The organism is Rhizobium sp. FG96 (assembly GCF_057808655.1).
The window spans coordinates 56,582-111,491 of the sequence record NZ_JBMDIL010000008.1; the positions used below are offsets into that span (position 1 = coordinate 56,582).

The window sequence follows — 54,910 nt, forward strand, 5'->3', positions numbered from 1 at the left end:
GACCTCGACGCCATCGACGTCATCCGGACGGCAGTTCGGGAAGTTGAGGTTCAGGAACGTGCCTTCGGGCAGATCGACCTTCATCAGCTTTTCGAGAAGTGCCGGCGCATGCGCCTCGCAGACTTCCCAGGGCACGATCCGTGCGCCATCGGCATAGACATAGGCCTGGCTCAGCGCGAAGGAGCGCACGCCCTGCATCGTGCCTTCGATGGCGCCGGCGATCGTGCCCGAATAGGTCACATCGTCGGCGACATTCGAGCCCGAATTGACGCCTGACAGGATCAGGTCCGGCTTGATGTCCATGACCTGCTTGACGCCCATAATGACGCAATCGGTCGGGGTGCCGCGCAGGGCGAAATGTTTGTCGGAGACCTTGCGCAGCCTGAGCGGCTCGGAGAGGCTCAGCGAATGCGCCAGGCCGCTCTGGTCCGTTTCGGGTGCGACGATCCAGACGTCGTCGGACAGAGTGCGCGCAATCCGCTCAAGTGCTGCGAGGCCTTCGGCATGAATGCCATCGTCATTGGTGAGCAGAATGCGCATCTCTTCAAGCCGCCCGTTCGATCTTCTTCAAACCGCCCATATAGGGCAGCAGCACGTCCGGAATAGTCACCGAGCCGTCTTCGTTCAGGTAGTTCTCCAGAACGGCGATCAGGCAGCGGCCGACGGCGGTGCCCGAGCCGTTCAGCGTGTGAACGAACTTCGTGCCCTTTTCGCCCTTGGCGCGGTAGCGTGCATCCATGCGACGCCCCTGGAAATCGCCGCAGACCGAGCAGGACGAGATTTCGCGGAAGGTATTCTGACCGGGAAGCCAGACTTCCAGATCGTAGGTCTTGCGCGCGCCGAAGCCCATGTCGCCGGTGCAGAGCGTCATGGTGCGGAAATGCAGGCCGAGGCGCTTCAGAACCTCTTCCGCACAGGCCGTCATCCGCTCATGCTCGGCGACCGCGCTTTCGGCGTCGGTGATCGAAACGAGTTCGCACTTCCAGAACTGGTGCTGGCGCAGCATGCCGCGGGTATCGCGACCGGCAGAACCGGCTTCCGAGCGGAAGGACGGCGTCAGCGCGGTGAAGCGCAGCGGCAGCTTTTCCTGCTCGAGGATTTCGGCGGAAACGAGGTTGGTCAGCGTCACTTCGGCGGTCGGGATCAGCCAGCGGCCATCCGTGGTCTTGAAGAGGTCGTCGGCGAATTTCGGCAGCTGGCCGGTGCCGAACATCGCTTCGTCGCGCACCATCAGCGGCGACGAGACTTCGGTGTAGCCATGCTCGCTAGTGTGCAGGTCGATCATGAACTGGCCGAGCGCACGTTCGAGACGGGCGAGCGGACCGGTCAGCACGGTAAAGCGCGAACCCGACAGCTTGGTGGCGCGATCGAAATCCATGTAACCAAGGGATTCGCCGATTTCGAAATGCTCTTTCGGCGCATGGTTCCAGCGCGGCTTTTCGCCGATCGTGCGGGTGACGACATTGCCGCTCTCGTCGGCGCCGACAGGAACGTCGTCGAACGGCACGTTCGGCACGCGCAACAGCACATCGTTGAGTTCGGCGCTAAGCTGGCGCTCCTCCTCCTCGGCGGCAGGCAGCGTCACCTTGATGTCGGCGACTTCGGCCTTCAGCTTCTCAGCGAGCTCGCTGTTCTTCTGCGCAATTGCCGCGCCGATTTCCTTGGAGGCAGCGTTCCGGCGCGACAGCAAGTCCTGCGCCTTCTGCACGGCGGAGCGGCGCTTTTCATCGAGGGCGACGAGGGACTGGGCCAAAGCCTCCGCACCACGCTTTGCAAGCGCGGCGTCGAGCGCCTCGGGGTTCTCACGGATCCATTTGATATCAAGCATTGTCGTTCCGGGTCGTTGCAAAACAGGAACCGGCCGAAGCCTGACCTGGCTGCGGCCGGAAGATACGGAAGCGTATGGGAAGAGATTGCGAAGCCGCTCAGACGCTGTCCGTGTTGGCAACGTCCGCGGATCGTTCCGCCTCTTCGACCGCCTGCCGCGCACGCTGGCGCTCGACGAGTCGAGCCGCGTGGATGGCAATCTCGTAGAGAAGGATCGTCGGCAGTGCAAGACCGATCTGGGACATCGGATCGGGCGGCGTCAGCACCGCGGCGACGATGAAGGCCATGACGATGGCGAACTTGCGCTTCTCGGCAAGCCATGCGGACGTCAGTAGGCCGACACGGGCGAGCAGCGTGGTGATGACGGGAAGCTGGAAGACCAGGCCAAAGGACAGCACCAGCGTCATGATCAGGCTCAGATATTCCGAGACCTTCGGCAGCAGCGAGATGGCGACATCGCCATGACCCGGCGTCTGCTGCATGGCCAGGAAGAACCACATGACCATCGGCGTGAAGAAGAAATAGACGAGAGCCGCGCCGAGCAGGAACAGGATCGGCGATGCGATCAGGAACGGCAGGAAGGCAGCGCGCTCATTCTTGTAGAGGCCGGGGGCCACGAACTTGTAGATCTGTGCCGCGATGATCGGGAAAGCGATCACGACGCCGCCGAACATCGCCACCTTCACCTGCGTGAAGAAGAATTCCTGCGGGGCGGTATAGATCAGCTGCGCCTTGTCGACATCCATGCCGGCCCAGGTGACCGCGAGCTTGTAGGGGTAGACGAGGTAGTTGAAGAGATGCTTGGCAAAGAAGAAGCAGACGATGAAGGCGATGAAGAACGCGCCGATCGACCACATCAGCCGCCTGCGCAGCTCCATCAGGTGCTCGATCAACGGCTGCGGCTTGTCTTCGATATCACCGCTCATGCCTCATCCTTTTTCTTTGCTGCTGCCTTCTTCGGGGCAGCTGCGACCTTCTTTGCGGGTGCAGCCGTCTTGGCTGCTGCCGTCTTAGCCGGTGCCTTGGCCGGAGCAGCCTTGGCTGCAGGCGCAGCGGCTACGGCCTTTGCTGCGGGCGCACGCTTTGCCTTGGCCGCGGGAGCGGCAGCCACAGGCTCGGCCTTTGCCTCAGCGGCGGCGCGCGGCTTGCGCACGGCCTTCGGCTTTTCAGCAACGACAGGCGCAGCAACCGGTTCGGCTGCGGGTGCCGGCGTTACGACCGGAGGCGTCTCCGGCAGGCTCATCGAGGGAGCCGGCACACTGACCGGCACCTCGGTCTTGTTGTCGACCTTCGTTGCGTTCTGAAGGTCGGCCTTGATGTCGTTGCCCATCTGGCGCAGCGGGTTCATCGCGTCGCGCAGCGTATTGGCGGGGTTGAGACGCTGGGCGTCGGCGAGCGTCTGGCGCACCTCGTCGAGATCGGCCTCACGCAGCGCCTCGTCGAATTGCGCACGGAATTCACCGGCAACCTTCTTGGCGCGCTGCGTCATCTTACCGAACGCACGCAACATCGGCGGCAGATCCTTCGGACCTACCACCACAATCAACACGACCGCGATGACAAGCAGCTCGGTCCAGCCAATATCGAACATTCAAGGCTCCTGGAGGGGAAGCGGGGCAAGCCACCCGTCCCCGGACTGATTACTTCGTTTCGTCGGCCTTGTGATCGACGGTCTTCGACGCCGTTTCCGGCGCGTCTTCGTCGTTCATGCCCTTCTTGAAGCTCTTGATGCCCTTGGCAACGTCGCCCATCAGCTCCGGAATCTTTCCGCGGCCGAACAACAACAGCACGATGACCAGGACGATCAGCCAGTGCCACATGCTAAAAGAACCCATTACGCATACTCCCTGTTGCGATGTCTCTTCGATGTAAGAGTTTCCGACATCGTTTCCAACATCAAAATTCCCCTTATATTGACGCTTAATGTCACGGCTTTGACCTTTGTGACAAGCCACCGCGCCATCGAATTGTGGTGATGAGTATTGTTTTCGCCCTCAGTGGCAAAACAAAGACAAGCCGGTGCTAATCTTCCGATGCGCCACCCGGCGCAAGAAGCCCCAATTCCTCAAGATCCATCTGGGTGATCGGATCTTCGTCCTCGGTCAGCTCGTCGTTCATCGACGGCGACGGGATGTTGAAATTTGCAGGGATGCGGCCGGAGAGCAGCCCTGCCCCCTTGAGCTCTTCAATACCAGGCAGATCGCGCAGTTCCTCAAGGCCGAAATGGTCGAGAAAATCGCGGGTGGTGCCGAGTGTTACGGGGCGGCCGGGCGTGCGGCGGCGGCCGCGGAAACGCACCCAACCGGCCTCCATGAGAACGTCGAGCGTGCCGCGCGAGGTCTGCACGCCTCTGATGTCTTCAATCTCTGCACGCGTCACCGGCTGGTGATAGGCGATGATCGCCAGCACTTCGAGAGCGGCCCGCGAAAGCTTCTTCGTTTCGTTCTCATCACGGCGGATCACAAATGAGAGATCGGCGGCCGTGCGGAAGGCCCAGGCGTCATCCAGCTGCACCAGATTGACGCCGCGCGGCGCATATTGCTCCTTCAAGCGGAGCATGATGGTGTGGACATTGAAATGCTTGGCGATGCGATCAGCGATGAAGGCTTCGGAGACCGGCTGCGCCGAGGCGAAAACCAGTGCCTCGGCGATGCGTTCGGCCTCGAGCTCTGCCTGGAAGTCTTGGCTTTCGGCGCCCTCGCCTTCCTCTCCGCCGATATCGTCCTCAGGATCGATCACAGCGGCGCCTCCTGCTCGATGACCTGCAGCGTGGCATGCTTCGGCCCGCGGCGCATGTAGAGCGGCTCGAAGGCGCCGTCCTGGCGGATTTCGAGCTTGCCCTCGCGCACCAGCTCAAGCGAGGCGGCAAAGGCGCTGGCGATCGCCGTGACGCGCTCTTCCGGCGAAGTCATATAGCGCAGCAGATAGTGCTCCAACGCCGTCCAGTCGGAGACATCGCCGATCATCCGGGTCAGCAGCTCGCGCGCCTCGGTGAGCGACCAGACGGTGCGGCGAGCGATCGTCACCTGGGTGACGGCCTGGCGCTGACGCAGCGTCGCATAGGCGGTCAGAAGATCGTAGAGGCTGGCTTCATAGGCGGACTGGTGGCGATCGGGGATATGTTCCGGTGCGCCGCGCGCGAAGATATCGCGGCCGAGGCGGTTGCGGTTGACGAGGCCGCTCGCGGCCTCGCGCATCGCTTCCAGGCGCTTCAGGCGGAAGGCGAGCGTTGCCGCCATCTCCTCGCCGGAGGGGCCGTCATCCTTGATCTGCTGCGGGATCAGCAGGCGGGATTTCAGGTAGGCAAGCCAGGCCGCCATGACGAGGTAGTCGGCGGCAAGCTCGATGCGGATGCGGCGGGCGCTCTCGACGAACTGCAGATATTGCTCGGCAAGCGCCAGGACCGAAATACGCGACAGGTCGACCTTCTGATTGCGGGCGAGATAGAGCAACAGGTCAAGCGGGCCTTCGAAGCCGGCGACATCGATGACCAGCGCCGGTTCATGTGAACCACGCCCGGTGCCGCTGTCCTGCCAAAGCTTGTCCATCGGCGTTGCCGACTGCGACCGCTCGGGAGTCTTGATTATGTTCAACCGGGCCTCTCTTCCGTTTCTTAGACGGCTGCAAACATCGCGTCGAATTCACTGCGGATCGCAGCTTCGTCGGACTGATCGGCCCGCGGCATGCCCGCGAGCACGGCGTCGGCCCGCTTCAGCGAGGCGCCCCTTAGCGCCGGCACATTGGCGACCACCTGCTGCATCTCGTCCATGTGGCCATTGCAATGCAGCACGATATCGCATCCGCCCGCAATGATATTCGCGGCGCGCTCGCCGATCGTCCCGGCCAGCGCGTTCATCGATGTATCATCGGAAAGCAACAGGCCGTTGAAGCCGATATGCTGGCGGATGACGCCGTCGATCACCTTGCGGGACGTCGTGGCCGGATTGCTGTCGTCGATCGCCGTGAAGACGACATGGCAGGTCATGGCGGCCAGCTCGTCCTTCATGGCGATGAAGGGCGGGAAGTCATGGGCTTCAAGTTCTGCGCGCGAGACGGTGACGACCGGCAGCTCGTGATGGGAATCGGCAAAGCCGCGGCCGTGGCCCGGCATATGCTTCATCACCGGCAAGACACCGCCGGCCTTCAGACCCTCGCTTGCGGCGCGGCCCATCTCGGTCACCGTGCGGGGATCACCGCCATAGGCGCGGTTGCCGATGACATTGCTGCTGCCTTCGACCGGAACATCGAGAACCGGCAGGCAATCGACATTGATGCCGAATTTCAGGAGATCGAAGGCGTGAAGGCGCGACATCAGCCAGGCGGCTCGAAGCCCCTGCTCGCGGTCCTGGCGATAGATATCGCCGAGCGCCTGACCGGACGGATAGTGCTGGAGGATCGGCGGACGGATGCGCTGGACGCGTCCGCCTTCCTGGTCGATCAGGACCGGCGCATGCCAGCCGACGCTCTCGCGCATTTCGGCGACGAGATCGGCGATCTGCTGCGGCTCGGAAATGTTGCGTCCGAAAAGAATGAAGCCCCAGGGGCGTTCCGCCTTGTAGAAGGCCTTTTCTTCCGGGGTCAGGGACAGGCCGCTACAGCCCAGGATCATCGCTTTTGATTCGGTCATACCCGAATCATAGAGGTGTGCGCCCGAATTGCGATAGGTCGGTCAAGCGGCATTCACAGGAAAGGCAGTGCAAAAACGAAAACGGCGGGCCTGAGCCCGCCGTTTCGATGCAGTGTGGAGCCGATTACTTCGAGATCAGGCAGCTACCGCCAGCGGCACGATACTTCTCGCAGATCGCAGCGGCTTCATCCTTCGAGGATGCCGGGATGCGGACGCGGTAGAAGGTGCCCTTGCCGGCGATGTCGGCCTTGCGGATCTCGTAGCTGCGGCCGGAAAGAACGCTGGCAAACTTCTTGGAGAGGCTTGCGTAGGACTTGTTGGCTTCCGCTTCCGATGGCAGCGATGCGATCTGGACGCCATAGGCACCCGACGGCGCAGCGGCCTGCGGCTGGGTTGCAGCCGGGGCGACGGAGGCGACTTCAGTCGGCTTCGGCTGTTCTGGTGCAGCGGCTGCGGCAACAGGCTTTGCGGCCGGGCGGGCAGCCGGGACCGGTGCCGTGTCGGCCGGCTTTACGGCGGCGGCCTGCGGCTGAACCGGCGTCGACTGAACCTGACGGACCGGAGGCTCGACATTGGCAGGGTTGCTTGCGGCAACCTTGGCAAGGACCGATTCCGAAGTGGCAGGCTGAGCCGGCGTATTCTCGACCGGGGTCGAGCGGATATCGGCAGAGGCCACTTCCGTGCTTGCCGGGAAGTTCGCAGCAGAACCGTTCGGCTTGATGGTCGTGGTCTTGACCTGGTTCACGGCAGGCGCGTCAACGGGTGCCTCGTCTTCACGGGCAACCAGCGTGCCATCAGGCTTGACGATCATCGTGCGGACCTTGCGCGGCGAAACGGCCGGAACGCGGTCTGCATCGTTGTTGGCAGCGGCTTCCTGCTGCTCCTGGCCTGGCAGCAGGCGCGGATCCTCGGTATCGCTGACCGGCGTGCTGACGGCCTGGTCAGTGATGTCGCCGTCGTTATCCTCAGGTGCGACCTCAGGCGTCAGCGTGCGCTGAACGACGTCGACAGGCTGTTCGTCGGACGACACCAGTGCAGTCTGCTTCGGCGTCTCGGTGGCGCCGGCAACGCGGTCATAGACGGCCTTGTCCTGGTTCGGAACGGTCTTGCCGCCCGGATTATCCGGAACGACCTTCACCGGCTCCTTGTCGGCAGCGATGATGCGCGGCTCGCCGGAACCACCGGCGATACCGGTATCGGCAACGACGGTGTAGAGGCCATAAGCGCCGCCTGCGAAGACGACGACCATGGCAGCAGCAGCCAGCATCCGCTTCATCGAGCGGGCGCGATGCATGTCTTCGGCAGCGCCGGCAGACTGGATGTGAACCTCGGCAAGCTGCTCGGTCCGCTGGACCGGCTCGCGCATGCTGCGGCGCAGATCTTCTTCCAGAGCGCGCTCGAGATCATCGAGACCGGCGACGGCAGGTGCTGCAGGCTTCTGAGCCGCGGGAGCGGAGGCCTGCGATGCCCAGGCGGGCGCAGCAGCCGGAACGGCTTCCTTGGACTTGATCGGGTCGAACAGGCTGGCGATCTCGGCATCGACGTCGAAATCGAAATCGTTAACCGGAGCGGCAGGCTTGTGCTGCTCCACAGGCGGCAGCGCCGGAACGTGCATTTCGCCAACTGCTTCCGGATGACCGTCGGCGTCGGTGATCATCGACGGATCGAAGGGAAGTTCTTCGACGGGTTCGACAACAGCTGCACGGACAGGAGCCGCTGGCTGCGGCGCAGGCGTGAAAACGGCTGCCGGCGAATAGGAAACCGGTGCAGGCGTATAGGCCGGCTGAACCGGACGCGGCGCTTCTGCAACGACAGGCGCAGGCGCGATCGGGCGCGGAACGACAACCGGTGCCGGAGCGACGGCAACAGGTGCGGGCTGAGCGCGAACAGGAGCCGGAGCCATTGCGACCGGCTCTTCCTTGACGGGCTCGGCGAAATCGAGATCGGCGAGCTCCAGTTCGATGCCTTCGAGATCGAGCTCGAAGTCATGACCAGCGAAGGGGTCTTCCTCTTCGGCCGGAGCGGGCTTGGCGGCCACGACGGGTGCTACCGGCTTTACCGGTTCCGGCTGATGGAACTGTACGGGTTCTTCGCGAACCGGCTCCGGAGCGCGCTGCGGCACCGGGTAACGGGAAACGTCAGCCAGGAGGTTGTCGATATCGAAGGCGGTTGCTTCATCCTGGGGCAGCGCCTCGGTCAGCGCTGCGTCGGAAGCAACGATGCCATCCTTGGCGGCAGCGGCGAGATCGAAGGCCTCGTGCGATACCGGCTCGGCATAGACAGCTTCGGCAACGGGCGCCTGCTCGACGACTTCGGGCTCTTCGTGGCGATCGATTTCGGCCGGGAAGCCGGAAGCGACGGGAGTGAACTCCTCGGCAACGTCAAGTGCAGCAAGTTCCTGCAGGGTTTCCGCGGATGCCACTTCAGCAACCGGCTGCGGCGCAGGCGCAACGACAGGCTCGGGCTCGACGACAACCGCAGAAACCGGCTCTTCGCGGCGGGCCGTATGGAAGTTGGCGAGCGGCAGCTTGATGCTGGCGGCAGACCACTGCGGCGCCTTGGCAACCGGAGCAACCGGCTGGGCAACCGATGCAGCACCGATCGACATTTCGAGTTCTTCGATCAGATCGCGGGCGCCGCCGTTGGAGACTGGTTCGGAGGGCTGGACCGCCCATTCGGCGGCAGCAACCTGACCACCGGTCCAGGCCTGCGTTTCCTCGGGCTCATAGGCCGCTGCGACCGGCTCAGCCTCGTAGGCTTCCGGCTCGACGTAGACAGGAGCCTCTACGGGCTCCTGCGGAGCGGCAGCGTGCTCGTAGGCAACGGGCTCATAGCTTGCGGCTTCCTCAACGGGCTGCTCGGCCGGATGGTCGAGTGCACCCAGCGGGCGCGGCGCGTCGTAGCGCTCGAATTCCCGCAGCAATTCGTCTTCGAGATCGAAGGCCGGCTCCTGCCGGACTGGCTCTGAGACAGTATTGGCCGCTACCCGCGGCTCGAAGCCAACGATGCGCGCGAGTTCCGCGAGCGGATCGTTTTCATCGAACAGCTCCGTCTTCTGTCGCGCGTCATACGCAAGTTGTTTGTCTGCCATACCCATCCCACTCAAAAGCCAACGCGGTCAATGCCAGCGCAATGTGGGGATTTGGTGACGTTTATCGCATTTCATCCGGTGCGGCGGTACCAGTAATGGCAAGACCCGACTTCAAAACCGAAGCGACAGCGTACACCAGCCCTAGTCTGGCAATACTCGATTCTCGGCTCTTATCGTTAACAAATCGTAATTCAGTCTGGTCTTTACCTTTGTTCCAGTGTGCATGGAACGAACTGGCGAGGTCGTAGAGGTAGAAAGCGACCCTGTGAGGCTCCTGCGCCTGGGCTGCAGATTCGACGACGCGCGGGAACTCCGCGGCCTTCGCAATCAGCTGCAATTCCGCGGGATCCGAGATTCCGGACACCGCTTTTGCGAGGTCTGCAGGGCTGACATTGAGGTCCGGAAAAGCCTCCTTCGCCTGCCGGAAAACCGACATGCAACGGGCATGCGCATATTGCACGTAAAAGACCGGATTATCTTTCGATTGTTCCGTTACTTTGGCGAAATCGAAGTCCAGCGGCTCGGAGCTCTTCCGGTAGAGCATCATGAAACGCACCGAATCGCGGCCGACTTCCTCTACCACGTCGCGCAGCGTCACGAAGTCGCCGGAGCGCTTCGACATCTTCACCGGCTCACCGTTGCGGAACAGCTTTACCAGCTGGCAGAGCAGGACCGTCAGCTTCGAGTTGCCCTCAGAGACCGCACGGGCGACCGCTTCCAGGCGCTTGACGTAGCCGCCATGGTCGGCGCCGAGCACGTAGATCATCTCGTTGAAGCCGCGATCGAACTTGTTCTTGAAGTAAGCAACGTCGGCAGCGAAGTAAGTATAGGACCCGTCGGACTTGATCAGCGGGCGATCGACATCGTCTCCGACTTCGGTCGAGCGGAACAGCGTCTGCTCGCGATCTTCCCAATCCTCGGGCAGCTGGCCCTTCGGCGGCGGCAGCGCACCCTTGTAGACATAGCCCTTGAAGGTCAGGTCGTTGATGGCGGTGCGGATACCGGCGGCGCCGCCGTCGTGCAGCGTGCGCTCGGAGAAGAAGACATCGTGATGGACGTTCAGGACCTCGAGATCTTCGCGGATCATCGCCATCATCGCGGTGATCGCCTTGTCCTTGACGATCGGCATCCACTGCTCTTCCGGCATGTTGTGCAGCCGCACGCCGTATTCACTGGCCAGTGACTGACCGACCGGAACGAGGTAATCGCCCGGATAAAGGCCGGCTGGGATCTCGCCAATATTCTCGCCAAGGGCTTCGCGGTAGCGCAGGAAGACCGAGCGCGCCAGCACATCGATCTGCGAGCCGGCATCGTTGATGTAATATTCCTTCTCGACGGCATATCCAGCGAAGGCCAACAGGTTTGCCAGCGCGTCGCCGACAACGGCGCCGCGGCAGTGGCCGACATGCATCGGGCCGGTCGGGTTTGCCGAGACATATTCGACATTTACCTTACGGCCAGCGCCGAGCGTCGAGCGGCCGTAGTCGGTGCCTGCCTCGATCATCGAGCCGAGCAGCCGCTGCCAGTAACCGACGGACAGCTTGATGTTAATGAAGCCCGGACCGGCGACCGAAACGTCAGCAACGTCAGGGTCTTCCTTCAATTTGCCGAGGATGATTTCGGCGAAGGCGCGCGGGTTGGTGCCGAGCGGCTTCGCCAGCACCATCGCGGCATTGGTTGCGACGTCGCCATGCGTCACATCGCGCGGCGGCTCGACGGCGATGCGGCCGAAATCGAGCTCGGATCGCTTTTCCTTGACCAGATCGATCTGTTCAAGGGCGGTTTTAATCCTGGCTTCGAAATCGGTAAAAAGGTTCATCGCACTCTTCCATGCATAGGCTGTGCCACAAGGCATCGACCGGCGCTCTCGCCGGGCGCGTGCTGCCTATCGCAAATCGGGAGTGTGGTCAAACAATCGCCTGTGGGCGCTGATGGCATAGGTGTCCGTCATCCCCGCCAGATAGTCGCCGACATGGCGGGCTTTCGGGGCATCGGCAAGGCCGGCGATGTGATCCACCCAGTAGTGGCTCTGCATCTCCTTGGGGTTCGCCATATAGGCGCCGAAGAGGTCGGTGACGATCTGTGCCGCACTGGCGCGGATGCGCATGATCTCCGGGTGGCGGTAGATGCGCTTGAAGAGCATCTGCTTGATCAGCCTGTCGGTTTCGGCCATCGCCGGCGAAAAGGTGGCTATGACGCGATCGGCATGGCGGATATCGTCAGCGCTCTTCGGATTGACCTGTGCAAGGCGTTCCTGCGAGACCGAGATCACATCCTCGACCATGCGGGTGATCTGCCGGCGCATGATCTCGTGGGTGAAGCGGCTGGCTTCGAGGTTCGGATAGCGATCGCGAACTTCCGCCATCAGCCCGGCGAGGAACGGAATTTCCTCCAGCATGTCGAAGGTCAGGTAGCCGGAGCGCAGGCCATCGTCGATGTCGTGGGTGTTGTAGGCGATATCGTCGGCGATCGCCGCCACCTGTGCCTCAAGGCTTGCATAGGTGTCGAGCTGCAGATCGTGGAGTTCGCAATAGTCAAGGATCGGCTGCGGGACCGGGCCGCGCGTGCCCTGCCCGTCCTTGGTCAGCAGCGGGCCATTGTGCTTCACGAGACCTTCGAGGCTTTCCCAGGTCAGGTTGATACCGTCGAACTCCGCATAGCGGCGCTCCAGCTTGGTGACGATCCGCAGCGACTGGGCATTGTGATCGAAGCCGCCATAGGGCAGCAGCACCTCGTGCAGCGCGTCTTCGCCGGTGTGCCCGAAGGGCGTATGGCCGAAATCGTGGACGAGCGCCACGCCCTCGGCGAGATCCTCGTCGAGCTTCAGGGCGCGGGCCAGAGCGCGGGCGATCTGCGCCACCTCGATCGTATGGGTCAGGCGCGTACGGTAGTGATCGCCGTCCTGGGCGATGAAAACCTGGGTCTTGTGCTTCAGGCGGCGGAAGGCGGTCGTGTGAACGATGCGGTCGCGGTCGCGCTGGAAGTCGGATCGCGTCGGGCTGGAGCTCTCCTGATAGAGCCGCCCGCGGGTCGTCCAGGGATCAGCCGCATAGACTGCCCGCTCGCTGTTGCCGAAACCCAATGCACGCCTGTCAATCGTCATTCTTCACCGTCATTCGAACCGCGCGGCCGGATCGCCCCATTGACGCCGCTTCGCGCTCTTCATACCTATAGTCAGTATATCAGGCAAAGCGGCGCTTTCTTAACCGCTTTCCGCAATAATGCGCTCCGTGAGCGCCCGTGATAAATTCTTTTGATATCAGCCGTTTGAACGCTCAGCGGCTTTTATCAATTCTCTCCGGATCTTGACCCCGGCAGGAGGAAACATGACAGAGACTTCAGTAACCCTCTCCGATGCGGCCGCAAAGCGAATCGCCGCGATCGTCGGTGCCGAGGCCGGAAAGAGCGCGCTGCGCGTTTCCGTCGAAGGCGGCGGCTGTTCGGGTTTTTCCTACAAGTTCGACCTTGCCGACGGCGTTCAGGACGATGACGTGATCGTCGAGAAGAACGACGCCAAGGTGCTGATCGACAGCCTCTCGCTGGTCTATATGGCCGGTTCCGAGATCGACTTCGTCGACAACCTGCTCGGCCAATCCTTCCAGATCAAGAATCCGAACGCTGTTGCCAGCTGCGGCTGCGGAACGAGCTTCTCGGTCTAAGCTTTCCACCGACCTCAGACCCGACCGGCCGAAGAAATCTCTTCCGGCCGGTTTATCGTCTTGTCCGGTTGCTACCCATCACGATACAAGATCGGCACGAAGCAAGAGGTGATGGATGAAGATCGCGACCTGGAACATCAACGGCGTCAAGGCGCGTATCGACAACCTGACGCAGTGGCTCAAGGATTCCAATCCCGACATCGTCTGCCTGCAGGAAATCAAGACGGTCGACGAAGGCTTTCCGCGCCTTGAGATCGAGGCGATGGGCTATCATGTCGAGACGCATGGCCAGAAGGGTTTCAACGGCGTCGCGATCCTCTCCAAGAGCAAGCCGGACGAAGTGAGCCGCGGGCTGCCCGGCGATCCGCTGGACGAGCAGGCGCGCTTCATCGAGGCGGTGTTCTCGCTGTCCGGCAACAAGGCGCTGCGCGTCTGCTGCCTCTATCTGCCGAACGGCAATCCCGTCGAAACCGAGAAATACACCTACAAGCTCGCCTGGATGGAGCGCCTGCAGCAGTTTGCTGCGCAGCGGCTGAGCTATGAGGAGCCGCTCATTCTGGCTGGCGACTATAACGTCATTCCCGAGCCGCATGATTGCTTCGACCCGAAGGTCTGGGCGAATGACGCGCTCTTCCTGCCGCAGACCCGTGAAGCCTTCCGCAGGCTCGAAAGCCTCGGCTTCACCGATGCTGTGCGCGCCACGACGGATGCGGTTCAGCTCTATTCATTCTGGGATTATCAGGCCGGCGCCTGGCCGAAGAACAACGGCATTCGCATCGACCATCTGATGCTGTCGCCTGAAGCCGCAGACCGCATGACCTCGACGGCCATCGAGAAACACGTCCGCGCCTGGGAAAAACCGTCCGACCACGTTCCCGTCGTCGCCTATTTCGACTTCGCGGCTTAAGCGGAGATCAGTCGCCGCTGGTGGCGATATTGTGGGAGAGCGAGACCGCTGCACGGCGGTCTCCTTCGGTCGCGACCGAGAACGCCTGCTCCTGCAGCGATTCCATCCAGCCACAGTCCTTCGGCTTGCAGCGGTCGAGCGCCGCCGTCATCATCGCCAGACCACGGGCCGACTGGCCTTCCTGGAAGAGGATGTTGCCGAAGACGGACATAGCGCCCGGATGGCCGCTCTTGCGGGCCTGATTCAGCCACTTCTTCGCCTGCAGCGGATTGGGGCTGCCGCCCTCGCCCGAAAGCATCATCTGCGCCAGCTGGAACTGCGCTTCCGGCACACCGAAGGTCGAGGCGACCTGGAAATAGAGCTGGCGGGCCTGGTTGAGATCGACCTTCACCGGACTACCGGCAATGCCGTGTTTGTAATAGCTCGCGAGCGACAGCAGCGCATTGATGAAGAAGCCGGTATCTTCGGAACCCGGTTCGACGCCCTGCTGGGCAATCTCGCTATAAATCTTGAAGGCTTCGAAATCGTCCTGGGTGACGCCGTCGCCGTCGGCATACATGTTGGCCAGCGCCCAGCGCGAGCCGGTATGGCCTTTCTCGGCGGCGTATTTGTAGGCTTCAACAGCTTCTTCCTTCTGGCCGCTCTTGTAAGCCTTGAAACCGAACTTGAAGAGATCGAAGGGACCGGATTCCTTGGTGACGCCAGCATTGATATCAAAAGCGCCGGCTGGGGAGGCAACCGCTGCTGAAAGCGCGATCGACAGCCCCATGAGAGCAAATCTGAAAAGTCTGAACTCGGATGTCAGCATTTCACTCAGTTTCTTTCGCTTCCATCGCAGACCAGCCCGGCAGCAAAAACTCCGCTGCCACGCGTCCCGGCGTATCTCCTCCAGGCGAGCGATCCCGCGGCGAGCTCTCTGGCTCCTTTGCCCGCGTCGCATCCAGCCTTCCGCCCTTCTTCGAGGGCCTGAATTTCCTGCGCATCGCGATAGACCACCCGGGTTCCGGCCTGGCCCGCCTGCAATGCCTGCGGCGTCATTTTCGCGGAAGAAACATCTGTCTTTCCGCCTTCCCAATATCCGTAAACACCAAATGTGACCAAACCGGTATCGGCGTGATCGCGGTGCTCGTCAGCGCCCGTCATGGACGCGGAAACATCGGAGAATGGACAGATGGAAGACACGACTTGAGAGCGAAATTTTCCGGCGGAATCGCCTTGCGGGAAAAGCTGTATCGCAAATGGAGCGGAATGAAATCCGGTCTCCGATCGGCTCTCGCCTGTCCCTGAAAAAACTCGACCCATCTTACTTTTCAAACGCACCCTACGCCTGCCATTCCCTTGCCCGCAAATACCGCTGCGCCCTGTTTGTGGCGGGAAATGGACAAATTCGCCCTGGAGATAGCTTACGCCAACTGTCGTAAAAAACTGTTGCGGATTCGTCACAAAATGGGATGTCCAAAAGGCATGATTAATATCGCATCAAGCAAAGAAAAGCCCGGCACTGGGCCGGGCTTTGTATTCAAGTGATCAGCGTCAGAACTTGACTTTGAGGCTGGTCGAGACGGCGGTTACGAGGTCGTTGCCAAAATCGTAAGAAACGTCGTCACCGTATGTCTGACCATTGTAGGTCACAGCATGCGACGAACCGCTGGTCAACAGACCGATCGCTCCAGCAACGCGCCACTCGATATTCTCAGTCGGCGTGTAAGATGCGCCAACACCGAGTGTCCACGTGTCGCTCTGAGAGCCGTATCCCTGGCTTGTTCCGCGATCCCAGGTAAGGCTTACCGCACCAGCCCATTGATCGTTGAATTTGTGACCCACACCTCCGGAAACGGTCCAACCGTCACGATAGATCAAATCCAGGGAAGTCAGCTCTGTAGCGCCACCAGCAGTACATTTTGCCAGCCCCTTGGTCGATGTCGGGCAGAAGGCGATCGACTGGAGCACGCTCCAGTTCGTCCACTTTACGGAACCGAAAGCAAGCCAATCTGGCGCGATACCACTCTGGAGCTTCAGTTCGAGAGAATCGGGGGCATCGGCAGAGCCAAAGACATCGGTTTTCTTGCCTAGCGCTGGATTCGTCGGATCGACGAAGGCTGGAACCTGCGTGAGGTCGACGGTACCATCAAGATTGTCGTATTTCACCCGGCTATTGTAAACGAGGCTCGCACGCAGCGCATATTCTGGAATCTCGTATGCGATACCAGTGCGCCATCCCCAGCTCTGCCCTTCGAGATCCAACCGCCCGATGCCAGTTCCGAAAGCGGCCGGCAACGGCGCAACCAGACGTGACTTGAACCCCTCAATCTCCTGATAGAAAGCACCACCGATGAAACGGAACTCTCCCGGCCCCGCATCGAACTTATATGAGCACGTAGCTCCGTAGTTGTGGCTGCTGACTTTCGTCTCGATATTGCTGTTTGCGCCAACCCAACCGGTTCCGGGGTTCGTGTGCGCGCCAAATGGCTCTGAATAGTCCAGCAAGCAGTCTACAGGACCGAGGCCGCCTTTCATGCCGACATACGGTATGGCGTAGTTTTCCGTCTCGTCGGCAGAGGTCGAACCGCCGCCAATGCCGTTATTGCCGAGTCCATCACTCGCGTCGGTGTCGACAACATTCTTCAGCTTGCGCTGCGGCATGACGTAAGTGACACCACTGCTGAACGAAAATGGCCCCGTATCAAAGAGCTGGTCGATATTGTAGCCGCCGCGTTCCAGGCCGCCGGCAAATGACGGCGATGCGAAGGACGAAAGGATAACGAGCGATGCTACGCCCTTGGAAAACATACGAGATGCCATTGTGTCTCCCCCACTCAAGCAATGCAGATGGCTGCACCTTGCAAAGGAATGGCGCGGATGACAATGCGCGCCTTCATGCCGCCACAATGCATGCAAGAAGTTAAATTGACGTAAGAAATTGACGAGCACGTCAAAAATTTGGGTATGGTAAAATTTTATCCTAACAAACTAATCATTTCGGATTATTTTTAAACGATCGTTCCAAGTCACCTGACCCCTGTATCAATCTGACAACAGTCTGCCTTTTCGGCCTCTTCCACTGAAAATTTCGCAGATTCGTCAAATTCCACAGGGTGAAAACGCTAAATAAGGCATGCGCTTTCGACTCAAAATGCCGGGAATGAAAAACGGCGCCCGGAGAGTTCCGGACGCCGTTTTGGAATAGTTTGCTACCAAGAGTGGATTAGGCCTCGATCACCCTTGCAAGCGCTACTTTCAGGCTGGCCATCTGGCTCTCGAATTCCGCGAGACGCTCGCGCTCGGCCTCCACCACTTCAGGATTGGCGTTGGCGACGAACTTCTCGTTGGAGAGCTTGCCCTTGACGCGGGACATCTCGCCCTCGGTCTTGGCAATCGCCTTTTCGAGGCGGGCCTTTTCCGCGGAGAGATCGATCAGCGAGCCGAGCGGCAGGCAGGCCGTTGCCTCGCCGATGACGATCTGGGCTGCGCCCTTCGGGGCGGCGTCGGCGAGCGCGACGCTCTCGACACGCGCCAGACGCTTGATCGCTGCGTCGTGACGCGACAGGCGCTCCTTGGTCTCGGCATTGGCGCTGACGAAGACCAGCGGTGCGGTTGCCGACGGTGGAACGTTCATCTCCGCGCGCACCGAGCGGATACCGGAGACGAGATCGATCAGCCAGTTGATCTCATCGGCTGCGGCATCATCCGAGAAGGAGGGCGACGGCCAGTCGGCATGGCAGACGAGCGTATCACGCTCCGCGCCTTCGCCGGCTGTATGGGCCCAGAGCTCTTCGGTCATGAAGGGCATGAACGGATGCAGCAGCTTGTAGATCTCTTCGAGAATATAGGCGCTGCAGGCCTGTGCTTCCTTCTTGGCGGCCTCGTCCTCGCCGCTGAAGACCGGCTTCAGCAGTTCGAGATACCAGTCGCAGACCTGGTTCCAGACGAAGCGATAGAGCGCTCCGGCAGCGTCGTTGAAGCGGTAGGCTTCGATGGCTTCCGTTACGTCACGTTCCGCACGGGCAAGTTCGGTCAGGATCCAGCGGTTGATCGTCAGCTTGACGCCTTCAGGCGCAAAGTTCGGATCGCTCTTGGCGCCGTTCATCTCGGCAAAGCGCGTGGCGTTCCAGAGCTTGGTGCCAAAATTGCGATAGCCGGCAATACGCGCGGGATCGAGTTTCACGTCGCGGCCCTGCGCCGCCATGATGGCGAGCGTGAAGCGCAGCGCGTCGGCGCCGTATTCGTCAATCAGCTCCAGCGGATCGATGACGTTGCCCTTCGACTTCGACATCTTCTGGCCGTTCTTGTCGCGAACGAGGGCGTGGATATAGACCGTGTGGAACGGCTCGACCGGGTTGCCATCGGCGTCCTTCATGAAATGCAGACCCATCTGCATCATGCGGACGACCCAGAAGGGAATGATGTCGAAGCCGGTGACCAGAACGTTGGTCGGATAGTAGCGAGCGAGTTCCGGGGTCTTTTCCGGCCAGCCGAGCGTCGAGAACGGCCAGAGCGCCGACGAGAACCAGGTGTCGAGCACGTCTTCGTCGCGCGTCAGGATTTCACCCGGCTGGAAGTTCTCGATCTTGTCCTGCACCCAGGCCTTCCACGGGCCTTCATGGGCGAGGTAATGCTGGATCGCGGCCTCGAGCGCCTCTTCCTCGGTCTTCTCGACGAAGACCTGACCATCCGGGCCATACCAGGCCGGAATCTGGTGACCCCACCAGAGCTGGCGCGAGATGCACCAGGGCTGAATGTTTTCCATCCACTGGAAATAGGTGTTTTCCCAGTTCTTCGGGACGAACTTGGTGCGGCCCTCGCGAACCGAGGCGATCGCCGGCTTGGCGAGCGTCTTGTTGTCGACCCACCACTGTTCCGTCAGGCGCGGCTCGATCGGCACGCCGCCACGGTCGCCATGGGGCACCATGTGCGTATGCGGCTCGATCTTGTCGAGCAGGCCGGCTTCCTCGAAGATTTCGACGATGATCTTGCGGGCAGTGAAACGGTCCTGGCCTTCGAGACGGTCCCATGCGCCATGAAGTGCCGCCGGATTATCAAGGCCTTCGAGGAAATCCTCGTTGTCCTTGATATTAACGGAGGCATCGACGTTCAGGACGTTGATGGCGCGCAGGCCGGTGCGCTTGGCGACGTCGAAGTCGTTGAAGTCATGCGCCGGCGTCAGCTTGACCGCACCGGTGCCCGCCGTCGGATCGGCGTAGCTGTCAGCAACGATCGGGATCTTGCGGCCGACGCTCGGCAGGATGACATGCTTTCCGACGATCGACTTGTAGCGGTCATCGTCAGGATTGACGGCAACGCCGGTGTCGCCGAGCATGGTTTCCGGGCGGGTCGTGGCTACGACGAGATAGTCGCGCGTTTCGAATTCGGTCGGCTTGCCCTCTTCATCGAAAGCAACCGGATGCTGGTAGGTGACGCCCTCTTCCAGCGGATAGCGCAAGTGCCAGAGATTGCCCTTCACTTCCATCTGCTCGACTTCCATGTCGGAAATCGCCGTCAGAAGCTTTGGATCCCAGTTGACCAGTCGCTTATCCTTGTAGATGAGGCCTTCCTTGTAAAGCGTTACGAAGACTTCAAGAACGGCTGCCGAAAGGCCCTCGTCCATCGTAAAACGCTCGCGCGACCAGTCGCAGGAAGCGCCAAGGCGCTTTAGCTGGTTGAAGATCAGGCCGCCCGATTCAGCCTTCCACTCCCAGACCTTGTCGATGAAGGCGTCGCGGCCCATTTCGCGGCGGCCGGGAAGCTGCTGTTCCATCAGCTTGCGCTCGACGACCATCTGCGTGGCGATGCCGGCGTGGTCCATGCCCGGCTGCCAGAGCACGTCCTTGCCGCGCATGCGCTCGAAGCGGATCATGACGTCCTGCAGCGTGTTGTTGAGCGCGTGGCCCATGTGCAGGGAGCCCGTCACGTTCGGCGGCGGGATCACGATCGTGAACGTTTCGGCGCCAGGCTTCTTGTTCGCACCGGCACGGAAGGCATCGGCTTCGTCCCATTTCGCAGCGATTTTCGGTTCGACTGCGGCGGAATCATAGGTCTTGTCGAGCATTTTATGACCAAACTTCGGGGTTTTAGGATGCGGGTTTGTAAATAGGATGGCTGCAGGCAAGTCAATAAAAAAGCCGCCCCGGAGACCGGAGCGGCTTGTTGGATAAAAAGCGTTTCCGGTTAGCGGCGCGGACCGCGCGCCACGCGCTCGATTTCCTCGCGCACCAGCCGCTCGACCAGCGTCGGCAGATTGTCGTCCAGCCACTCGCGCAGCATCGGGCGCAGCATGTCCTCGGCGATCTCGTCGAGCGAGCGGCGCTCAGCACCGTCGATCGCCAGCGCCAGCTCTTCGAAGGAGCGCGCAACCTGAAGGCTGGCATCCTGAGAGATCAGCGCCTGGGCTTCTTCGAGAACCTGCGGCAGGAAGGAGGGAACCGGTGCTTGCGCAACGGGTGCCGGAGCAACCGGGGCTTCAGGCGCCATCGACGCCTGCGGCTCGGCAACCGGCTCGATCTCGGATTCCACGGCCTGCGGCAGCGGCTCGGGCTCGGCAGGCTGAACTTCGGCAACAACCGGAGCAGGCTTCGGCGCCGGCAGCGGCGCGACAACCGGTGCAGCGGCGACCGGCTCGACCGGACGGCGGATCTCCTCGGCAACAGTTGCGGCAACGGGTTCCGGCTGACGGAAAACCGGCGGCAGTTCGCGGGGCGGCTGGGCCGGCAGGCGCTCGGAAGCGGCGCGGACGCGGGCGGCGACATCGGCGAGCGACATCGCGCGCGCCGGCTGCTCGGCCTCGCGGGTGCCAGCCGAGTTGGCGGCAACGAAGCGCGGATCCTGTGTCAGCACCGGCTCGGGGAATTCGACATTGGCGTAGGTGTCATCGACCGTCAGGTGGATGTTGGAATCGTGGCCTTCATCCTCGGCATCGTCACCGTAAACCGGAGGCAAAGACGGGGAAATGGCCTTGCCGGCGCCCGGCTCATTGCTCTCGATGATCTGGCGGATCGACGCCAGGATCTCTTCCATGGACGGTTCACGCGCTACGCTTGGCTGAGCCATATCTATCCCCGTTAAGCTTAAAGCAACGATCGGATTGCATGGAGTGGGCATCCGAATCACCCAGACAGTAGAATACCCCAGACGCGAAAAAAATCATCGCGAATCAAATGAATGCGTCCATGCACAGTTTTGTTGGATGAACTGACGGGCAGCAAATGAAGCATGAAAAACAGAAACGGGCGCCCGTGGCGCCCGCATCGAAAAGCCCTTTGGGAAAGGCTCAGAATACGAATTCGCGAAGCTTGGCAAAGCCCGGAAGCGGCTTGACCGAAGCGTTGAAGAAGACGTTTTCGGAGACGGCACCACGCTCCGAAACGAAAACCTTGGCGCGGGCCGCATTGCCGTAGCCTTCGACGGTGACGAGACGGCCGCCTTCGGCGAGCTGGCCGAGAAGCGAAGCCGGAACTTCCTCGACGGAACCGTTGACGAAAATCAGATCGTAGGGGGCGCCAGCCGTGTGGCCCTTGGCGAGATCGCCTGCAACGACCGAGACGTTCGGATAGCCGGAGAGATTGGCCTTGGCCTGCTCGGCAAGCGATGCGTCGGATTCGAGCGCGACGACGGAGCCTGCGGTCAGCGACAGCAGCGCCGAGGTGTAACCCGTGCCGCAGCCGACTTCGAGAACCGTGTCTTCCTTGGTGATCGCAGCAAGCTGCAGCAGCTTGGCGAGCGGCGAAGCTTCCATCAGGAAGCGGCCGGGACAGATTTCGACATCGTTATCGATATAGGCCAGAACCTTGGCCTTCTCGGGAACGAACGCCTCGCGCGGAACCGTGAGGAACGCGCTCAACACGGAATGGGACGTCACGTCCGTCGTACGGATCTGGTTGTCGACCATCTTTACGCGTGCTGCTTCGAAATCCATCGTATCCTCTCGCCCGGCTACCGCGGCCATGTGTTCCGTCTCTTAATCCCGGGTTCGGATGCTTTCAAGGCTCCGTTCGCGCCTGCGGCAAGAATCCTTGCGGCATATCGGCCGCCTAAGCGGTGCAGGAGCGCTTTCTGAACTCCGAAGTGGAACAAAGCTTTCCCCTGTGGTATTATTGCAACCGGAGGAAATGAGGAGGAGCAGGCCATGTCTGCCTTTTTCGTACATTTGACGTTCTTCGACCTTTTCATCGCTGTGGCGCTCGTCGGCGTACTTTGCTGCGGGCTCGTCAACAGCCGGACGAGTTGAAGATAAACACAGCGCAGCAGGCAGAAATCAGACGGCCCGCTCTTTAGGTTTGAATGCGAAGCACGGGTTTTACGATTTTCATTCTGCTGCTGATCGCCGCCGCGAGCGTCATCCTCGCGGGCGTGCTGTCCTTGCGGCTATCCGTGGCGGGAACGCTCGGAGATTGCTTCGAAGGCGCTTGCGGCTACACGACCGTGTTCGTGGCCTGGCCGGGCTTTACGCTGATCTTTTTCGCCGTCGGCAGCTATCTCTACCTGAAATCCGGCCCGAAGCGCTGATGCAGCCTTCAGGCATCCGTCAGCTTTGTACAGCATAAGCTAAAAAACAAAGGCAGAGACGGAGCCCGCATGAACAGATCCCTGATGCTCGGCGCCTGCTTCATCGGCGGGCTCATCGTCATCATTCTCTGCATTCCGCTGATTGCGTCGAGCACGCCCGGTGTCATCACCGGCGGCATTTCGCCCCTTCCCTCGCTCAGAAGCGTGAATTGAGAGCCTGCGCTCGCCGACCGGCGGCGGGCAGAATCAGCGCATCGTCTTCAGAAGCGCCATGAGGGCAGCGGAATCGGCGCGCGCCATGAGGTCCTGGATATGTCCGTCGACCAGTTCGCCGACGGCATCCACGGCTTCCTGCTCGCTCCACCCGGCCTCAACCGCGGCCTCGATCAGATCGCGGAACGCATACTGCAGCGCATCCTGACAGCGTATGTGCCGGTCCGGATCATCCCTGGTGACAAAGGGTTTTGAGATATTCCTCATATAAGGATAATGAGCGGATTCGCCGAATGATCAAGCGCATTGAATGCGACGGCCTGATGACGGCCCGATTTTTTTCGGAAAACACCTCTTGCGGTTTCCTTTGGATCATTCTAAATCCGCGCCACCACTGAACAAGTCGTTCACGGATGGCCTCGTGGCGGAGTGGTGACGCAGAGGACTGCAAATCCTTGTACCCCGGTTCAATTCCGGGCGAGGCCTCCAACTTCAAACAATCCCCGCTTGAATGATTCCGAATATAATCGCGATGATTTCATCGCGCGGGATCGTATTGCCCATTTTTGGGATAATGCTGTTTTAGGCTTATCTTATTTGTGAATAGACCAATCCTCAACTTCTGATAATATAGACAGATCTAAAATCCCATGTGACGTTGTATCTTGCGTATAGCGGCAGGATAACACATGGCGAAAACACGATATATTTTCGATCATCGATCCGAAAAGGCCGTTCTCTATCAAGCCGGCAAGTTTCTCTTCCCGATCGGCGGCAGCAAGGCCGAGCATTGGGTGGATGGCGACTATGTCTTTTCTCTTGCGACGCAGAAGATCACCTACTGGATTCTCGGCAGGGATTTGTACGGCCATCTCGGCAATGGCGAATTGACGCGCGATCCGGTTTTCTACTTCGGTGAGTGAAGCTCTTGACATTTGCATTAATGAGAACAAAATAGGAACAAACGACGGAGGTTCCTATGACGCATGCCGAGCAGGTTATCGCAAATGCCCTCGCGACCGTCGCCGCCAGCCGGGCGGAACGGGAGAAGGACGAGGAACGCCGCAGGCGGGTTTTCGGCAAGATCGAGATCGGCCTGCCGCTGCCGCAGATCAAGAACAGGCAGCTGACGCTCGATCTTCATTGAGACTGTGACAGCTGCGGCCGCCTGTGTGATCTCAGCCGCAAACGCGTGGAAAAGCCCGAGGCTGCAGCCCTTCCCGGCCAGCTTTTATTGCAACAGAACCCCATTTGTGACAGTTGCGTGACAACTCAAGCATCCACGGGGTCACCATGTTAAGCTGGTTTCGCAAACTTCTTCCGCGCGAAGACCGATTCTTCGATCTCTTCGCTCAGCATTCCCGCACCGTCGTCGGCGCCGCAGAAGCGCTGAACGAACTTCTGGCCGGGAACGATCCCGAGCGCCATTGCGAGCGCATCGTCGCGCTCGAAAACGAGGCCGACGATATTACCCGCGACGTTCTGCTCGCGGTCCGCCGCAGTTTCATCACGCCCTTCGACCGCGGCGACATCAAGGATCTGATCCAGTCGCTCGACGATGCGATCGATATGATGCACAAGACGGTCAAGACCATCCGCCTGTTCGAGCAGAAGAGCTTCGATCCGGGCATGCAGGAGATGGGCAAGGAAATCGTCAAGGCGGCGCATCTGATCGCCGAGGCCGTCCCGCTGCTCGACCGGATGGGCGCCAACGCGCCGCGGCTGACGGCGATCGCCGAAGAGGTGACGCGCGTCGAGGGCCGGTCCGACGAGCTCTACGACCTCGGCCTCAAGGATCTCTTCCGCCGCCACGGCGCCTCGAACCCGATGGCCTATATCATCGGCAGCGAGATCTATGCCGAGCTTGAGAAGGTCGTCGACCGTTTCGAGGACGTCGCCAATGAAATCAGCGGCATCGTGATCGAGAACGTCTGATGGATGCCACCCTCGCCTTTCCGCTGCTTGCCGGGCTGATCGCCGTCGCGCTGTTCTTCGACTTCCTGAACGGACTGCATGACGCGGCGAACTCGATCGCCACGATCGTCTCGACACGCGTTCTCAGGCCGCAATATGCGGTGATGTGGGCGGCATTCTTCAACTTCATCGCCTTCCTCTTCTTCGGCCTGCATGTCGCCGAGACACTCGGCACCGGCATCATCAATCCTGACATCGTCAGTCCGATGGTGATCTTCGCGGCACTGATGGGCGCGATCATCTGGAACATCGTCACCTGGGTCTTCGGCATACCGTCGAGCTCCTCGCATGCACTGGTCGGCGGTCTCGTCGGTGCCGGCCTTGCCAAGGTCGGCTTCAGCTCGATCGTCTGGGGTGGTCTTCTGAAGACGGCGGGCGCCATCGTGCTGTCGCCGATGATCGGCTTCCTGCTGGCACTGTTCCTGGTGCTCGCGGTGTCCTGGATCTTCGTCCGCCAGACGCCCTTTGCCGTCGACAGCACCTTCCGCATCCTGCAATTCGTCTCGGCCTCGCTCTATTCGCTCGGCCATGGCGGCAATGATGCGCAGAAGACGATGGGCATCATCGCCGTGCTGCTCTATTCGCAGGGCTATCTCGGCGGCAGCTTCCATGTGCCGCTATGGGTGGTGCTGTCCTGTCAGGCGGCGATGGCGCTGGGCACGCTCTTCGGCGGCTGGCGAATCGTCCATACGATGGGTTCGAAGATCACCAAGCTCAATCCGATGCAGGGCTTCTGCGCTGAGACCGGCGGCGCGCTGACGCTGTTCGGCGCCACCTGGCTCGGCATTCCGGTCTCGACGACGCACACGATCACCGGCGCGATCATCGGTGTCGGTGCTGCCAAGCGCGTCTCGGCCGTCCGCTGGGGGCTTGCCGGCAATATCGTGGTTGCCTGGGTCGTCACCCTGCCCGCGGCAGCGCTGATCTCGGCGCTGTTCTATTGGGCCGCCAGCCTCTTCGCCTGATGTGAGGCCTCAGTTACCGGCGGGCCTGCCCCGCCGGTGCCACCAGACCGACAGCCTGCGGCGCCAGCGCCGGGCGACCGGCAGGTCGTGCGACAGCACGATGAAGCCCAGCGGCAGCATCCAGAAGCCGAGGATGGGCAAAAATCCCAGCAAACCGCAGATGATCAGCAACAGGCCGATGGCCATGCGTGCGATGCGCGAGCGCGGCAGCGGTATGCGCCATGACCCAAGAATGAGTTCTCCGGTCGTGTGATCGATGCCGAAACGCTTTTCGCGCTTTTTATCCGTGTTGTTTTTCCCGTCAGTCATCCACAGGAGATGGGGATAAGTCCAATAATTGCAAGGAGATGTCATTTTTTTGAAAAAACCGCTTGGCAAATCGAACAAGCATTTGTATTAGCCCACTCACACCGCGGCAAGCGGTGATCCCTGGTAGCTCAGCGGTAGAGCATTCGACTGTTAATCGACAGGTCGCCGGTTCGAATCCGGCCCGGGGAGCCAGTTTCATCAGCGATAAGCTGACAGATTGAATGAGCCGGTTCGACCACGAACCGGCTCTTCTTTTTTCCAAGACATCGAAACTCGGAACAATCATTCGCCTTGCCCCTTACCGCTTTATGGCAGATGACTTTTCAGAACGTTGCGAGCAGGCGCTCCAGGCCTTCATGCGGGAGTTCGGCATCACCGACCGCGACCGGGCGATGCGCCATATCGTCAAGGACTGGCTGATCAGCCACGGCTATACGAAGCCCGCAGACGAGGCCGACAGCACGCAAGAGAGCACGGACGGCCGCGATTCTGAATTCGTGCAATATCCAAGCTATTACAAGGATGGCGGCAGCCTGTGATCAGAGCGCCGAGGCGCCGATCAGGTCGCAATCGATTCTAAGGCCGATATTGCTGACGCAGACGGCTCCGGCATCGGCGGCGACCTGCGCCGGATCATTGGCGGCGAAGCGGAAGGGTGCGGGCACCCGTGTCGGCTCCGACGGCCAGAGGACCGGCCGGGAGAGGTCGAGGCGCGTGGTCTCCGTCGCCTCGGTCTTCAGCATCGCGGTGGCGGCCATCATACCGCCGATCGTCACGGCGACCGACAAGGCTGCCTTGAACGACATATCCGCTGCTTCGAAAAAGGAAATGACCATTGGAGACCCCGGCGCTGCATCATGCGGCTGAGGGCTTCCTAGCGGCACCCAGACGCGTCTGCCAGCGGCTTTGCCTGTTAAGGTTTACGCGTAACCACGCTGCCCCGCGGCGCCTGAAACCTCTGCGGGAAAGTTCGGAACAATGACGCGGCCCGCGGGTTCCGTTTCTGTCACCCCTAGAGAAAAAGCAGACCAAGGAGGAGTTTCTCCATGCGTAAGACATTTGCCGCAGCCTCGCTGCTCGCCCTCGGCCTTGCCGCTCCGGCCTTCGCCCAGTCGGCACCGGCATACGATACTGCACCGGCCGAGCCGCAATATTCCTCTGACATGACGGTCGACAACAACGGCACCCATCCGGTGCGCGTCGATCCGGTCGATCCGACCACCACCCAGAGTATCGGCGAACCGCGTGGTGTTCTCGAATGCCCGAACATGCCGCAACAGGGCGTGGTCGATAGCCGCGCCGGTCAGGGCGGCGCTTCGATCAGCGACCGTTGCCGTGAATACGACAACTGATCTCCGGATCAGCCAAGCGAAAAGGCCGGTTTTGACCGGCCTTTTTCATGTGCGCGGCAAGGCGAATAAAACTGTCTTCCCAACTGAAACTTTTGATCCAAGCCTATCGTAGATACGTAGCAGACCAAAAGAACGGGACAGGGAACGAAGGCATTGGCGAAGGCAGTCGAAAAACCGGTTATTCTCTGGTTTCGCAAGGATTTGCGTCTCGACGACAATCACGCGCTGCACGAAGCCTGCGCCTCCGGCCGCCCGATCATTCCCCTTTATATCCGCGAGCCTGAAACGTCGGGCAACGGGCCTTTGGGTTCGGCCCAGGCATGGTGGCTGCACCATTCGCTTGAGGCGCTGGAGGCCTCGCTGCACAAGCACCACGGCAAGTTGGTGCTGCTGAGAGGCAATGCGCTGGAGGCGCTCCAGGCGCTGGTCAAATCCACCGGCGCGGAGACCGTGCTGTGGAACCGGCGCTACGATCCGCCGGGCATTGCCGTCGATATGAGGATCAAGCACGAGCTGGAGCGGCAGGCCGTCGAGGCGCGCAGCTTTGCCGGGCAGCTGCTGCATGAGCCTTCGAAGCTGAAGACCGGCGGCGGTACGCCCTATCGCGTCTACACGCCGTTCTGGCGGGCACTCGAAGGCTCGGGCGAGCCGCCGCATCCGCTCGATGCACCGAAGAAATTCTCCTTCCCCAGCCACTGGCCGCATTCGGAGCCCCTCGCCTCCTGGAAGCTGCTGCCGGTCAAGCCGGATTGGGCATCAGAATTTAGCGATATCTGGACGCCGGGCGAAGATGCGGCGCTGGAGAAACTGCAGGATTTCGTGGACGAGCGGCTGAACGGCTACAAGAAGGATCGCGATTTCCCGTCGGTTGCCGCGACCTCGATGCTCTCGCCGCATCTGGCACTCGGCGAAATCTCGCCGGCACGGATATGGGAGGCGACGCGCGGTCTCTCCAAGCGGGTGCCGTCAGACGATCTCGTGCATTTCCGCAAGGAGCTTGCCTGGCGCGAGTTCTGCTACCACCTGCTCTTCCATTTCCCGAAGCTTCCCTATGCCAACTGGAACGACCGTTTCGACGGCTTCGAATGGCATAATGACAAGGGACATTTCAAAGCCTGGACGCGTGGCCTGACCGGCTACCCGATCGTCGATGCCGGCATGCGCCAGCTCTGGCGCTACGGGATCATGCACAATCGCGTCAGGATGATCACCGGCTCGTTCCTGATCAAGGACCTGATGATCGACTGGCGGCGCGGCGAGAAGTGGTTCCGCGACACGCTCGTCGATGCCGATCCGGCAAGCAATGCCGCCAACTGGCAATGGGTGGCGGGATCGGGCGCCGATGCCTCGCCCTTCTTCCGGATCTTCAACCCGATCCTCCAGGGCGAGAAATTCGACCCCGACGGAGATTATGTGCGGGAGTTCGTCCCGGAGCTCGCAAAGCTCGACAACAAATATATCCACCGCCCCTTCGAGGCGCCGGCGGCCGTGCTTGAAAAGGCCGGCATCGTGCTCGGCGAGACCTACCCGAAACCGATCGTCGATCACGCCAAGGCCCGCGACCGGGCGCTGAAGGCCTATAACGCCATAAAGGACGCTGCATGAACGCGCATTTTCATCTCGCCCGGCCGCCCGAAAGCCGCTTGAAGATCGCCGTCATCGGCTCGGGAATATCGGGGGCATCGGCTGCCTGGGCGCTGAACCCGGTGCATGACGTCACGCTGTTCGAAAAGAGCAGCCTGCCCGGCGGGCACACGGCAACTGTCGATATCGACTATGACGGACAGCGTGTCCCGGTCGACACGGGCTTCATTGTCTACAACGAACATTGCTATCCGAACCTGACGGCGCTGTTTGCCGAACTCGATGTCGCGACCCACGCCAGCGACATGAGCTTCTCACTGTCGCTCGATCAGGGGCGGCTGGAATGGAGCGGCTGCGGGCTCTCCTCGCTTTTTGCACAGAAGCGCAACCTGCTGCGTCCCTCCTTCCTGCTGATGATCCGCGAGATCCTGCGCTTCAACCGGACCTGCCTCGAAGACCGGGCCGCAGGTCATCTGGCGGCGCGCTCAATCGGCGACTATCTCGACTGGCGCGGTTTCTCGCCGGGATTCACCAACAATTATCTGGTGCCGATGGCGGCAGCGATCTGGTCGACGCCGTCGCAGCGGATGCTGCAATTCCCGGCCGAGCATTTCGTCAATTTCTTCGACAATCACCGCCTGATCTACAGCAAGCAGCATCAGTGGCGCACGGTGACTGGCGGCAGCCGCAACTATCTCGAAAAGCTGCTGGCGCCGCTCGGCAGCCGCCTGAAGCTTTCCTGCGGCGTGCGCGGGGTGATGCGGCATGCCAATGGCGCGACCGTCATCGACGAGAGCGGCAACGAGCAGCATTTCGACAAGGTGATCTTCGCCTCGCATAGCGACCAGACGGCGCGGATGCTCGTCGATGCCAGCGACCGGGAAAAGCGGCTGCTCGCCGCGGTTCCCTACCAGCCGAACCGGGTCGTGCTGCATCGCGACACGGCATTGATGCCGAAGCGGCAGAAAGTCTGGGCTTCTTGGAACTACCTGCGCTCCAGCCACGAGGATGGCCGGGCTGGTGTCGCCGTCAGCTACTGGATGAACCGGCTGCAGGGCATCGACCGGAAGCTGCCGCTGTTCGTGACGCTCAACCCGGACCGCGAGCCCGATCCTTCCAAGGTCTTTGCCGAGTTCAGCTACGAGCACCCGCAATTCTCCGCCGATGGCATGAAGGCGCAGCAGGAGATCGGGGCGATCCAGGGCAAGAACAATTGCTATTTCGCGGGCGCCTGGACGGGCTACGGCTTCCATGAGGATGGGCTCGTATCCGGCCTAGCGGCGGCAGAGGCTCTGGGCGGGGTCATTCCCTGGCGGACTACCGGAGCCTCCTCCCACGCCCCTCTCCTGGAGGCCGTAGCGTGACGATGCGGCCGCAGAGTTCTGGTGCCAGCATGGAGCGGAACGGTCCGCGACCTGACGCGCCTGCCGTGCTCTATTGCGGCCATGTCATGCATCAGCGGATGAAGCCGTTCGGCCACCGGTTCCGCTACAACGTCTTCTCGCTGATGGTCGATCTCGACAGGCTTGATGACGCTGGGAAAATGTCGCCGGTCTTCTCGGTCAACCGGCGCAATCTCGTTTCCTTCCATGAAGCCGATCATACCGGCCACGATGGCCTCTCCCTGCGCGCCTATGCCGACCGGCTTCTCGATGATGCCGGACTGGGCCAGCGGGCAGCGCGCATCCTGCTGGTCTGCTATCCTCGGATCCTCGGCTACGTGTTCAACCCGCTCTCCGTCTATTACGCCTATGACGTAGCCGATGATCTGATCGCTCTGATCTACGAAGTGCGCAATACCTTCGGCGAGCGGCACACCTATGTCTGCCCGGTGATACCAGGCGAACTGACGGACAGCGGCCTGCGCCAGAGCTGCGGCAAGCTTTTCCATGTCTCGCCCTTCATCGGCATGGATATGGACTATCACTTCCGCATGCTGCCGCCCGGCAACGAGATCCGCTGGCGTATTCTGGAGACCGATGCGGAAGGGCCGCTTCTCGCTGCCACCTTCTCGGGGAAGAAGGTGCTGCTCACCAGCCGGGCGCTGGCGCGGCTGACGGCGCGCATCCCGTTCCTGACCTTCAAGATCGTCGCCGGCATCCACTGGGAAGCGCTGAAACTCTGGATCAAGGGCGCGAAATACATCTCCCGCCCGGCTCCCCCGCCACCGGTGAGTGTGCGCCGTCCGCGGCATATTGCAGAAGCTGCTGAATGACATTAGCGTTCTCTACAAATGCCGGGGGGCTGGCTCATGCAATCGCTGTCCTTAACCGGCTAAGAGGCTGGAGGAGCCGATCATGACTGCAGAAGACTGGAATTCCTTTGCCCGCGGCGCGGTGGCGCTGACGGCCGAGAATGTCGGGCGCTTCACGAAGGGGTTGCCGCTCAAGGCGAAGCTGGCGCTCCGCGGTCTTCTGCAGATGCAGCATGGAGCGCTGGCGATCGAACTTCCCGATGGACGCAAGGCCCTGATCAAGGGCAGCGTCGAGGGACCGCAGGCGGCCGTGAGGCTGAACAACTGGAACCTCGCCAGCCGGGCGATGAACAGCGGAACGATCGGCGTTGCCGAAACCTATATGGACGGCGACTGGCAGAGCCCTGACATCACGGCTTTCCTCGAGCTTTTCCTGATCAACAGTGAATCGGCGGACAGGCATTTCAACGGCAAGCAGGGCATCATGCGCGTCGTCGAGCGCGTCCGCCACTGGATGAATGCCAATACCCGCAAGGGCTCGAAGCGCAATATCTCGGCGCATTACGATCTCGGCAACGATTTCTACAAGCAGTGGCTGGATCCGACGATGACCTATTCGTCGGCGCTCTATTCCACCGGAGCCAACGACCTGCAGTCGGCGCAGAACGCCAAATACCGGGCGCTCGCCGAAGCGACCGGCATCCGGCCGGGCGATCATGTGCTGGAGATCGGCTGCGGCTGGGGCGGGTTTGCCGAATTTGCAGCGAGCGAAATGCGCTGCAAGGTGACCGGGCTGACGATCAGCCGCGAGCAGCTGGCCTTCGCGCAGGAGCGCATCCGAAAGGCTGGTCTTTCCGATCGCGTCGACCTGCGCTTTCAGGATTACCGCGACGAGAAGGGCCTCTACGACCGGATCGTCTCGATCGAGATGTTCGAGGCGGTTGGCGAAAAGTACTGGCCGGCCTATTTCTCCAAGCTGCGGGAATGCCTGAAGCCGGGCGGCAAGGCCGGGCTGCAGATCATCACCATCAAGCCCGAAGCCTTCGACCAGTATCGCAGCAATCCTGACTTCATCCAGAAATATGTCTTCCCCGGCGGCATGCTGCCGACGCCGGATCATCTCGCCGAACTCGGGCGCAAGGTCGAACTGTCGATAGTCAAGGATTTCGGCTTCGGGCTCGATTATGCCCGTACACTCGCCGAATGGCGCGAGCGCTTCTGGAACGTCTGGGAGCGCGTGCGGCCGCTCGGCTTCGACGATCGCTTCAAGCGGCTGTGGGAATTCTATCTCTTCTATTGCGAGGCGGGTTTCCGGGCGAAGAATATCGACGTCCGCCAGGTCGTCTTCTCGCGCAGCTGACGGTAGCGGATGGCGAGGCAGCAGACGCCCGGCGTGAGCATCGGTACCCGCCTCGCCTATGCCCTGCCCGCAGCACCGCTGGCTGCCCTCGGCCTGCCGCTCTATGCCGTCGTGCCGACCTATTACACCGAGACGCTGGGCCTGCCGCTGGCCGCTGTCGGCCTGACACTGCTGCTGGTTCGGATCTTCGATGCCATCTCCGATCCGATGGTCGGTGTCATCGCTGACCGCTACCGGCCAAGGATGGGGCGCAGACGCTTCTTCTTTGCACTGTCGCTCCCGGTCGCGGCGATTGCAGCACTGGCGCTCTATGCGCCACCGGCAGGCGCCGGCGTGCTCTGGCTTGGTCTCTGGGGCTGCCTGCTCTCCCTCGGCTTCACGCTTGCGACCGTTCCCTATTCCGCCTGGGGTGCGGAGCTCGTCAGCGATTATGCCGGACGCACCTCGCTGGCAGCACTTCGGGAGGGAACGACGCTGGTGGGCACGCTGATCGCCATCGTCGTGCCCTTCGCGATCGGGCTTGATCCGCCGGGCGGACTTTCGGGGCTTGCCGTGCTCGGCATTGTCGTTGCCATCGCTCTGCCGCTCACGGGCGCACTAGCGGTCGTCAAAGTGCCCGAACCGGCGGAGCATACGGCCGCGATCGTCGGACTGCGCAAAGGGCTTAGCTATCTGGCGGCGAACCGGCCGTTCATCCGCCTGCTCGCCGCCTATTTCCTGAATGGTTTTGCCAACGGCATACCGGCAACGCTGTTTCTCTATTTCGTCTCCGACCGGCTCGGCATGCCGGAGGCTCGCGGACCCCTGCTGTTTCTCTATTTCCTCTCCGGTATCGCCGGCGTGCCGCTCGCGGCGCTGACCGCAAAGCGCCTTGGCAAGCATCGCGCCTGGTGCGTGGCAATGATCGCGGCCTGCGCGGTCTTTGCCGCCGCACCGCTTCTGCAGCCCGGCGCGATCTATGCCGTCGCCTCTATCTGCGTGCTCACAGGATTGATGCTCGGTTTCGACCTGTCGCTGCCGCCGGCAATGCAGGCCGATGTCATCGATGAGGATACCGCCAATTCCGGTGAGCAGCGCAGCGGGCTCTATTTCGCGGCCTGGGGGCTGGCGACCAAGGCGTCGCTTGCGGCCGGGGTCGGGCTGGTCTTTCCTGTTCTCGCCGCCTTCGGCTTCGATGCCGCGAAAGGCACCGGCAACGCGCCCGAAGCGCTGACGGCACTTGCGGTCATCTACGCCTGGCTACCGATTGCGCTGAAACTCGCGGCCGTCGCCCTGATGTGGAATTTCCCGCTCGACGAGGCGAAGCACCGGGAACTGCGCCTGCGCATCGAGAGCCGCTGATCACTCCGCGGGATGCGGTGTCGCCGGATGGTGACCATGCTTGACGAGCGGCCGTTCGCGCCATCCCGTCGAGCGGTTCAGCAGCCAGAAATACAGGCTGTAGGGCAGCATACGCAGCAGCTTCAGCTGATAGGTGAAGCGCTTCGGGAAGCTGATCTCAAAGGATTGCGACTTGAGTCCGGCCGCGATTTCGCTGGCGGCTTCATCGACCGAAATCAGCGACGGCATCGGGAATTCGTTCTTCTGTGTCGCCGGCGTATCGACGAAGCCGGGGCAGATGACCTGGATGCGGATGCCCATCTTGTCGAGATCGAATTTCAGGCTCTCGGCCATGTTGATGAGCGCCGCCTTGCTGGCACCGTAGGCTGCACTCGTCGGCAGGCCACCATATCCGGTGACGGAGGAGACGATGGCGATCTGTCCCTGCCCCTTAGCCTTCATGTGGCGGACGGCGGGGACCAGACAGTTGACGACGCCAGACAGGTTGACGGCAAAGGTCTTCTCGAAATCGTCGCGATTGAGATCTTCGGCATGGACGGGCAGGTAGACGCCGGCATTGAAAATCGCCATGGCGAGAGCGCCGTGCTCGTATTCGATCGAGGCAAAGGCATGTTCCATGTCTTCGGGGTCGGTCACATCGCCGTCGAGCACGATGATGCTGCCGGAAAGACCGTTCGCCTCGGCCTGGAGGTCGGCGAGTTTTTCATGATCCCGCGCGGTCACGGCGACCTTGTAGCCCTCGCCTGCGAGCTTCAGCGCCAGCGCGCGCCCGATTCCCGAGCTTGCACCGGTAATCCAGACGATGCCGTGTTCGGGGCGAGCAATGAAATCGCGCATGATGCAATCCTCCGGGACTTCAGATTCAACACGAAACCATGTCCGGAAGTTCCTCACTGCCTCCCGGATTCAAGCCTCTATCACGCTAATGTGGCTGCTTTCAGCCGATCAGGTCGCCGATCAGCTGGCGGAAGGAACCGGTGAGCTTGATCGGCGCATCAAGCACCGAGAAAGCGATGCAGGGACGGTCCTTTTCGGCGACCGGCCGGTGGTTGAGGGTCTCGTCGGCGACGGAAATGTCACCCGGGCCGAAACGGCCGCGCTCGTCTACGAAGGCGCCGTCGAGGATCAGAATCAGCTCCATGCCCTTGTGGGTATGTGCCGGCAACGCACGGCCCGGCCGGATCCACATCAGGCTGACCTCGCAGCCGTCGATATCGACCGAATATTCCTTGAAGCCCGGCAGCTTCGTCTTCCACGGCACCGTATCGGCGTCGAAGCCGACGAGATCGCGGATCGGGCGCGGAAAGACGCCTTGTTGCTTATCCTTTGTCGCGCCTGCCGGCGCGCTCGAAGCGAAGATCGCGGCGAGGCGTTCGTCGCGGCCGGTTATCGGCGTGCCCGCCGTATCCTCGAGCGCTTCACCTGCCAGCAGTTCCAGATCCTGGACCAGGGCACGGTTATCCGGCTTAATTTCAAGATGAGATTGCACGAGAACCCGCGCCGGTTCAGGTAAAGAACCGGCGACATAATGCGCCATCAATGCATCGACCGTGTCGATATGCTCGTGAACCATGTCGGATTCGGCCACGCCTTTTTCCTGCGTTCCGCGTTTGCTTTGTCGTCGTGCATACGCCGAAAGTCAATCTTCGGATCACCTGCCACTTTTGGGCGGACTGCGGGGCTTCCTCAAGACGAAGACTAATTTTACCGGCGCGGGCAAAGGCGTGGAATAGCATTTCTTGCCAACCCTGCCTTGTGAAGGGAAAAGACCGTTCTTACAGTAAGAGCTCCAAAGAGGCAGATTCCATGACCTTCTACCCCTCCGTGATCGAGGCGATCGGCAACACCCCGCTCATCAAGCTCAAGGGCGCTTCCGAAGCGACCGGCTGCACCATTCTCGGCAAGGCGGAATTCCTCAATCCCGGCCAGTCGGTGAAGGATCGCGCCGCGCTCTACATCATCCGCGATGCGGAAAAGAAGGGCCTGCTGAAACCGGGCGGCGTCATCGTCGAAGGCACCGCCGGCAATACCGGCATCGGCCTCACCGTCGTCGCCAAGGCGCTCGGCTACCGCACCGTCATCGTCATTCCGGAAACGCAGAGCCAGGAAAAGAAGGACGCGCTGAAGCTGCTCGGCGCCGAGCTCGTCGAAGTGCCTGCCGTTCCCTACAAGAACCCGAACAATTACATCAAGGTCTCCGGGCGTCTGGCCGAACAGCTGGCGAAGAGCGAGCCGAACGGCGCGATCTGGGCCAACCAGTTCGACAATGTCGCCAACCGCCAGGCGCATATCGAGACCACCGCCAAGGAAATCTGGCGCGATACCGACGGCAAGATCGACGGCTTCATCTGCGCCGTCGGCTCCGGCGGGACGCTCGCCGGTGTGGCGGCCGGTCTCAAGGGCTTCAGCAAGGATATCAAGATCGGGCTTGCCGATCCTGAAGGTGCGGCCCTCTACGAATTCTACAAGAACGGCGAGCTGAAATCCTCCGGCAACTCGATCACCGAAGGCATCGGCCAGGGCCGCATCACCGCCAATCTCGAAGGCTTTGCGCCCGACTTCGCCTATCAGATCAGCGATGCGGAAGCCCTGCCCTACGTCTTCGACATGGTCGAGCACGAAGGCCTCTGCCTCGGCGGCTCCAGCGCCATCAACATTGCCGGCGCGGTGCATCTCGCGAAAGATCTCGGCCCGGGTCACACCGTGGTGACGATCCTCTGCGACTATGGCAACCGCTACCAGTCGAAGCTTTTCAATGCCGATTTCCTGAAGTCCAAGGGCCTGCCGGTCCCCTCCTTCATCAAATCGTCGAGCGACCTCAAGATACCCTACGAACCTGCAGCGTGAGACCCAATGCCAGTCAATGCCCTCTATCGTGACGACTTCTACCTTTCGACATGCGAGGCGGTTGTCACCGCCGTTCACGAAGACGGGGGCATCGAGCTGGATCAGACCTGCTTCTATGCAACATCGGGCGGGCAGCCGGGCGATACCGGCTTCCTGGAACGCGCCGATGGCTCGAAGATAGCGCTGGGGCAGACGAAGCACGGCGCCACCAAGGATATCGTCATCCACGTGCCGCTCGAGGGTGAGCAGCGTCCCGATATCGGTGAGAAGCTGGTGCTGCATGTCGACTGGCCGCGCCGCTACAAGCTGATGCGCATGCACACCGCCTGCCACCTGCTCTCCGTCGTCTGTTCCTACCCGATCACCGGTGCCGCCGTCGGCGAGGATGAGAGCCGCGTCGATTTCGACATGAGCGAGACGATCGACAAGGACGAGGTGACGGCGAAGATGATGGAACTGGTGAGCCAGAACCATCCCGTCTACCTGCAATGGATCACCGACGAGGAACTGGCGGCCAACCCCGGTATCGTCAAGTCGAAGAACGTCCGCCCGCCAATGGGCCTCGGGCGCGTCAGCCTCGTCTGCATCGGCGAAAACTCTTCAATTGACAGCCAGCCCTGCGGTGGCACACATGTGTCCGAAACGCAGGAAGTCGGGCAGATTCACATCGCCAAGATCGAGAAGAAGGGCAAGGAAAACCGCCGCTTCCGCATTCGCTTCGGCGCTCCCGGCGGCGAGGCGTAAGGCAGTCCCCGCGACTGCGACTGTGTATTCTAGGGAGATTGGAATGAGTGACGAGAAAAGCCGCTTCGTGGTTTCGGCCGACTGGCTGCAGGGCGAACTCGGAAAGCCGGATCTGCGCGTCCTCGACGCCTCCTTCTATCTCCCGGCGCAGAAGCGCGATGCGGACGCCGAATATGCCGCGGGGCATATCCCGGGCGCAATCCGTTTCGATCAGGACAAGATCGCCGATCACTCCACCAACCTGCCGCACACTATTCCCTCGCCCGATCAATTCGCCGCCGAAGTGGGCAAGCTCGGCATCAGCGAAAACGACCGGATCGTCGTCTATGACGGCATTGGCATGTTCGCCTCGCCCCGCGTCTGGTGGCTGTTCCGGGTGATGGGCGCCAAGAACGTCTTCGTGCTCGATGGCGGCCTGGATGGCTGGAAGGCCGAGGGCCGTGCGCTGGAAACGGCAACGCCCGCCTACCCGGCCGCGACATTCAAGACGAATTATGACGAAGCCCGCGTGGTGACGCTCGAGCGTATGCGCGACATCGTTTCGAGCGGCGCACTGCAGATCGCCGATGCCCGCAGCGCCGGCCGTTTCGCGGCAACCGAACCCGAGCCCCGCGCCGGCATGCGCTCCGGCCATATGCCGGGCGCCCGCAGCCTGCCGTCGGGCTCCTTCGCCACGCAGGGCCGTTTCAAGTCTTTGCCCGAGCTGAAGCAGACCATCGAGGACGCCGGTATCGACCTGTCGAAGCCCGTCGTCACCTCCTGCGGCTCCGGCATCACCGCCGCCATCATCACGCTGGCGCTAGAGTCACTCGGGCACAGCGACAACAAGCTCTATGACGGCTCCTGGAGCGAGTGGGGCAGCCGCGACGACACGCCTGTCGTCACCGGCCCTGCCGATCCGATCAAGGTTTGAGCGGCATGGCGAAATCTCCCGCGTCGCTGACGGCCCATATCACCCGCCTTGAAATGACGGCCCCGCCGAAGAGCAGCCTGCCGATGCCGGTCAATATCCAGACGGCGATCATGCGCACCAGCGAGATCCCTCTGCCCTTCTACCGCCATCTCTACCGGCAGGTGGGCGCGCGCTGGCAATGGGTCGACCGCCTGCGGATGAGCGACGAGGAGCTGACGGCAGCGCTGCACGACAAGCGCAACAATATCAGCGTGCTCTACGTCAACGGCGCGCCCGCCGGGTTCTACGAGTATTTCTGTCAGGACGAGGATACGATCGAGCTTTCGCATTTCGGTTTGATCGAGCATGCGCTCGGCCTCGGGATCGGCAAATGGTTTCTGCTGCAGGCGCTCTACGCTATCTGGACGCTGAACCCGAAGCGCGTGCTGACCACCACCAACAATCTCGACCACCCGCGCGCCCTGCAGCTCTACCAGATGTTCGGCTTCTCGCCTGTTTCGACCGGTACCGGCATCGTCCGGCCGCTCAGCGACAAGGAATTGCTGGAGATCGCGCGCAAGAGCTGAGCCCGCAGGAATCGGGTGGTTTCGGCCGCCCGATCGGCGCATTTCATGCTGGAACCCAAGAGGAGACCGCCATGACCGATATCCGTTTTTCAGCAATGCCGACTGCCGATGCCGACCATCTCTGGAATGGCGGCAGCGATTCCTATGGCTTCCTGCCGGAGACCATGGTCTCCGATGGGCCGGGCCATCCCTGCCGTCACTGCCTTGGGAATATCGATGCGGGCGAAGAGCTGCTGGTCTTCGCCTATCGTCCCTTCCCGGAGATGCAGCCCTATGCCGAGACCGGGCCGATCTTCCTGCATAAGCAGCGCTGCGCGCGCTATGCAGCCGAAGAAATTGCGCCGCCTGCGCTGAGCAGTTCCGATTACATCGTGCGCGGCTATGGCGAGAACAACCGCATCGTCTACGGTACCGGCGCCGTCACGCCGACGCGGGAGATTGCCGCTTACGCCGGCGGCCTGCTTGCACGGGGCGACATCGCCTATGTGCATGTTCGCTCGGCGCGCAACAACTGCTTTCAGTGCCGCATAGAAAAGGCGCCGGATTACAAGGAATCCGGCGCCTTCATCTAACGTAACGCGATGGGAATTACGCTACGTTAAGTACACTTTCCGGTGCGTGGGCTTCATAGCCCAGCGCTTCGGCGACCGGCTTGTAGGTGACACGGCCCTTGTGGACATTCAGGCCGTTGCGCAGGTGCTTGTCTTCGGCAATGGCGCGCAGGCCGCGGTCGGCGAGCGCCAGGCCGTGGACCAGCGTGGCGTTATTCAGCGCATGGGCCGAGGTGACCGGAACGGCGCCCGGCATGTTGGCGACGCAATAGTGGACGATGCCGTCGACTTCGTAGGTCGGCTCGGAATGCGTCGTCGCATGCGAGGTCTCGAAGCAGCCGCCCTGGTCGATCGCGACGTCGACGATGACGGCGCCCTTCTTCATGCCCGAGAGCATTTCGCGGGTGACGAGCTTCGGCGCAGCAGCGCCCGGGATCAGCACGGCGCCGATGACGAGATCGGCAGTGAAAACTTCTTCTTCCAGCGCCTGGATGCTGGAATAGCGGGTGTGGACCCGGCCGCCGAAGATATCGTCGAGCTGGCGCAGACGCGGCAGCGAGCGATCGAGGATGCTGACATCGGCGCCGAGACCGGCAGCCATTTTGGCGGCATGAAGACCGACGACGCCACCGCCGATGATCGCGACCTTGGCCGGCAGAACGCCGGGGACGCCACCGAGCAGGATGCCGAGGCCGCCATTGGCCTTCTGCAGCGCAGTTGCACCGGCCTGGATCGACAGGCGGCCGGCAACTTCCGACATCGGTGCCAACAGCGGCAGGCCGCCGCGCTCGTCGGTGACGGTTTCATAGGCGATCGCGGTGACGCCGGAAGCGAGCAGGCCCCTGGTCTGTTCCGGATCCGGAGCGAGGTGGAGATAGGTGTAGAGAAGCTGGCCATCGCGAAGCTGCGCCCATTCGGAGGGCTGCGGCTCCTTGACCTTCACGATCATATCGCACTTCTCGAAGATATCCTTGGCGGAGGCGGCAATCTTTGCGCCAGCGGCAATATAGGCGGCGTCATCGGCACCAATGCCGGCGCCTGCCTTGGTTTCGACCCAGACCTCGTGGCCATGGGCGACATATTCACGAACTGAAGCGGGTGTCAGACCGACACGATATTCATGGTTCTTGATTTCCTTCGGGCAACCGACACGCATACTGCGTTCCTCTCATATATGCCCGCTTGGCGCGGGACGTTTTCAATGGACAAATCCAACCACCGCCGCCGCGAAATGTCCTTGCAAAGAGGCATTGCTTGAAAGCTATTTTTCGAAGATTGTGCGGTTTGATCAAACCAAATCGAAGGTTCTTCGAATGTCTGAACTCGACAGTATCGATCTTGCGATTCTGAGAGCACTTCAAGCAAACGCCCGGATCACCAACGCCGAGCTTGCCAACAAGGTCGGCCTCTCTGCCTCGGCCTGCTCGCGGCGTCTCGACATCCTGGAGAAGAACGGCGCCATCGCCGGCTATCACGCGCGCCTTTCCAACAAGGTGCTCGAATACAAGATGATCGCCATCGTCCATATCTCGCTTTCAGGGCAGTTCGCCAAGACGCTCTCGGAATTCGAGGCGGCGGTGAAGCGCTGCCCGAACGTGCTGGTCTGCTACCTGATGTCGGGCGAATACGACTATATCCTGCGGGTCGCCGCCCGCGATCTGGAAGACTATGAGCGGATCCACCGCGACTGGCTCTCGGCGCTGCCGCATGTGGTGAAGATCAATTCCAGCTTTGCGCTGCGCGAAATCTTCGACCGGCCCAATGTCGGCTTCTGAGACCTTGCAAAGGACCGGGAATCCTGACCAAGCTTTGACGACGCGGATGCTCCCTCCGCCTGACGGCAAGACATGAAATCCAAGACGCAAGGTTACATCTTCGTCCTTCTGGCTCTGACGATCTTCTCGACGCAGGATGCGATCTCCAAGCATCTCGGCGGCCTCTATCCGCCTATCTTCGTGACGATGATCCGCTACTGGGCCTTTGCTCTGTTCACCATTCTTCTCGCGTCGAAGATGCGCGGCGGCATCCGGCAGACGGCAAAAACCAAGCGCCCGTTGCTGCAGGTGACGCGCGGCGTCCTGCTCGCGGTTCAGGTCGTGCTCGCCATCACCTGTTTCGCGGTCATCGGGCTCGCGCATTCGCAGGCGATCTTTGCCGCGACGCCGATCGTCATTGCGCTGCTGTCGATGCCGATCCTCGGCGAGCGTGTGGGCTGGCGGCGCTGGACGGCGATCGGCGCCGGCCTGTTCGGCGTGCTGCTGATCCTGAAGCCGGAGGGCGAATTCTTCGATCTGAAGCTGCTGCTCGCCATCGTCTCCTGCTTCATCTTCGCCTTCTATGTGATCGCCACGCGCCTCGTCTCCCGCGACGATTCATCGATGACCAGCTTCTTCTATACCGGCGTCGTCGGCGGCATCACCATGACGCTGATCGGCCCGTTCTACTGGACATGGATGTCGCCCGGCGACTGGGGCTGGATGGCGCTGGTTTGCATGACCAGCATCTCCAGCCATTATTGCCTGATCCGCGCCTATGACATGCTGGATGCAGCAGCCGTTCAGCCTCTCACCTACCTGCAGCTCGTCTATGCCTCGATCCTCGGCGTCACCATCTTCGGCGAGAGCCTCAGCCTCAATACGGTGATCGGCTCCGTCATCGTCGTGGCGGCCGGGATTTTCACCATCTGGCGCGAACACGTGGTCTCGCGGCAGGCGACAAAGGCGCATTAGATTTGGCGCAATTTTATCGAACAGTCTAAACGGATTTCAATTTTTCGTTGCTACGGTCTCTGCAGTATATTTTCGGAGACCCTGCATGCAACGCAATCTCAACATCATCACCCGCAAGTCGGAGCGCAAGTATTGCCGTCTCTTCGGCAAGCTGCGTTACCTGAACCAGGAGATCGACGCCCGTATCGTCAACCTGTCGACGACAGGTATCGCCGTCGACCTCAGGACACCGGTTGCCGCCGCATCCGGCAGCAGAGTGCGCATCGAAGCCGAGGATCTCGGTTCGCTCGAAGGCATCATCCGCTGGAGCCACAACGGCCGCCTCGGCATCCACTTCGACCCCAATTCCAACGCCCGCGCGCAGGTCGCCTCCTACTTCCGTTTCTTCCACAGAGACGTGAAGCCGGTGCTGGCGCGCTAGACGACACAGAGAGTTGAACGGCAGTGGGCGCGCTCGACAGAACGGGCGCGCCCACTGTCATTTTACGGATGCACTCCCGTGCAAATCATTCTACGTTCGACCCCGGGCTGGGCGTTGCGTGATTTTTGAAGGAGTGTTTTGATGTCTTCCATTCTCGATTTGCACCCGATCAGCCGCAGGTCGCTGCTGAGCGGAATCGCTGCCACCTCGGCCCTCGTCCTGCTCCATCCCTTCGCCGCCCGCGCCGCCGCCAACCAGGCGCATCTCCGGCTGATGGAAACGACGGATATCCACGTCAACGTCTTCCCCTACGACTATTACGCCGACAAGCCGAACGACACGATGGGCCTCTCGCGCACCGCGACGATCATCGATTCGATCCGTGCCGAGGCCGCCAATTCGCTGCTGATCGATAATGGCGACGTGCTGCAGGGCAACCCGATGGGCGATTACATGGCCTATCAGCACGGTATGAAGGATGGCGACGTCCACCCGGTCATCAAGGCGATGAATACGCTCGGCTATACGGTCGGCACGCTCGGGAATCACGAGTTCAATTACGGCCTCGATTTCATGTTCAAGGTGCTCGGCGGCGCGAACTTCCCGTTCGTATGCGCCAACCTGACCAAGGGACAGCTTGCCGCCGATCCCAAGAAGGACGACCTGTTCTTCAAGCCTTACATGACCGTCGAAAAGCAGATCAAGGACGGCGCCGGCAACGAGAGCCCGGTCAAGATCGGCTTCATCGGCTTCGTGCCGCCGCAGATCATGCTCTGGGACATCAAGAATCTCGAAGGCAAGGCGCAGACGCGCGATATCGTCGAGGCTGCCAAGGCCTGGGTGCCTGTCATGAAGGAGGAAGGTGCCGATATCGTCATCGCGCTTTCCCATTCCGGTATCGACGGCGCGGCACCATCAGAGAAGATGGAAAATGCCTCGCTTTACCTCGCCGCTGTCGACGGCATCGATGCGATCTTCACCGGCCACCAGCATCTGGTCTTCCCCGGCCCGAAGACCTGGGACGGCATTGCCAATGCCGATCCGGTCAAGGGCACGCTGCACGGCAAGCCAACCGTCATGGCCGGCTTCTGGGGCTCGCATCTCGGCCTGATCGACCTGCTGCTCGAAAAGGACGGCAAGAGCTGGAAGATCGTCGATTTCACCGCCGAGGCGCGGCCGATCTATCACCGCGACGACAAGAAGAAGGTGGTCGCCGACGTTGCCGACAAGAAGGAAGTCGTCGAAGCCGCCAAGGCCGAGCATGAGGCGACCCTCGCCTATGTCCGCACCCCCGTCGGCAAGACATCGGCGCCGCTCTATTCCTACTTCTCACTCGTCGCCGACGACCCCTCGGTGCAGATTGTCAGTAAGGCGCAGACCTGGTACATCAAGCAGATGCTCGCCGATACCGAATTCAAGGATCTGCCGGTTCTCTCCGCGGCAGCGCCCTTCAAGGCCGGCGGCCGCAACGGTGCCGACTACTATACCGACGTTCCCGCGGGCGACGTGGCGATCAAGAATGTCGCCGACCTCTATCTCTATCCGAACACCGTGCAGGCCGTCGTCATCAATGGCGAGCAGGTGAAAAACTGGCTCGAAATGTCGGCCGGGATGTTCAACGAGGTGAAGCCGGGCTCCAAGGACGCTCCGCTGCTGAACAACGAATTCCCGTCCTACAATTTCGATGTCATCGACGGCGTGACCTACCAGATCGACCTGTCCCAGCCGCGCAAATACGACAATGACGGCAAGGCCGTGAACGAAGCATCGAACCGCATCCAGAACCTGCAGTTCGACGGCAAGCCGATCGATCCGAAGCAAAAATTCGTGGTGGTGACCAACAACTATCGCGCCGGCGGCGGCGGTCATTTCCCGGATATCGCTGCCGACAAGGTGGTGTTCCAGGCGCCGGATACGAACCGCGACGTCATCGTCCGCTTCATCCACGACCAGGGCACGATCAACCCGTCAGCCGACGGCAACTGGACCTTCAAGCCCCTGCCCGGCACCACGGCCGTCTTCGAAAGCGGACCGAAGGCCAAACAGTTCATGGCCGACGTCAAGGGCGCCAAGATCGAGGAAGCCGGCGACGCCGCAGAAGGCTTTGCCAAGTTCCGGCTGGTGCTCTGAGATTTACCGACGACAGGGCCGGCGGTAACGCCGGCCTATTCTGCCGCTTCCTGCATCGAGGTCAGCGCGGCAAGCTGCTCCTGGAATTCACTGTGGCTCGGGCACATGGACAGGAGATTACGGAAGCGGTCGATCAGCCAAGCCGTCGCCGGTCCCGGGGGATTGGCGATCTTGTGCAGGCTGTAGATCGGATATTCGCCCTGCTCGTAGGCAGGAAGATCGAGCTGCACCAGCTTGCCGGAATTCAGGTCGTCGCGTGAGACCGAAGCCGGCAGGCCGCCCCAGCCGAGGCCGCCTGCAATCAGCTGGTGCTTGATAGCGATGTCGCTGACCCGCCAGGTCCGGTAGGAGAGCACGTTGAAATCGCGCCCGTTGGTGATGCCCGAGGTATCGCGCACCACCATCTGAACCTCTTCGCGCACATCCGAAAGCGTCAACGGACGGCGAAGCTTCGCGAGCGGATGGAAAGGTGCTGCGACGGGGATCATGAAGGAATGGCCGATGCGCTCGGCAACCAGCGTATCGTCCTGCTTCATCAGCGCGCCGCCGATGCCGACGGTCGCTTCCCCGGTTGCCACCATGTTCATGACTTCGCCGAGCTCGCCGACCATCAGGTTGACAGTCACCGACGGGAATTTGGTGCGGAACTCGCGCAGCACCATCACGACGGCCTGCGACGGCACCATGACGCTAATGGCGATCGAGAGTTCGGCTTCCAGCCCCTCTTTCAGGTTTTTCACGCGGGCACGCATGACTTCGAGATCGGCGACAAGCCGGCGGGCATCGGCCAGCATCGCATGGCCGGCCTTGGTCAGCTTCGGCTGGCGGGCGCCGGAACGCTCGAAAAGCTCGACCTCCAGCTGCGCCTCGAGATTGGCGATCGTGTAGCTGATGACTGACTGCGCGCGGTTCAGAAGGCGCGAGGCGGCGGAGAAGCTGCCGCTATCGGCAACGGTCAGAAACACCTGCAACTGGTCCAGCGTCGGGTTCGGGAGCATATCTAATCCATCGATAGTTTCGATCTATATTATCCCAGTTTTTTCGATAGCAGGCCAGTCCTATTTCTCTCCTCGAAGCCGCGGCGAACCTCCCTGACAGCCACGGCAAACCCAATTCGAAATGAGGAGCCTGCCATGTCTTCCATCCTTCTTCTGACCTCCAGCCCGCGTGCTGAATCGCTGTCGACCACGATCGCCGCCGATCTCGCCAACAAGATCGCCGCCCAGAACGCAGGTAGCGTCGTCGTTCGCCGCGACCTCGCCGCCAACCCGCTGCCGCATATCGACGACCTCTTCACCGCCGCGATCCGCAAGCCCGCAGACCAGCGCACCGCGCAGGAAGCCGAAGCGGTCAAGACTTCCGACGCTCTGGTTGACGAACTGCTCGCCGCCGACACCGTCGTCATCGGCACCGGCCTCATCAACTTCAATATCTACTCGTCGCTGAAGACCTGGATCGACAACGTCGCCCGCGCCGGCCGTACCTTCAAGTACACGGAAAGCGGCCCGGTCGGCCTCGCTACCGGCAAGAAGGTCTATGTCGTTCTCGCTTCGGGCGGCGTCTATTCGCAGGGTCCGGCCGCCGGCATGAACCACGCCGTCCCGTACCTGAAGTCGGTTCTCGGCTTCCTGGGCATCGCCGATGTCGAGACCATCTATGTCGAAGGCCTGGCCTTCGGTCCGGAAGCTGCCGAAAAGGCAATCGGTGCGGCCAAGGCTCGCGCCGAAGAGATCGCGCTCGCAGCCTAATCGGCGCAACGCATATTCGAGGAAAACGGCCGGTTCATTACCGGCCGTTTTTCTTTGCCCATGATTTGAAAGGTCAGCCGACCTTGACGAGACCGGAGCGGCCGACAACGCAGTTGCGGCCGCTTTTCTTTGCCTGGTAGAGCCGGTCGTCGGCGGCAGCGAGAACGGTGGTGAAGCTGACGCCGTCCTCGTCGGCGGTGGCGACGCCGATGCTGACGGTGACGGGCTTGCCATCCGGGGTCTTGACGCTCGTCGCGATCGTCCAGCGCAACCGCTCTGCGACGATCAGGCCTTCCTCATGATCCGTTCCCGGGCAGACGGCGACGAACTCCTCGCCGCCGAAGCGGAAGACCCGGTCGGCCGAGCGCAGGATGGTGCCGAGCCGTCCGGCGATCGCCTTCAGCACCTCGTCGCCCTGCAGGTGGCCGAAATTGTCGTTCACATCCTTGAAGTGGTCGGCATCGATGATGATCACGGTGCCGTAGAGACCCTGGCGCTGCGCCTCGCGGATCATCACCGGCGCTTCCAGCTCCATGCGGCTGCGGTCATAGACACCGGTCAGGATATCGCGGCCGGTGCGGTCGAGGAGATCGTTGTAGCGCTCGCGGAAGGTCAGGTCGCCGAAGACGTCGCTGATCGAGCGGGCGGCGGCCGGCACGCCGTCGCGGCGGACGTAGATCTCGTAGAGCGCAAACAGCACGGTGTAGACGCAGACGGCGAACATCTTCGCCTTCCAGCCATCCCAGAAGGCCGACAGCGGCACGCCGAGGAAATAATGCAGGCCGCCGAAGAAGCCTACCTGGTCAAACGTCAGCAGCACGAAGCCGCAGATCATGAAGCGCAGGATGACCTTCCGCTTGATATAGCGGCCGAGCCGCTCATAGAGCAGGATGATGCCGATGGAATCGAGATAGAGGATGGCGGTACCCCAGATCATCAGCCATCCCATTTCCTTCAGGAAACCGAAATCCGCTTCGTTCCCCGGCGACATCTCGATCGTGTGATGCAGTTGCAGGATCCAGGCGATCGCCACCGTCAGCAGGTTGCCGATGAACAGGCCGTAGATCGGCTGGCGGACTGTCGAGGCATCCTCCTGCAGATAGAGCATCAGGATCATCATCAGCTTGCCGGCGAAGAAGACCGACGAACCGGGCGACGCGACGCCGAACGGCAGGTTCACGTAGAAGACCGCCGCCAGATAGGTTTCCATGAAATGCATGACGCCGAGAGCGGTGACGAACACACCGAGGCCGAGGCGATTGCGGAAATGCAGGAGTGTCACCATCAGCCCGAGGTAGCCGATGGCTTCAAGAACGAAGAGACCGAGATTGGTGGCCTCTATCATGCGCCGGAAACCCTGCCCTGGCAGAACTGCCAGCGGCGCTTCATTCCGGTCTTGGGACGGGCTGCAACAACCACGAAATGATCCTGCGATTCCTTTCGCAGCACCTTTGACGGCAATCACTTAAAATTAAGTGACAAAGCAGCCGCTTGTGGATTTAGACCTGACGCTGCTTGACACCGTCTCCGAAGAGCGAGGCGCCGTGCTGATCGATGATCTGCTGGGCCTTGCGCACCGTGCATTCGTTGGCATCGTCGAGCGAGGAGAACATGTCGGCACGGATGAAAGTGCGCACAAGCACCTCATCGCCGGATGTCTTTTCGATGCGGCCGGCAAGGCGATACTGGCCGCCTTCCTTCTGCGGTTCGGCATAGATCGCGCAGTCTCCGTAGAGCTGCGGCTCTGCCGACTTGGCGCTGCTGCCGCCGCCTTCGCTGGGCTTTGCGCCGCCGGAGAACATCGAGAAAATGCTGGAAAATATCGAAGCCATGTTTCGCCTTTAACACGGGGGACTTGCTGCCGCAAAGTCAAATGATGAGGTTTGCCAGGATCTCATTTTCGGTGATGTCCTCGAATCCCATGCCCGACTTCTCGAAATTTTCGACCAGCGTCGCGAAATTCTCGGGCGCCTTTGTTTCGATGCCGATCAGGATCGAGCCGAAATTGCGCGCCGTCTTCTTCAGATATTCAAAGCGGGCGATATCGTCGTCGGGACCGAGCAGATTGAGGAAATCGCGCAGTGCGCCGGGGCGCTGGGCAAGCCGCAGGATGAAGTATTTCTTCAGGCCGGCATAGCGCATGGCGCGCTCCTTGACATCAGGCAGGCGCTCGAAATCGAAATTGCCGCCGGAGACGACGGCAACGATTGTCTTGCCGTGGATATCTTCCGGGTTCATCGACGCCAGCGCCGTCAGCGACAGGGCACCTGCCGGCTCGAGCACGACGCCCTCGACATTCAGCATTTCGGAGATCGTCACGCAGATCGCGTTCTCCGGCATCAGCATCACCTGATCCGCCCGGAAATCCTTGAGCGCCGCGAAGTTCAGATCGCCGATACGGGCAACGGCCGCGCCATCAACGAAATTGTCGACTTTGGCGAGCGTTACCGGTTCGCCTGCCTCGATGCTGCGCTTCAGGCTCGCGGCACCCGCGGGCTCGGTGAAGACGAAGCCTGATTTTGCGACGATGCCGTCGAGATAGCCGGTGATGCCGGCTGCCAGACCGCCGCCGCCGACAGGCATGACAATCATGTCGGGCACCTTGCCATCCGGCAGCTGCTGCATGACCTCGGCTGCGACAGTCGCCTGCCCCTCGATGATATCCTCATGATCGAAGGGCGGCACCATGACGCCACCCGCCTGCTCCGCGTGATCGCGCGCTGCCTGGTAGCATTGGTCAAAGAAGTCGCCGTAGAGCTTGATGGTGATGAATTCGGCGCCGAACATGCGGGTCTTGTCGATCTTCTGCTGCGGCGTCGTCACCGGCATGAAGACGACGCCCGGCACGCCGAAATGACGGCAAACGAAGGCGAAGCCCTGAGCGTGATTGCCGGCCGAGGCGCAGACGAAGGTGCGCCCCTCGCCGCCTTCGGCGATCGCCTTGCGGAAGAAATTGAAGGCGCCGCGGATCTTGTAGGAACGGACCGGAGAAAGGTCTTCGCGCTTCAGCCAGATATCGGCGCCATAGCGTGCCGAAAGATGATCATTGAGCTGCAGCGGCGTAGCCGGGAAAAGGCTGCGCAGCGCTTCCTCGGCCTTTTCAACATCCTGACGGTTGACGGTCATCGGTCCATTCCTCATTTCGCCCGCCCGCTATGGCACAGAGCGGCGCCCGAAAGAAAGCCTCAAACCGGGCAAGCCGGTTCGCCCTTCGCGAAAGCATTTCTTAAGCTCAGCCGCCGAACACGCGGTGGACACGGCTTTTTGCAGTGCACCACGCGGCGCGCCCTGCTAATATGACAGGATGATAACACCGAAATTCATGAGGCCGCTGGCCTGGCTGGTGCTGGCCGGCATCGTCTTCGTCACGATCTCCCCGATCGGCCTGCGCCCGCACACCGTGACCACCGTCGATTTTGACCGGGCGCTCACCTATGCCGTGACCGGCTTCATCTTCGTGCTCGGCTATCCCAAGCAGTGGAAGCTGATCGTGCTGCTGCTAGCCTTCGGCGCGATCGCCATCGAGGCGCTGCAATATTTCTCGCCGACCCGCCACGCCCGCCTGCATGACGGCATCATCAAGGGCATAGGTGCTGCCATCGGCGCCATGGCCGCCCATGGCCTCCTGAAAATCCGCGCCCGCAAGGCCGCGCCCAAAGCCCCCGCCGAACCCGCCTCCTCCAGCGCCGCCCTTGACTGAATCGCTGATGTCGTTGATTGAGTAGCGCGCTGCGGGCGTGGCGAAACTGGTAGACGCAAGGGACTTTGGTCCGAAGCTGGATATGAACAGCAATCAAGCCGTTGGTCTTCGCTGGCAGCTAGCGCACCAAATAAGGAAGCTCTTAACGCTACACAGTTTCGAATTCGGCATCATTGAGCTTCAGGCTGCTGTTAGAGAGCATCACATTAAAGCGCTTGAAGTACCGGAAAAAATCAGCAATTGACAAATCTACTTCAATCGCTCGGAGCTTGAACGAGCCGCCATTTTCCATCTGTTGAGCAACCTCGGCAATGCTGCTTCCCTGGCCAACGAAGGCAACGATCCCCGGATTTGGAATTGCTTGGCCACTGTTTTCATTAAAGACAATTTCGAAGCCCACGACATGCTCGTCGGCGTGCTTCAGGCCGCGCTCCACAAGAAGGTCGCCGAAGCTCAAATTGTCGCTGCGATCGGCGGCCACGGTCCCAGTGTAGTCATTGTACTGCGTTGCCGCTCTGAAACTTTGCATGAAAACCTCCAAATTAGGTTACAATGCAACTTAGATTTGAATGGTATGCACTCTTTTCAAGGGGGCCGCCTTCAATCCACGGCTTAATAATCAACGCATGCAAATCGGCCCCCGCCGAACCCGCCTCCTCCAGCGCCGCCCTTGACTGAATCGCTGATGTCGTTGATTGAGTAGCGCGCGCTGCGGGCGTGGCGAAACTGGTAGACGCAAGGGACTTAAAATCCCTCGGCCTTAGGCTATGCGGGTTCGATCCCCGCCGCCCGCACCAAGCGTTCACTCCGGATCCTTGTCGTAGACGGTGATGCCTTCGGGCAGTTGCACCCAGCGGTGCCTGCGGCAGTCGTAGACAGAATCCCGGGGCGGCGGGAAATCGGGGTCGGCGAAGGCGCCGACGGCGATGCCGACCGAGCGGTGATCCCCGCCTTCTTCCGTATGATAGAGATTGGTGCCGCAGACCGGGCAGAAGCGGAAGCGGAATTTGGCGCCCTGATCGCCGGTGCGGACATAATCGGTGGCGCGGCCGATTACCTTGTAGCCAGGGCCGAAGGCTGCGAGGGCGGCGAAGACGCTGCCGGTGCGGCTCTGGCAGGCGAAGCAGTGGCAGACGCCGACGCCCAGCGGCTCGCCCTCGACCGTGATCTGCAGCTGGCCGCAGGTGCATTTGGCAATTCTTGTCACCATGGCGCGAAACTCCGTGGGCGGGATCTGCCCGAAAGCTGGCGCGGATGGCGGTGAAGTCAAACCGCCGATCTCACCAGTGGCGAATCTTCCAGTAGTCGGAACCGGTGCGGCGCGAGATCAGTTTCAGCGTGCAATCGGGCTGGACGACATATTTCTCGAAGACGCGATAGCCGAACTTATCGGGGAATTCGTGGTCGACGACATGGCCGGGCGCCGCCTCATAATAGACCACCCGGCCGCCATAAGTCAGGCTGCCACGCATCGGTTCGGGCGGCGGCATCGTCGCGTTGCAGCTCGCGAGAGCCAGCAAAAGCATCAGCGGGACAATGGCGCGCATCGGCGAATCTCCTTTTCATTCAGCCATATAGGAGCTTCGCTCAGGGTGTCAGCGGCGATTGCCCCATTTTTGAGCAAGCGGGTGATTTGCCGAAGGCTTTATCATGCTGTTCGAATGTGCTTGTATACCGGGGAAAACGAGACCCGGGCGGTTGAATGCCGGGTTCAGCATGCAAGAATGACGATGCGGCGTATGGGTAAAGCTAGTCTTGTGGGAGTAAGACGGTGGTTTACGATTGGGATGGCGTCAGAACGAAGCGTTTGAAATTCTATAAGACGACGATGGCCTGCCTGTTTGCAACGGCGGTTGTCGCGGTTTCGTTCTTCGCGTTAGCTTCGCAACTTCACAATCTCGGCGGGTGAACCCGTCTTCAGCTTGGCGCTTTCATCGTCCTTACCGTCGAAATCGATGGTGAGCGCGAGAAGGATCACCGAAAGGCACAACAGCCCGGCGATCACGCAAGCCAGCAGTTTCATCATATAGCGGTCCATCAGGGCCTCCTTACGCGTCTCCTTATGATTTTATCATATACGCATGGAATGCGCCAAAACGCCGCCCGCACGAAGACGTGAAAACGGCGCAGCCTCGGGCCGCGCCGTTTTCAATTTTTCAGGCCGTATGAAGCTTAGGCGAGCTTCGCAGCGATCTTGGCGACATGGGCGCCCTGGAAGCGTGCACCTTCGAGTTCGATCTCGGAAGGCTGGCGCGAGCCGTCACCGTTGGTGATCGTCGACGCGCCGTAGGGCGAGCCACCCTTGACTTCTTCGGTGCCCATCTGGCCCTGGAAAGCGTAGGGAAGGCCGACATAGGCCATGCCGTGATGCAGGAAGGTCGGCACGAAGCCGAGGATCGTCGATTCCTGGCCACCGTGCTGCGTAGCGGACGAGGTGAACATCGAGCCGACCTTGCCGACGAGCTTGCCGCCAAACCACAGACCGCCGGTCTGATCCCAGAAATTGCGCATCTGCGAGGCAACAGTGCCGAAGCGGGTGCCGGCGCCGACGATGATCGCGTCATATTCTGTGAGTTCGTCTACCGTTGCGATCGGAGCCTTCTGGTCGAGCTTGTAGTAGGAAGCCTTGGCGACTTCTTCCGACACGAGTTCCGGAACGCGCTTGACGGTTACGTCGGCACCAGCCGACTTCGCGCCTTCAGCAACGGCATAGGCCATGGTTTCGATGTGGCCGTAAGCCGAATAGTAGAGAACGAGGACTTTTGCCATTTTCAAGCTCCGTCTGGGTTGATGTGCATTAAACCGGCGATGGTTCTATCAGCGCGGCGGTGATGGCGCATCCCTTCCGGCAAGAACTCACTGTTCACTCAGCGGAGACGCGAAAGTGCTTGCTGTCTTATTTTTGTGATATTGCTTTACCGTTCAGCCGCATTTGCAAGCGGGGAAATCGGCGCTACCTATAGCGGACCCATTTCATTCCGGACGTTTTCCATGACCAATCAGACCATCGTTACCGCCGCCATGCTCGCCATCGGCGACGAACTGCTTTCGGGCCGCACCAAGGACAAGAATATCGGCTATCTCGCCGATCTGCTGACTTTGTCGGGCATCGACCTCAAGGAAGTCCGCATCGTTGCCGACGAGGAGGATGCAATCGTCGAGGCGCTGAATGCGCTGCGCGCCCGCTACGAATATGTCTTCACCTCCGGCGGCATCGGCCCGACCCATGACGATATCACCGCGGACGCGGTTTCAAAGGCTTTCGGCCTGCCCTGCGAGCATGATGCGAAAGCGATGTCCCTGCTCGGAGACATGTACAAGCGCCGCGAACTGGAATTCACCGAAGCACGCCAGCGCATGGCGCGGATGCCACGCGGTGCCGCCCATATCGAGAACCCGGTCTCGACGGCGCCGGGCTTCATCATCGGCAATGTCTATGTGATAGCCGGGGTGCCGCAGGTGTTCCAGGCGATGATCGGCAATGTGCTGCCGACACTGAAGACCGGTGCCAAGGTTCTGTCGCTGGCTATCGCCTGCCCTTACGGCGAAGGCGATATCGGCACGCCGCTCGCGGCTATCCAGAAGGCGCACCCGGAAACCAGCATCGGCTCCTATCCGCGCTATGTCGGCCAGAAATTCTCGACCGAGATCGTCGTGCGCGGCCGCTCGCAGGATGTCATCGAGGCTGCCGGCAAGGATGTCGAGGCGATGATCGAGGATATCCGCAAGGCCAAGGAAATTGCCGAGAACCATTCGGCGGAAGCGTAAGCCCCAGCCCCTCTCCTCTCAAACCATTGATCTCAGTCAAGGAACCGCAACGCAGGCCAACGCATTCTTTTCATGCGGAAGTTCATTTCAGCCGCCCAAGGAGAATTTGATATGTCCTACAAAACCATACTCGCCATTCTCGATACTGCCGATAACAGCGGTGCCGTCGCCGATTTTGCGATGACGCTTGCTGCTGCCCACGGCGCGCATGTGATCGGGCTGCATGCCGAGACGATCTCGGCCGTGCCGCTGGTGGCGCCGATGGAGATTCCCGATCCCGTCGCGGTGCAGGCGCTGCAGGACATGGCGCATTCGGAGACCATTGAGGTCGAGCGGATCTTCAAACAGAAGGCGGCGGCGAGCGGCGTCTCCTTCGAGTGGCGCAGCTTCGCCACCTCGACCGGCTACGGCTCGGCGCCGCTGATCGAAACCGCCCGCAGCGCCGATCTGCTGATCGCCTCGCAGGCCGATCCGGCGCGGCCCTCCGACAGCCATGTCGATGTCGACAACTTCCTGTTTGAAAGCGGCCGCCCGGTGCTGATGATCCCCTACATCATCCGCAACCCGAAGCCGATCAAGCGGGTGCTGATCGCCTGGAACGGCTCGAAGGAAGCGGCCCGCGCCACATTCGACGCGCTGCCGATCCTCAAGGGCGCCGATGCGGTAGAGATCTTCTCCGTCGATCCTGTCGACAGCGCAACGCAGAGTGCCGGTCTCGCCGGCGCCGATATCGCCGCCACCCTCGCCCGCCATGGCGTCAACGCGACGCTTGCGACTGCCGAGAGCGCCAGCAAGAGCGCGTCGTCGGTGATCGAGAACCGGCTTTCCGACAACAGCATCGATCTTCTGGTGATGGGCGCCTATACGCATTCCTGGCTCTGGCAGACGATC

The 54,910-nt window shown here is 61.2% G+C and carries 60 protein-coding genes and 3 tRNA genes (2 of these 63 cut by a window edge); 32 read left to right on the plus strand and 31 right to left on the minus strand.

Features of this window, described 5'->3' with window-relative positions:
* The 11 genes from surE to ACODR6_RS17210 all read right to left on the minus strand — a co-directional run.
* On the minus strand, positions 1-540 hold the 5' portion of the coding sequence (gene surE / locus ACODR6_RS17160) for a 5'/3'-nucleotidase SurE (protein ID WP_112711580.1). It extends 228 nt beyond the left edge of the window; only the first 540 of its 768 coding nucleotides appear in the window; the start codon lies at positions 538-540; its stop codon lies beyond the left edge, outside the window.
* A 4-nt stretch (positions 541-544) separates the two neighbouring features.
* Positions 545-1,828, minus strand: coding sequence for a serine--tRNA ligase (gene serS, locus ACODR6_RS17165; protein WP_489023209.1), 1,284 nt, complete (start codon positions 1,826-1,828; stop codon positions 545-547).
* 97 nt (positions 1,829-1,925) lie between these two features.
* Complete coding sequence (tatC, locus tag ACODR6_RS17170) at positions 1,926-2,753, minus strand: twin-arginine translocase subunit TatC (RefSeq protein ID WP_112711578.1); 828 nt, start codon at positions 2,751-2,753, stop codon at positions 1,926-1,928.
* The gene (gene tatB / locus ACODR6_RS17175; protein WP_199629384.1) at positions 2,750-3,418 is read right to left on the minus strand and encodes a Sec-independent protein translocase protein TatB; all 669 of its coding nucleotides are present in this window, start codon (positions 3,416-3,418) and stop codon (positions 2,750-2,752) included. The genes tatC and tatB overlap by 4 nt, the downstream gene beginning before the upstream one ends.
* A 49-nt stretch (positions 3,419-3,467) precedes the next feature.
* A complete protein-coding gene (locus tag ACODR6_RS17180; protein WP_112711576.1) occupies positions 3,468-3,662 on the minus strand; it encodes a twin-arginine translocase TatA/TatE family subunit in 195 nt (64 codons plus the stop codon).
* 187 nt (positions 3,663-3,849) lie between these two features.
* Positions 3,850-4,566 carry an SMC-Scp complex subunit ScpB gene (scpB, locus tag ACODR6_RS17185; protein WP_489023212.1) on the minus strand — a complete coding sequence of 239 codons (717 nt, stop codon included), beginning with the start codon at positions 4,564-4,566 and terminating at the stop codon, positions 3,850-3,852.
* The gene (locus tag ACODR6_RS17190) at positions 4,563-5,375 is read right to left on the minus strand and encodes a segregation and condensation protein A (protein WP_489023474.1); all 813 of its coding nucleotides are present in this window, start codon (positions 5,373-5,375) and stop codon (positions 4,563-4,565) included. Before ACODR6_RS17190 ends, scpB begins: the two co-directional genes overlap by 4 nt.
* A gap of 65 nt (positions 5,376-5,440) precedes the next feature.
* The gene (nagZ, locus tag ACODR6_RS17195; RefSeq protein ID WP_489023214.1) at positions 5,441-6,454 is read right to left on the minus strand and encodes a beta-N-acetylhexosaminidase; all 1,014 of its coding nucleotides are present in this window, start codon (positions 6,452-6,454) and stop codon (positions 5,441-5,443) included.
* A 124-nt stretch (positions 6,455-6,578) separates the two neighbouring features.
* Positions 6,579-9,545 carry an SPOR domain-containing protein gene (locus tag ACODR6_RS17200; protein WP_489023215.1) on the minus strand — a complete coding sequence of 989 codons (2,967 nt, stop codon included), beginning with the start codon at positions 9,543-9,545 and terminating at the stop codon, positions 6,579-6,581.
* Between the two features lie 61 nt (positions 9,546-9,606).
* Complete coding sequence (gene argS / locus ACODR6_RS17205) at positions 9,607-11,364, minus strand: arginine--tRNA ligase (RefSeq protein WP_489023217.1); 1,758 nt, start codon at positions 11,362-11,364, stop codon at positions 9,607-9,609.
* Between the two features lie 66 nt (positions 11,365-11,430).
* Entirely contained in the window at positions 11,431-12,648 is a 1,218-nt protein-coding gene (locus ACODR6_RS17210; protein ID WP_489023219.1) for a deoxyguanosinetriphosphate triphosphohydrolase, read from the minus strand.
* A 223-nt stretch (positions 12,649-12,871) separates the two neighbouring features.
* Here ACODR6_RS17210 and erpA point away from each other — a divergent pair, with 223 nt between their 5' ends.
* On the plus strand, positions 12,872-13,204 hold the full coding sequence (erpA, locus tag ACODR6_RS17215; protein WP_112711569.1) for an iron-sulfur cluster insertion protein ErpA: 333 nt from the start codon (positions 12,872-12,874) through the stop codon (positions 13,202-13,204).
* A gap of 115 nt (positions 13,205-13,319) precedes the next feature.
* Complete coding sequence (gene xth, locus ACODR6_RS17220; protein ID WP_489023220.1) at positions 13,320-14,111, plus strand: exodeoxyribonuclease III; 792 nt, start codon at positions 13,320-13,322, stop codon at positions 14,109-14,111.
* Positions 14,112-14,118: 7 nt separating this feature from the next.
* Here the strand turns inward: xth and exoR are convergent, their stop codons facing one another.
* The 6 genes from exoR to ACODR6_RS17250 form a co-directional block, all read right to left on the minus strand.
* Positions 14,119-14,919, minus strand: a complete 801-nt coding sequence (exoR, locus tag ACODR6_RS17225; RefSeq protein ID WP_112711567.1) for an exopolysaccharide production regulator ExoR — start codon at positions 14,917-14,919, stop codon at positions 14,119-14,121.
* A gap of 5 nt (positions 14,920-14,924) precedes the next feature.
* Positions 14,925-15,554, minus strand: a complete 630-nt coding sequence (locus ACODR6_RS17230; RefSeq protein WP_489023222.1) for a hypothetical protein — start codon at positions 15,552-15,554, stop codon at positions 14,925-14,927.
* A 90-nt stretch (positions 15,555-15,644) separates the two neighbouring features.
* On the minus strand, positions 15,645-16,913 hold the full coding sequence (locus ACODR6_RS17235; RefSeq protein ID WP_130278449.1) for an OmpP1/FadL family transporter: 1,269 nt from the start codon (positions 16,911-16,913) through the stop codon (positions 15,645-15,647).
* A gap of 403 nt (positions 16,914-17,316) precedes the next feature.
* Positions 17,317-20,157 (minus strand): valine--tRNA ligase, encoded by a 2,841-nt coding sequence (locus ACODR6_RS17240; RefSeq protein ID WP_489023225.1) that lies wholly within the window; start codon positions 20,155-20,157, stop codon positions 17,317-17,319.
* 119 nt (positions 20,158-20,276) lie between these two features.
* Positions 20,277-21,155 carry a PopZ family protein gene (locus ACODR6_RS17245; protein ID WP_489023227.1) on the minus strand — a complete coding sequence of 293 codons (879 nt, stop codon included), beginning with the start codon at positions 21,153-21,155 and terminating at the stop codon, positions 20,277-20,279.
* A 220-nt stretch (positions 21,156-21,375) separates the two neighbouring features.
* Positions 21,376-22,020, minus strand: a complete 645-nt coding sequence (locus tag ACODR6_RS17250) for a protein-L-isoaspartate O-methyltransferase family protein (protein ID WP_489023476.1) — start codon at positions 22,018-22,020, stop codon at positions 21,376-21,378.
* A 365-nt stretch (positions 22,021-22,385) separates the two neighbouring features.
* Here ACODR6_RS17250 and ACODR6_RS17255 point away from each other — a divergent pair, with 365 nt between their 5' ends.
* The 8 genes from ACODR6_RS17255 (at position 22,386) to ACODR6_RS17290 (ending at position 25,762) form a co-directional block, all read left to right on the plus strand.
* Positions 22,386-22,610 carry a hypothetical protein gene (locus ACODR6_RS17255; protein ID WP_112711562.1) on the plus strand — a complete coding sequence of 75 codons (225 nt, stop codon included), beginning with the start codon at positions 22,386-22,388 and terminating at the stop codon, positions 22,608-22,610.
* 69 nt (positions 22,611-22,679) lie between these two features.
* Positions 22,680-22,823, plus strand: coding sequence for a hypothetical protein (locus ACODR6_RS17260; RefSeq protein WP_162708597.1), 144 nt, complete (start codon positions 22,680-22,682; stop codon positions 22,821-22,823).
* 99 nt (positions 22,824-22,922) lie between these two features.
* The gene (locus ACODR6_RS17265; RefSeq protein WP_489023229.1) at positions 22,923-23,078 is read left to right on the plus strand and encodes a hypothetical protein; all 156 of its coding nucleotides are present in this window, start codon (positions 22,923-22,925) and stop codon (positions 23,076-23,078) included.
* A gap of 160 nt (positions 23,079-23,238) precedes the next feature.
* Positions 23,239-23,312, plus strand: a tRNA-Cys gene (locus tag ACODR6_RS17270).
* A gap of 200 nt (positions 23,313-23,512) precedes the next feature.
* A complete protein-coding gene (locus ACODR6_RS17275) occupies positions 23,513-23,746 on the plus strand; it encodes a hypothetical protein (protein ID WP_112711560.1) in 234 nt (77 codons plus the stop codon).
* A 56-nt stretch (positions 23,747-23,802) separates the two neighbouring features.
* Positions 23,803-23,970: a hypothetical protein gene (locus tag ACODR6_RS17280; RefSeq protein WP_199629396.1), complete on the plus strand. Its 168-nt coding sequence runs from the start codon at positions 23,803-23,805 to the stop codon at positions 23,968-23,970.
* 146 nt (positions 23,971-24,116) lie between these two features.
* Complete coding sequence (locus ACODR6_RS17285; protein ID WP_112711559.1) at positions 24,117-24,758, plus strand: DUF47 domain-containing protein; 642 nt, start codon at positions 24,117-24,119, stop codon at positions 24,756-24,758.
* Positions 24,758-25,762, plus strand: coding sequence for an inorganic phosphate transporter (locus ACODR6_RS17290; RefSeq protein ID WP_489023232.1), 1,005 nt, complete (start codon positions 24,758-24,760; stop codon positions 25,760-25,762). The genes ACODR6_RS17285 and ACODR6_RS17290 overlap by 1 nt, the downstream gene beginning before the upstream one ends.
* Positions 25,763-25,771: 9 nt before the next feature.
* Here the strand turns inward: ACODR6_RS17290 and ACODR6_RS17295 are convergent, their stop codons facing one another.
* On the minus strand, positions 25,772-26,071 hold the full coding sequence (locus tag ACODR6_RS17295; RefSeq protein WP_489023478.1) for a hypothetical protein: 300 nt from the start codon (positions 26,069-26,071) through the stop codon (positions 25,772-25,774).
* 117 nt (positions 26,072-26,188) lie between these two features.
* Here ACODR6_RS17295 and ACODR6_RS17300 point away from each other — a divergent pair.
* Together ACODR6_RS17300 and ACODR6_RS17305 are read left to right on the plus strand one after the other, a co-directional pair.
* Positions 26,189-26,263 (plus strand) — tRNA-Asn (locus tag ACODR6_RS17300).
* 29 nt (positions 26,264-26,292) lie between these two features.
* Complete coding sequence (locus tag ACODR6_RS17305) at positions 26,293-26,610, plus strand: hypothetical protein (protein ID WP_489023233.1); 318 nt, start codon at positions 26,293-26,295, stop codon at positions 26,608-26,610.
* On the opposite strand, the gene ACODR6_RS17310 is transcribed toward ACODR6_RS17305, so the two are convergent.
* A complete protein-coding gene (locus ACODR6_RS17310; protein WP_130278457.1) occupies positions 26,611-26,907 on the minus strand; it encodes a hypothetical protein in 297 nt (98 codons plus the stop codon). It lies immediately after the preceding gene.
* 210 nt (positions 26,908-27,117) lie between these two features.
* Here ACODR6_RS17310 and ACODR6_RS17315 point away from each other — a divergent pair, with 210 nt between their 5' ends.
* The 6 genes from ACODR6_RS17315 (at position 27,118) to ACODR6_RS17340 (ending at position 33,902) form a co-directional block, all read left to right on the plus strand.
* Entirely contained in the window at positions 27,118-27,423 is a 306-nt protein-coding gene (locus ACODR6_RS17315) for a hypothetical protein (RefSeq protein ID WP_130278458.1), read from the plus strand.
* Between the two features lie 153 nt (positions 27,424-27,576).
* The gene (locus tag ACODR6_RS17320) at positions 27,577-29,028 is read left to right on the plus strand and encodes a cryptochrome/photolyase family protein (RefSeq protein WP_489023236.1); all 1,452 of its coding nucleotides are present in this window, start codon (positions 27,577-27,579) and stop codon (positions 29,026-29,028) included.
* A complete protein-coding gene (locus tag ACODR6_RS17325) occupies positions 29,025-30,371 on the plus strand; it encodes an NAD(P)/FAD-dependent oxidoreductase (protein ID WP_489023238.1) in 1,347 nt (448 codons plus the stop codon). Before ACODR6_RS17320 ends, ACODR6_RS17325 begins: the two co-directional genes overlap by 4 nt.
* 2 nt (positions 30,372-30,373) lie before the next feature.
* Complete coding sequence (locus ACODR6_RS17330; protein WP_489023480.1) at positions 30,374-31,222, plus strand: DUF1365 domain-containing protein; 849 nt, start codon at positions 30,374-30,376, stop codon at positions 31,220-31,222.
* A gap of 79 nt (positions 31,223-31,301) precedes the next feature.
* Positions 31,302-32,561 carry a class I SAM-dependent methyltransferase gene (locus ACODR6_RS17335; RefSeq protein ID WP_112711550.1) on the plus strand — a complete coding sequence of 420 codons (1,260 nt, stop codon included), beginning with the start codon at positions 31,302-31,304 and terminating at the stop codon, positions 32,559-32,561.
* 9 nt (positions 32,562-32,570) lie between these two features.
* Positions 32,571-33,902, plus strand: a complete 1,332-nt coding sequence (locus ACODR6_RS17340) for an MFS transporter (protein WP_489023240.1) — start codon at positions 32,571-32,573, stop codon at positions 33,900-33,902.
* On the opposite strand, the gene ACODR6_RS17345 is transcribed toward ACODR6_RS17340, so the two are convergent.
* Entirely contained in the window at positions 33,903-34,739 is an 837-nt protein-coding gene (locus ACODR6_RS17345; protein ID WP_130278464.1) for an SDR family NAD(P)-dependent oxidoreductase, read from the minus strand.
* 100 nt (positions 34,740-34,839) lie between these two features.
* Positions 34,840-35,490, minus strand: a complete 651-nt coding sequence (locus ACODR6_RS17350) for a ChrR family anti-sigma-E factor (protein WP_413709363.1) — start codon at positions 35,488-35,490, stop codon at positions 34,840-34,842.
* 218 nt (positions 35,491-35,708) lie between these two features.
* Here ACODR6_RS17350 and ACODR6_RS17355 point away from each other — a divergent pair, with 218 nt between their 5' ends.
* From ACODR6_RS17355 to ACODR6_RS17375, 5 genes are all read left to right on the plus strand, one after another.
* A complete protein-coding gene (locus ACODR6_RS17355; RefSeq protein WP_112711547.1) occupies positions 35,709-36,749 on the plus strand; it encodes a cysteine synthase A in 1,041 nt (346 codons plus the stop codon).
* A gap of 6 nt (positions 36,750-36,755) precedes the next feature.
* Positions 36,756-37,493 (plus strand): alanyl-tRNA editing protein, encoded by a 738-nt coding sequence (locus ACODR6_RS17360; protein ID WP_489023243.1) that lies wholly within the window; start codon positions 36,756-36,758, stop codon positions 37,491-37,493.
* A 43-nt stretch (positions 37,494-37,536) separates the two neighbouring features.
* Positions 37,537-38,406: a 3-mercaptopyruvate sulfurtransferase gene (gene sseA / locus ACODR6_RS17365; RefSeq protein ID WP_489023245.1), complete on the plus strand. Its 870-nt coding sequence runs from the start codon at positions 37,537-37,539 to the stop codon at positions 38,404-38,406.
* Positions 38,407-38,411: 5 nt separating this feature from the next.
* Entirely contained in the window at positions 38,412-38,972 is a 561-nt protein-coding gene (locus ACODR6_RS17370) for a GNAT family N-acetyltransferase (RefSeq protein ID WP_130278467.1), read from the plus strand.
* Positions 38,973-39,043: 71 nt separating this feature from the next.
* Complete coding sequence (locus ACODR6_RS17375) at positions 39,044-39,544, plus strand: DUF1203 domain-containing protein (protein WP_489023248.1); 501 nt, start codon at positions 39,044-39,046, stop codon at positions 39,542-39,544.
* Positions 39,545-39,560: 16 nt separating this feature from the next.
* Here ACODR6_RS17375 and ald read toward each other — a convergent pair whose 3' ends face one another.
* Entirely contained in the window at positions 39,561-40,679 is a 1,119-nt protein-coding gene (ald, locus tag ACODR6_RS17380; protein ID WP_489023250.1) for an alanine dehydrogenase, read from the minus strand.
* 157 nt (positions 40,680-40,836) lie between these two features.
* Between ald and ACODR6_RS17385 the strand changes: the two genes are divergently transcribed.
* The 4 genes from ACODR6_RS17385 (at position 40,837) to ACODR6_RS17400 (ending at position 44,803) form a co-directional block, all read left to right on the plus strand.
* Complete coding sequence (locus ACODR6_RS17385; protein ID WP_112711921.1) at positions 40,837-41,298, plus strand: Lrp/AsnC family transcriptional regulator; 462 nt, start codon at positions 40,837-40,839, stop codon at positions 41,296-41,298.
* Between the two features lie 72 nt (positions 41,299-41,370).
* Positions 41,371-42,252 (plus strand): DMT family transporter, encoded by an 882-nt coding sequence (locus ACODR6_RS17390; protein WP_489023252.1) that lies wholly within the window; start codon positions 41,371-41,373, stop codon positions 42,250-42,252.
* An 85-nt stretch (positions 42,253-42,337) separates the two neighbouring features.
* Positions 42,338-42,673: a PilZ domain-containing protein gene (locus ACODR6_RS17395; protein WP_112711541.1), complete on the plus strand. Its 336-nt coding sequence runs from the start codon at positions 42,338-42,340 to the stop codon at positions 42,671-42,673.
* Between the two features lie 141 nt (positions 42,674-42,814).
* Complete coding sequence (locus ACODR6_RS17400) at positions 42,815-44,803, plus strand: bifunctional 2',3'-cyclic-nucleotide 2'-phosphodiesterase/3'-nucleotidase (protein ID WP_489023254.1); 1,989 nt, start codon at positions 42,815-42,817, stop codon at positions 44,801-44,803.
* Between the two features lie 35 nt (positions 44,804-44,838).
* Here ACODR6_RS17400 and ACODR6_RS17405 read toward each other — a convergent pair whose 3' ends face one another.
* Positions 44,839-45,801: a LysR family transcriptional regulator gene (locus ACODR6_RS17405; RefSeq protein WP_112711539.1), complete on the minus strand. Its 963-nt coding sequence runs from the start codon at positions 45,799-45,801 to the stop codon at positions 44,839-44,841.
* A 135-nt stretch (positions 45,802-45,936) separates the two neighbouring features.
* Here ACODR6_RS17405 and ACODR6_RS17410 point away from each other — a divergent pair, with 135 nt between their 5' ends.
* Positions 45,937-46,551: an FMN-dependent NADH-azoreductase gene (locus ACODR6_RS17410; protein ID WP_112711538.1), complete on the plus strand. Its 615-nt coding sequence runs from the start codon at positions 45,937-45,939 to the stop codon at positions 46,549-46,551.
* Positions 46,552-46,624: 73 nt separating this feature from the next.
* Here the strand turns inward: ACODR6_RS17410 and ACODR6_RS17415 are convergent, their stop codons facing one another.
* The 3 genes from ACODR6_RS17415 to ilvA form a co-directional block, all read right to left on the minus strand.
* A complete protein-coding gene (locus ACODR6_RS17415; protein ID WP_489023483.1) occupies positions 46,625-47,893 on the minus strand; it encodes a GGDEF domain-containing protein in 1,269 nt (422 codons plus the stop codon).
* Between the two features lie 157 nt (positions 47,894-48,050).
* Positions 48,051-48,383, minus strand: coding sequence for an HlyU family transcriptional regulator (locus ACODR6_RS17420; protein WP_489023256.1), 333 nt, complete (start codon positions 48,381-48,383; stop codon positions 48,051-48,053).
* A 37-nt stretch (positions 48,384-48,420) separates the two neighbouring features.
* On the minus strand, positions 48,421-49,677 hold the full coding sequence (ilvA, locus tag ACODR6_RS17425; protein ID WP_489023258.1) for a threonine ammonia-lyase: 1,257 nt from the start codon (positions 49,675-49,677) through the stop codon (positions 48,421-48,423).
* A gap of 178 nt (positions 49,678-49,855) precedes the next feature.
* Between ilvA and ACODR6_RS17430 the strand changes: the two genes are divergently transcribed.
* Positions 49,856-50,251, plus strand: a complete 396-nt coding sequence (locus ACODR6_RS17430; protein ID WP_489023260.1) for a VanZ family protein — start codon at positions 49,856-49,858, stop codon at positions 50,249-50,251.
* Between the two features lie 148 nt (positions 50,252-50,399).
* Here the strand turns inward: ACODR6_RS17430 and ACODR6_RS17435 are convergent, their stop codons facing one another.
* Positions 50,400-50,780, minus strand: a complete 381-nt coding sequence (locus ACODR6_RS17435) for a hypothetical protein (protein ID WP_489023262.1) — start codon at positions 50,778-50,780, stop codon at positions 50,400-50,402.
* A 182-nt stretch (positions 50,781-50,962) separates the two neighbouring features.
* Here ACODR6_RS17435 and ACODR6_RS17440 point away from each other — a divergent pair.
* Positions 50,963-51,048 (plus strand) — tRNA-Leu (locus tag ACODR6_RS17440).
* A 5-nt stretch (positions 51,049-51,053) separates the two neighbouring features.
* On the opposite strand, the gene ACODR6_RS17445 is transcribed toward ACODR6_RS17440, so the two are convergent.
* The 4 genes from ACODR6_RS17445 to wrbA form a co-directional block, all read right to left on the minus strand.
* Complete coding sequence (locus ACODR6_RS17445) at positions 51,054-51,461, minus strand: GFA family protein (RefSeq protein WP_489023264.1); 408 nt, start codon at positions 51,459-51,461, stop codon at positions 51,054-51,056.
* Positions 51,462-51,531: 70 nt separating this feature from the next.
* Positions 51,532-51,798 carry a hypothetical protein gene (locus tag ACODR6_RS17450; protein ID WP_489023266.1) on the minus strand — a complete coding sequence of 89 codons (267 nt, stop codon included), beginning with the start codon at positions 51,796-51,798 and terminating at the stop codon, positions 51,532-51,534.
* A gap of 329 nt (positions 51,799-52,127) precedes the next feature.
* Complete coding sequence (locus ACODR6_RS17455) at positions 52,128-52,289, minus strand: hypothetical protein (protein WP_489023268.1); 162 nt, start codon at positions 52,287-52,289, stop codon at positions 52,128-52,130.
* Between the two features lie 134 nt (positions 52,290-52,423).
* Entirely contained in the window at positions 52,424-53,020 is a 597-nt protein-coding gene (gene wrbA / locus ACODR6_RS17460) for an NAD(P)H:quinone oxidoreductase type IV (protein ID WP_112711518.1), read from the minus strand.
* 222 nt (positions 53,021-53,242) lie between these two features.
* Between wrbA and ACODR6_RS17465 the strand changes: the two genes are divergently transcribed.
* On the plus strand, positions 53,243-54,019 hold the full coding sequence (locus tag ACODR6_RS17465) for a competence/damage-inducible protein A (protein WP_489023269.1): 777 nt from the start codon (positions 53,243-53,245) through the stop codon (positions 54,017-54,019).
* Between the two features lie 111 nt (positions 54,020-54,130).
* A protein-coding gene (locus ACODR6_RS17470) for a universal stress protein (protein ID WP_130278479.1) crosses the window boundary here: on the plus strand, positions 54,131-54,910 show its 5' portion. Its footprint extends 63 nt past the window's final position; only the first 780 of its 843 coding nucleotides appear in the window; the start codon lies at positions 54,131-54,133; its stop codon lies off the right edge, out of view.

Bases quoted from the DNA above. Each gene is read 5' to 3' on its own strand.
- serS (WP_489023209.1), bottom strand. From the start codon at position 1,828: ATGCTTGATATCAAATGGATCCGTGAGAACCCCGAGGCGCTCGACGCC.
- tatC (WP_112711578.1), bottom strand. From the start codon at position 2,753: ATGAGCGGTGATATCGAAGACAAGCCGCAGCCGTTGATCGAGCACCTG.
- tatB (WP_199629384.1), bottom strand. From the start codon at position 3,418: ATGTTCGATATTGGCTGGACCGAGCTGCTTGTCATCGCGGTCGTGTTG.
- ACODR6_RS17180 (WP_112711576.1), bottom strand. From the start codon at position 3,662: ATGGGTTCTTTTAGCATGTGGCACTGGCTGATCGTCCTGGTCATCGTG.
- ACODR6_RS17190 (WP_489023474.1), bottom strand. From the start codon at position 5,375: ATGGACAAGCTTTGGCAGGACAGCGGCACCGGGCGTGGTTCACATGAA.
- nagZ (WP_489023214.1), bottom strand. From the start codon at position 6,454: ATGACCGAATCAAAAGCGATGATCCTGGGCTGTAGCGGCCTGTCCCTG.
- ACODR6_RS17200 (WP_489023215.1), bottom strand. From the start codon at position 9,545: ATGGCAGACAAACAACTTGCGTATGACGCGCGACAGAAGACGGAGCTG.
- argS (WP_489023217.1), bottom strand. From the start codon at position 11,364: ATGAACCTTTTTACCGATTTCGAAGCCAGGATTAAAACCGCCCTTGAA.
- ACODR6_RS17210 (WP_489023219.1), bottom strand. From the start codon at position 12,648: ATGACGATTGACAGGCGTGCATTGGGTTTCGGCAACAGCGAGCGGGCA.
- erpA (WP_112711569.1), top strand. From the start codon at position 12,872: ATGACAGAGACTTCAGTAACCCTCTCCGATGCGGCCGCAAAGCGAATC.
- xth (WP_489023220.1), top strand. From the start codon at position 13,320: ATGAAGATCGCGACCTGGAACATCAACGGCGTCAAGGCGCGTATCGAC.
- exoR (WP_112711567.1), bottom strand. From the start codon at position 14,919: ATGCTGACATCCGAGTTCAGACTTTTCAGATTTGCTCTCATGGGGCTG.
- ACODR6_RS17235 (WP_130278449.1), bottom strand. From the start codon at position 16,913: ATGGCATCTCGTATGTTTTCCAAGGGCGTAGCATCGCTCGTTATCCTT.
- ACODR6_RS17240 (WP_489023225.1), bottom strand. From the start codon at position 20,157: ATGCTCGACAAGACCTATGATTCCGCCGCAGTCGAACCGAAAATCGCT.
- ACODR6_RS17245 (WP_489023227.1), bottom strand. From the start codon at position 21,155: ATGGCTCAGCCAAGCGTAGCGCGTGAACCGTCCATGGAAGAGATCCTG.
- ACODR6_RS17250 (WP_489023476.1), bottom strand. From the start codon at position 22,020: ATGGATTTCGAAGCAGCACGCGTAAAGATGGTCGACAACCAGATCCGT.
- ACODR6_RS17255 (WP_112711562.1), top strand. From the start codon at position 22,386: ATGCGAAGCACGGGTTTTACGATTTTCATTCTGCTGCTGATCGCCGCC.
- ACODR6_RS17260 (WP_162708597.1), top strand. From the start codon at position 22,680: ATGAACAGATCCCTGATGCTCGGCGCCTGCTTCATCGGCGGGCTCATC.
- ACODR6_RS17265 (WP_489023229.1), top strand. From the start codon at position 22,923: ATGTCCGTCGACCAGTTCGCCGACGGCATCCACGGCTTCCTGCTCGCT.
- ACODR6_RS17275 (WP_112711560.1), top strand. From the start codon at position 23,513: ATGGCGAAAACACGATATATTTTCGATCATCGATCCGAAAAGGCCGTT.
- ACODR6_RS17280 (WP_199629396.1), top strand. From the start codon at position 23,803: ATGACGCATGCCGAGCAGGTTATCGCAAATGCCCTCGCGACCGTCGCC.
- ACODR6_RS17285 (WP_112711559.1), top strand. From the start codon at position 24,117: ATGTTAAGCTGGTTTCGCAAACTTCTTCCGCGCGAAGACCGATTCTTC.
- ACODR6_RS17290 (WP_489023232.1), top strand. From the start codon at position 24,758: ATGGATGCCACCCTCGCCTTTCCGCTGCTTGCCGGGCTGATCGCCGTC.
- ACODR6_RS17295 (WP_489023478.1), bottom strand. From the start codon at position 26,071: ATGACTGACGGGAAAAACAACACGGATAAAAAGCGCGAAAAGCGTTTC.
- ACODR6_RS17305 (WP_489023233.1), top strand. From the start codon at position 26,293: ATGAGCCGGTTCGACCACGAACCGGCTCTTCTTTTTTCCAAGACATCG.
- ACODR6_RS17310 (WP_130278457.1), bottom strand. From the start codon at position 26,907: ATGGTCATTTCCTTTTTCGAAGCAGCGGATATGTCGTTCAAGGCAGCC.
- ACODR6_RS17315 (WP_130278458.1), top strand. From the start codon at position 27,118: ATGCGTAAGACATTTGCCGCAGCCTCGCTGCTCGCCCTCGGCCTTGCC.
- ACODR6_RS17325 (WP_489023238.1), top strand. From the start codon at position 29,025: ATGAACGCGCATTTTCATCTCGCCCGGCCGCCCGAAAGCCGCTTGAAG.
- ACODR6_RS17330 (WP_489023480.1), top strand. From the start codon at position 30,374: ATGCGGCCGCAGAGTTCTGGTGCCAGCATGGAGCGGAACGGTCCGCGA.
- ACODR6_RS17340 (WP_489023240.1), top strand. From the start codon at position 32,571: ATGGCGAGGCAGCAGACGCCCGGCGTGAGCATCGGTACCCGCCTCGCC.
- ACODR6_RS17345 (WP_130278464.1), bottom strand. From the start codon at position 34,739: ATGCGCGATTTCATTGCTCGCCCCGAACACGGCATCGTCTGGATTACC.
- ACODR6_RS17355 (WP_112711547.1), top strand. From the start codon at position 35,709: ATGACCTTCTACCCCTCCGTGATCGAGGCGATCGGCAACACCCCGCTC.
- ACODR6_RS17360 (WP_489023243.1), top strand. From the start codon at position 36,756: ATGCCAGTCAATGCCCTCTATCGTGACGACTTCTACCTTTCGACATGC.
- sseA (WP_489023245.1), top strand. From the start codon at position 37,537: ATGAGTGACGAGAAAAGCCGCTTCGTGGTTTCGGCCGACTGGCTGCAG.
- ACODR6_RS17370 (WP_130278467.1), top strand. From the start codon at position 38,412: ATGGCGAAATCTCCCGCGTCGCTGACGGCCCATATCACCCGCCTTGAA.
- ACODR6_RS17375 (WP_489023248.1), top strand. From the start codon at position 39,044: ATGACCGATATCCGTTTTTCAGCAATGCCGACTGCCGATGCCGACCAT.
- ald (WP_489023250.1), bottom strand. From the start codon at position 40,679: ATGCGTGTCGGTTGCCCGAAGGAAATCAAGAACCATGAATATCGTGTC.
- ACODR6_RS17385 (WP_112711921.1), top strand. From the start codon at position 40,837: ATGTCTGAACTCGACAGTATCGATCTTGCGATTCTGAGAGCACTTCAA.
- ACODR6_RS17390 (WP_489023252.1), top strand. From the start codon at position 41,371: ATGAAATCCAAGACGCAAGGTTACATCTTCGTCCTTCTGGCTCTGACG.
- ACODR6_RS17395 (WP_112711541.1), top strand. From the start codon at position 42,338: ATGCAACGCAATCTCAACATCATCACCCGCAAGTCGGAGCGCAAGTAT.
- ACODR6_RS17400 (WP_489023254.1), top strand. From the start codon at position 42,815: ATGTCTTCCATTCTCGATTTGCACCCGATCAGCCGCAGGTCGCTGCTG.
- ACODR6_RS17405 (WP_112711539.1), bottom strand. From the start codon at position 45,801: ATGCTCCCGAACCCGACGCTGGACCAGTTGCAGGTGTTTCTGACCGTT.
- ACODR6_RS17410 (WP_112711538.1), top strand. From the start codon at position 45,937: ATGTCTTCCATCCTTCTTCTGACCTCCAGCCCGCGTGCTGAATCGCTG.
- ACODR6_RS17420 (WP_489023256.1), bottom strand. From the start codon at position 48,383: ATGGCTTCGATATTTTCCAGCATTTTCTCGATGTTCTCCGGCGGCGCA.
- ilvA (WP_489023258.1), bottom strand. From the start codon at position 49,677: ATGACCGTCAACCGTCAGGATGTTGAAAAGGCCGAGGAAGCGCTGCGC.
- ACODR6_RS17430 (WP_489023260.1), top strand. From the start codon at position 49,856: ATGATAACACCGAAATTCATGAGGCCGCTGGCCTGGCTGGTGCTGGCC.
- ACODR6_RS17435 (WP_489023262.1), bottom strand. From the start codon at position 50,780: ATGCAAAGTTTCAGAGCGGCAACGCAGTACAATGACTACACTGGGACC.
- ACODR6_RS17445 (WP_489023264.1), bottom strand. From the start codon at position 51,461: ATGGTGACAAGAATTGCCAAATGCACCTGCGGCCAGCTGCAGATCACG.
- ACODR6_RS17450 (WP_489023266.1), bottom strand. From the start codon at position 51,798: ATGCGCGCCATTGTCCCGCTGATGCTTTTGCTGGCTCTCGCGAGCTGC.
- ACODR6_RS17455 (WP_489023268.1), bottom strand. From the start codon at position 52,289: ATGGACCGCTATATGATGAAACTGCTGGCTTGCGTGATCGCCGGGCTG.
- wrbA (WP_112711518.1), bottom strand. From the start codon at position 53,020: ATGGCAAAAGTCCTCGTTCTCTACTATTCGGCTTACGGCCACATCGAA.
- ACODR6_RS17465 (WP_489023269.1), top strand. From the start codon at position 53,243: ATGACCAATCAGACCATCGTTACCGCCGCCATGCTCGCCATCGGCGAC.